We start from the raw sequence: 55,397 nt of genomic DNA, 5'->3' as shown, positions 1-55,397 counted from the left end.
AGCGGAGGTCGTTCAGGTGGCCGCCCGGGGTCGCCTAGGTGGACTGCGGTGGCTTGGGGGGTGTAGCCGAGGCGGCGGTAGATGCGGTCTGCGCCGTCGTCGCCTGGAGTCAGCCAAGCGAGCGTCGCACCGCCGAGCTCAAAGGCCTGCTGGGTCGCGTACGCCGTGGCGAGTGCGCCTAGCCCGCGGCGTCGGTGGGATGGAAGCGTGCCGACTCCGGCGACCTCGGTGACCCCATCGGCAACGGCAGTCCAGACGGCGGTTGCCACCGGTACCCCGTCCGCTCGGACCAGGATGCTCGCGCCGTTGACCGGGTCGGCCTGGAAGATCCGCTCTCCGAGTTGCATCTCGTACGCCGCGGCGGCGACCGCGTCCACCTCGGCCTGCTCTTCGGGCGCTGAGACCACCGAGGCAGTGACGCCTTCGGGGAATTCCGGCAACACCAGGTCGGCCGGCTCAACCACGAGCAACGGCGGCCGGGAGACGAGAGTCATCCCGTTGGCAGCAAGCGCCTCAGCCAGCCCCGGATTGGCTTCCTCGATCAACTCCGCACTGACCCAACGCCCCTCTGCGGCGAACGCCTTGCGAATCGTCTCGATCGCCCAGGGCACTTCCTCCAGATCAAACGGCACACCAGGCTCAGCAGCCACCACCGTCGACAAGAACCACAGATCCTCGTCATGCAGCAACCCGACCAAGGGCCCCACCACGATCTGCCGCCGCGACCGAATCAACCCTTGCAACTGAGCGGATGCAATCCGTGCCCCAATCTCCACCCCAAGACCCTAACCCCCACGCGGCCGATCGGCGGACACAGCCGCAGAGGAAGGCGGTTCTGCCTGCAAGAGGTCCTCTCCGCTACCCGAGAGGACCTCATGCGTTGAGCAGGTGCGTCAGCGGGCAATGCGCGACGTCGACCGGAGAGGCGTGACGGAACCATGCGAGTCAACCGCGCAGAGGGTGAGGACGACCGACGTGGGGCCACCGGGCACATCGGCAGTGGAAGTGATGGGCATGACGACGGCGTCGCCGTCGCAGACGCTGCGAGTCCTGCCCACGGGATATCCCTTGTCGCCGACAAAGGCGGTCACTTCACCGAAGCGGCAGCCACCTCCGACCGTACTTTTGACCTCGCCCGTGGCCGTTACCGAGCGGTTGGAGAAGTTGACCGTGCCTGTGTAGAAGCTGTTGCCGTAGATCAGCTCGAAGGGTTTCGCGGCTGTTGTGGCTGCCTGGGCGGGCGCGGCGATGCCGATCGTTCCGAGGGTGGCTACTACGCCGATGCCAGCAGCAACAAGTCGTCGCATATTTGCTCCTTGAGGGTTGTTAGTCGAGTCGCAAGGAGTCTGCTTCGTTGCACACAGCAATGAAAGCTTTTTGCAGGTTGTGGCAATGTGATGAATCAGTCGGCGAGGAGGGTGAGGTCCAGTAGGCGGTTGAGGTCGGCAGGGGTGGGGGGATGGGGGAGGACGGGGGCGAGAGCCTCGAGGGTTGCGATGAGGTGGTCTCGTACGGCGGAGCGCGTGGTGGCGCGGGTGGTGGCGAGATGGCGGATGACCTTGGTGGCTCGGGGGGACTCGTCTACCAAGGTGGCGATCGTTGTGTCGGGGTCCGGAGCAGAGGTGTCGTCGGGGGCCTTGGTGTGGGTGTCGGCCAAAGTCACCGTGAGGGTGGCACCCAGGGCGGTGGCTAGGCGGGTTAGGGCGGCGAGGGTGGGGTTGCCTCGGCCGTTCTCGAGGTTGGCGATGTAGGGGACGGAGAGGCCGGCGTCGACGGCGACCGAGGCGATGGTGCGGTCGGCTGCCTTGCGGCGGGCTCGCAGGGCGTTCCCCAGCTCTAGTTCGTCCACGCGAAGACTCTATCTTCACAGAACACAGTTGCCAAGGAGTGTTCTGAGGGGATACTTTCCGGAGAGTGAGGATTCTTGGAAACCGCGACTTCAGGTTGCTCTGGTCCAGTAATGCGATCTCGGGGATCGGGTCGTGGTTGCTGATCGTGGCACTGCCGGTGCAGGTGTTCGCGCTGACCGGCTCGGCAGCGGCGACTGGACTCACGCTGGCTCTGGAATCCCTTCCCGCGTTGGTGATCGGCCCCTGGGCGGGCGCATTCCTCGACCGCTGGAACCTGCCCAAAGCGATGTGGCTGGCCGACCTCACCAGCGCAGCAGCCGTCGCCTCGATCCTCCTCGCGGACCGGCCCGAGCGGGTCTGGATCATCTACACGGCCGTCCTCGCCGAGAACATTGCAACCACCGTGTTCCGCCCGGCCTCGCGTGCCCTGATCCCCGCGGTCGTCGGCACAGGCGACGAGCTCGCTGCGGCCAACTCGCTCACGGCGTTCTCGGGCAGTGTCATCCGGCTCGCCGCGCCGCCACTCGGCGCCCTCCTGCTGGCCGGGCCCGGCATCCGATTCGTTCTCATCACAGATGTCGTCAGCTACCTGCTGTCGGCAGCCATCATCGCCAGGATCAACCGAACCCCTGCACCATCAGACAAGCAAGAAGAACGAGGAGCCCTGCACGGCCTCCGCTACCTGCGGCACAGCAAGATCCTCCGCGGCATCCTCGCCGGCAACGGCGTCTTCCTCACCGCCAACGCCGGACTCACCGCTCTCCTCGTCCCGCTCACGGTCGAACGACTGCACGCGCCGGGCTACGCCATCGGCTACCTGATCTCCGGCCTCGGCGCCGGATTCCTCGTCGGTGCCGCGATCAGCGCCAGAGCCCAGACCTGGCTGAGCGTCCGCAATCTCCTGATCGCCACCCAGCTCGCCACCGCGGCCGCCTTCTTCGCTTTGGTCAACGCCCCCAGCATCAGCTGGGGTATCGCGGCCGCCGCTCTCCTCGGGATTCCCGGCAGCGTCCTGCTGATCACCGCGGAGACCACCGTCCAGCGCATCACCCCGACCGGAATGCTGGCCAGGATCGGCGCGCTGTTCTTTGCGATGGATTCACTCTCCGTCATCGTAGGCGCACTCATCGCCCCTGCCCTGATCAAGCTCGCAGGCCTCCCGACAGCTCTGAATCTCCTCGCCGCCGCAGCCCTGCTAGCAGCCCCGATCACCCTGTTCGCAGTACCGTCACATCCCGCCGCGCTGACCCGGCCGAAGCTGTCCGAGCCGCATTGATCCGCTCCGTGTCCGGGCATGCGCCAACGGTTACCAGGATGTCCGACAATGTGACCAGGATCGAAAGGGTGCCGGTGTTCGAATCGTTATTGGTAAATACCGGCAAACATTCTTGACAGCGGAAATCTCAGGCCGCTCCGGAACCGGTCCCGACCACTCTGACCAGCGGTTTCACCGTTGTAACCAGGTCCGGCCACGACAGCCGTCCCGGACCGGCGTAAGGCCTCTGTAAAGGTCCCTACCGGTTTATTCCCTGGCCCGCGATTTTGCTGTGTTCTTCTCTTAACAGAACCGCCCCCGAAGCCGAAGGACCGAAGATGACCGAGTCGTTCGAGACCACCGCACCGCACCGCCGCGTGCGAGTCTGGTTCGGCGCCCACCCGATCGCGGATCACACCGCCGTCGCGGATCAGGCCGCGCAGTACGAAGAAGCCATGCGTCGCCGGTTCGCGTCGCTGCGTGTGACCAACGAGCCCGTGCTGGTGACCGCCGGGGAACGCATCCGATGACCACCCGCCCGACGTTGCTCGGCTACGTGCGAGCCGACGCGTTGAGCTGTGCGGAGGAACTGGCCGCGGCGACCGACTCGCTGGCCCTGTTCGCGAGCACCGAGGGGTACACCCTCGGCACCGTCTACACCGAGCGGGACGCGGCCGAGTCCGCCGCCTTCCATGCGTTGCTGGATGAGGCGAAGCGGACCGACGTCCGGGCGGTGGTGGTACCGACGCTCCAGCACCTCGGTGCGGTCGGCGGCATCCGGCCCCAACTCGAGTTCCACCAGGCGGCGGACCTGAGGTAACCCACAGACAAGCGGAGCTGACGTCTTGACCCCTGCATCGGCGTCGGTTCCGCTCTCCACCTCCACAGCTGCACCGGAATGCCGGGCGGTAGTGGATTCAATAAGGCCCCACCGGCTGCTACCGGTGGGGCCTTATTCGTGCAACGGGAAACTCAGGCGATGATCGTGTAGCCGTAGCGCTTCATGACAGCCGCCGTCGCAGCGTTGAACACCCCGGTCGCCGGCAGTTTGAACTTGATCTGGATCTTCTTCACCATCTGCTGGAAATGCAGATGCCACGGCACCCCGGCCGGCGGCCTGGTCTCGGCCCGGCTGATCGCCGCGATCTTCGGATGCGCGGCCCAGGCGAGCACCTGGGCCCGGTCCGCACCCCACACCCCGCTCATCGAGTCGTGGGTCCGTGCATACTCCATCGCGCCCAGCGAGATCGTCGTGTTCGGCGGCGGTGGCTGCGGTACGCCGGGCGCCGGGTTCGGGTGGTAGTGCAGATACAGCTCCCACGTCATCCCGTAGTACCCGGGCGGTCCGTCGTCCTTGCCGCGGTTCGCCAGCCCGTTCCGCAACCGCCGGTACTCCGCGACCTGGTTGGCCGCGCCGCGGGACAGATCCTTGTCGCCCTGCGCGATCGCGTGTACGTGATACGGCCAGCTCGCCTGGGCCGGCGTCCGCAGCCAGGCCGCGAACCCGACCTGACGCAATGCCAGTACGACGGCCTGCCGCTGCGCCGCGGTGAGCGCCTCGCAGGCCACGTCAACCGCGCCGCCACCGTCATGGGTGCCGGCCGACGCCGCCACGCCACCCTTGTTGTACGAGCCCTGAAGAATCGTGAACTCGAACTTGGCCAGCCGTTCGGCAGCCTGGACCATCGCCACGGTGCGCTGGTTCAGCTGCTTGCCGCGCCAGACAATCCTTGCCTCAGGCATCTAATTCTCCGAGGATCCGGTCCGCGTCCTCGGCGGCGCCGAGCGCCTCCAGAACGTCCAGGTCTTCCTCGGTCAGTTCGGCCTCGTGGACCTCGTCGAAGACGTCCGTCATCGCACTACCCCTCCCCCTTGTGAACCGTCCACGGCCTCCCCCGGCCCCGGAACGCTTTTCAGGGTAGGTGCAGCCCGGTCCACCCGTCCATGTCCGATCGGACCGGCGAAGGTTTGAGGAACGTCAAGTTTTCGCCCCCGGGTTGGTTCATGATCGCGCCGATGGGGTACCTCTGTACGTGTCCCGCGGTTCAGTCGGCCCCATTCGGGCATGGGTGGTGCTCACCGAGCCGCGAGTTCTCCCACTGAGGGGCGGGAGAACGACCGAAGGCGGCGGGCGTATCCCACGGTACGCCCGCCCCTGGTTCGGTGGGCCCAGATCGACCGCCTGCTTGACGAAACGCAGGCACCGGCCATCGGCCTGCTCGCGATCCAGCAGGGCATGCAGTTCCTGCTGAAGACCGAGATGGCCCCGAGGCGCTCAGCGAGATCGGGGCGGCGACCGTCAACCGGTTGCTGAAGAGCTGAGGCGATGAACGGTTGCTAAAGAGCTGAGGCGACGAAGAGGTAGCGGTTGAGGCTGAAAAAGTAGGCGTCGCCGAGGCTGCGGAGGTCGTCGGCCCAGGCCTGGGCCTCCGGTGCGGTGACCTTGGCGCGGCCGGGGACGAAGCCGGCCACGATGTCGATCAGGCCGGCGCTGTAGGTGCGCGGATCGAACCCCGCGTTCAGCATCGGGACCACCTCGCGGTGGGTGACCGTGAAGCCGGCCTTGCCGAGCAGGTCGCCGAGCGTGCGCGGCAGCCGCGGATTCTCCAGGTGCTCCTCGAACGCGGTCAGCACCCGGCCCATCCGGTCCCGGTCGCGGGAGTGCCAGACGATCGAGTCCCAGTCGGTGTCCAGGACGACGATGCGCCCGGCAGGCCGGAGGACCCGGCGGATCTCGGCGAGCGCGCCGGCCACGTCCTCGACGTACTCGAGGACTTGGGTGGAGACGACCACGTCGAAGCTCTCGGCACCATGCGGGAGCCGCCCGGCGGAGGCGAGTTCGAGCTCGATCTTCGCCCCACCCGGCACCAGCGCGCGGGCGCCGGCGATGGTCAGCATGCTCTCGCTGATGTCGATCCCGCAGATCCGGCCGCCCGGACCGACCTCCTCGGCCATCTCGGCCGCGAGCAGCCCGGGTCCGACGCCGACGTCCAGCACCCGGTCGTCCGGCCGGAGCGCGAGCGCGATCCGGACCACCCGGCGCTGCTCGATCACATCCGGCGTCGTGTAGACCGACTCGATCTGCCGAGACACCTCGGGATCGAACTGAAGATTACTCATTCCCGGTCTTCCCATCCGCGGCCGGCAGATCCGTCGCCCATGGACGACATCATGGTCCGCCCGGAGCCGAAATAGGGAGACCAGATGGCCACCAATCGCATCAAGCTGCAACTGGTGGCCATCCGCAGACCTACGTGCAGGTCAGGTGACGAGGCGGCATCACGCCGGTTTCGAAGTACTTCGTGATCTCGGTCCGCGCACATTCTGAGTTGAACCAGGCCGTGTGGCCGTACACATCGGTGACCAGCAGCTGGCTGCCGCGCAGTTGCCGGTGCAGCCCGCGCGCCGACTCCAGCGGGGTCGACGGGTCGTGGGTGTTGCCGACGAGCAGGATCGGCGGCGCGTCCTCGACCGGGGTCGGCTGCCAGGGGTTGCTCGGCGGGATCGGCCAGCCGGAGCAGGCCGCCGAGATCGCCCAGCCCTCCACCGCCCCGCCGGTCCGGGGTGCGACGGCCTTGGCGAGAGCGAGGCGCGCCTTCGCATCGGCGTACGAGGTGAGCTGCGGCGGGAAGTCCATGCAGGAGACGGCCGCGTACGTCGTACCTGGATCGCCGACGTAGGTGTTGCCGACGAAGCCGGAGCCGTCGCCCTTCTCGGCGTCGGCCAGCGCCTGCGCGAACGCGGTCCACGGGCCGATGTAGTCGCCGACCGCGGGGATGAGGACGGGCAGCGACATCCGGATCGCGTCACCGTCGATGCCGCCGGTCAGCGGCAACTTGTCGGCCTTGCGGACCACCTGGTCGTAGACCTTGCCCGCGTCGCGCCCATGCAGCGCGCAGTCCGGGGTCGTCTTGCACCAGGCGATGAACTTGTTGAAGCCGTACTCCATCTGGCGCGACTCGGTCACCATCAGCCGGGTGGCTCCGTCGGCATGGTTCATCACGCCGTCGAGCACCATCCGGTTGATCCGGTGCGGGAACAGCTGCGCGTAGACGGTGCCGACGTACGAGCCGTACGAAGGGCCGTAGTAGTTGAGTTTGCCGACCCCCAACGCCGCCCGGAACGCGTCCAGGTCGCGCGCGGCGGTCCTGGTGTCCATGTTGGGCAGAACATCGCCGTGCTGCTTGAGGCACAGTTCGCCGAGAGCGCGACTCGACTTCACCATCGCGTCGTACTCGGCTTTCGACTTCGGAAACACCGGTACGCCGGGACGCAGGACCGGCCCACAATCCAGATCGGTCGAGCCGCCGGTGCCCCGCGGATCCCAGCTCACGATGTCGAACTTGTCCCGCCACTGCGAGAACACCTCGGCGATCGCCCCGTGCGCCAGGGCGGACGCCCCCGGCCCACCCGGACCGCCCGGGTTGAACGCGAGCGTGCCGATCTTGTGCGCCTGATCCTTCGCGGGCAACTGCGCCACCAGCAACTCGGTCTTCGCGCCGGCCGGCTTCGCCCAGTCCAGCGGCACCGTCAGCTTCCCGCACAGCACCGCCGACCCCGGCTCGCACTCGGCCCAGGCCACCTCACCCGGCGCTGCGGTCGCGACGGCGGGCAGCAGCGCGGCCACCAATGCACCGGTGGCCAGCGCCGCGGACCCTCTCAGCAATCGTCGATTTCTCATGGAGCTGAACCTATGAAATCCAGCCCCTCCCGGTCATCCACCATCTGGCGGATCCGGTCTAGCACCCTGGTACTACGGGAAGACCCTTGGTCCACCCCGCCTTGTCTGTCAGGGTTTTCAGTGCGCCGGAGCGAAGTCGATGAAGCCGACCACCTCGAGAAGTTTGCCCGAAGGGGCAAGCGTCACGACATCGGTGCCTCCGGCAACGGCGGGCTGGCCGGGCTGTGCCAGTTCCCAGGTCCAGCGGAGCCGGTTGTGGTGCTCGTCGATCTCGCCGGTCCGGGCGAAGCGGAAGCCGGGGAACATCTCATGGGCGGTTCCGACCATCTTCGACAGCTCGTCGTGGCCGGTCGCCTCGAAACTCGGGTCGACGTACATCGCCTCGTCGCCCCAGAGGTCCGCGATGATCTTGGCCCGGTCGTCCGCGTCGTCGCAGTTCCACATCGCGAAGTACTGGTCGGCAAGGGAGGTGCTGGTCATGGTGACTCCTCGGAAGGTTCGTTCGGGTTGATGACCAGAACTCTGCCGCCGGTGGCGTCGGTGGTCGATGACGTCGGAGGTAATGGCGGTGGACACCTCAGCGGTTACGGTCTGAGGTATGACCGCGACAGTCGAGGACACCTTCCAGCGCCCGGTCGGCGAACTGCTCCGCGGCTGGCGCGAGCGGCGCCGGCTCAGCCAGCTCGACCTCGCCAACCAGGTCTCGGTGTCGACCCGGCATGTGAGTTTCGTCGAGACCGGCCGCTCGAAGCCGAGCCGCGAGATGGTACTGCGGCTCGCCGAGCATCTCGACGTACCGCTGCGGGATCGCAACCAGCTGCTGCTGGCCGGCGGCTACGCGCCGATCTACTCCGAGACCTCGCTGCATTCGCCGGCCATGCTCGCGATCCGCTCCGCGCTGCGCCGGCTCCTCAAGGGCCATGAGCCGTACCCCGCGCTGGTGGTGGACCGCTGGTGGAACCTCGTCGAGGCGAATGCCGGAATCGCCTTGTTCACCGAGGATGTAGCGCCACAGCTGCTGACGGCACCGATCAACGTACTACGACTGACCCTGCACCCTGACGGCCTCGCATCCCGGATCATCAACCTCGCCGAGATCCGCGCGAACGTCCTGACCAGCCTGCAACGCCAGATCACCAGCACCGCGGACCCTGACCTACAGGACCTGTACGACGAACTGCGCGGGTACTCCGGTCCGCCGGGCCCGGATCAGCCGGGTGCGGCCGAGGTCGTCGTACCGATGAAACTGCGGCACGGGAAGCACGAGTTGTCGCTGCTGACCACGATCGCGACCTTTGGTACGCCGCTCGACGTGACCGTGTCGGAGCTGATGATCGAGCAGTTCTTCCCGGCCGACGATGCAACTGCCAACTATCTTCGAGGACTGTGATGGAACTGCCCGACAACCAGCTCGCCGATACTGGCGAACTGCACCTGGCCTGGCTCGACTACTACCGGCAGACCGTCGAACGCAAGCTGGCCGGACTGAGCTCAACCGAGCTGACAACCAGCCGGTTGCCCTCCGGGTGGTCACCGCTCGAACTCGTGAAACACCTTGTTTACATGGAACATCGATGGATCCGCTGGGGATTTCTGGCCGAGCCGTTCGACGAACCATGGGGTGACTCGGGTGGCGCGGAGGACGAGCCGTGGCGGCTCGCGCCCGGCGACAGCCTCGACAGTCTGCTGACGCAGATGCGCGCCGGCGGCGAACGGACTCGCCAGGTCGTCGGGGGGAGGGAAGACCTGGCGGAGCACGCCGCCGCCGGCGGGAGGTTCAGCGTCGCGGAGGAGAGACCGACGCTGAACTGGGTTCTGTTTCACGTCCTGCAGGAATACGCCCGGCACGTCGGCCAGCTCGACATCGCCCGTGAGCTGGCCGACGGCGGCACCGGAGAATAGAGGAGGGGTTCTACCGGTGGGTCGGCAGCCCGGTGGGCGGCTGCGTGGGCAGGTGCGGCAGGCTCGGCGTGGCGGTCGGCCAGGTCGGCTTGCCGGTCGGCGGGACGGTCGGGAGCTGCGGACCGCCGTGCTTCCCGGGCAGGGACGGGGTCGGCAACTTCGGCAGGGTCGGCTTGCCCGGCAGAGTCGGCTTGCCGGGGAGCGTCGGCTTCGTGGTCGGGACGGGCGGAAGGGTCGGCTTTCCCGGAAGCGTCGGCGTCGCGGTCGGGAGCTTGTCGGCCACGCAGGGCGGCAATTCGGGCTTGCCCGGCAGGGACGGCGTCGCGGTCGGGACCGGCGGCAGGGTCGGCTTGCCAGGCAGCGTCGGCTTGGCCGTGGGGACCGGCGGAAGGGTCGGCTTGCCCGGGAGCGTCGGCTTGCCCGGGAGCGTCGGCTTGCCAGGCAGCGTGGGCTTACCGGGCAGCGTCGGCTTCGTGGTCGGCACCGGCGGAAGGGTCGGCTTGCTCGGCCACGTCGGCTTGGTGGTCGGGACCGGCGGCAGTGTGGGCTTGCCCGGAAGGGACGGCGTACCGGTCGGCAGATGCGGCTTGCCGGGGAGCGTCGGCTTGGTGGTCGGGACCGGCGGGAGGGTCGGCTTGCCCGGCAGGTGCGGCGTGCCAGGAAGCGTCGGCTTCGTGGTCGGCAGCGACGGCTTGCCCGGCTTGGGCACGGTCACTGTGACCTTGACGCTCGCCTCCACCTTCACCTTCACCTTGTCCGGCGCCTTCACCGGCGGCAGGCAGGTCGGGTCGACCGACGGCACCGCGATCGGCGGCTTGCTGCCACCGGTCAGCAGGTTCTTCACGCCGGGAGGTCCCCCGACCGCGGCGGACACTGTCGCGACAGTGCCGGCGAGGGCAGTCACGCCCGCCGCGGCCAGTCCTCGGCGGAGCCAGGCGAGCCGGCGGCCGCGCCGCATCAGGTCGGCCGGATCCGGCTGGAAGGGCTCCAGGTCGTACTCAAGCGCGTCGCGCACCCGAGACTCGTCAGTCATGCGTTTCCTCCAACAGTGGTGTCGATCAAGTCGGGTGCCAGACGCAGCTTGCCCAGGGCCCGGGACGCGGTGCTCTTGACCGTCCCGGGTGCCATCCCGAGCAACTCGGCGGTCTCCGCTTCGGAGAGGTCCTGGGAGTACCGCAGTGCGACCACCGCCCGTTCCCGGACGGTCAGGCCGGCCAGTGCGGACAGCACGGCCTCCCGGGTCTGCACATCCCCGGCGAAGTCCGCCACGGACCGCTGGTCCCAGTCGTTCTCGACCGGGTCACTCGGTACTTCGTTGGACCAGCGCCGGCGAGTCTGCGAGAGGAACCGGTTCACCAGCACCCGGCGTACGAACCGGAGTGGATCACCGTCCAGCCGATGCCATTTCGGATACGACCGCATCAACGCTTGCTGGACCAGATCCTCGGCCGTGTGCCGGTCCCCGCAGAGCATCTCCGCGAACCGGAGCAACGGGGTGGACTGGGCCTGCACGAATCGCTCGAAGTCGGCGTCCGCGGTCCGGGTCATCGGTTCTCCTCTGCCTCTGTCACACCGGTCCAAACCCGCTGGGTCACCACTTCGGTTCTGTCTGTGCACGAACTTGTTGGAAGAAATTTATTCACGAGCTATACAGATCCACCGAATGTTTGTCACATTGGGTGGGCCGTGCGTTGCGCCCGGTAGCAGTCCCCTCACCGCCCCGGAGGTTCCGCCCATGCCTATCACCCGCAAACCGCTGGCCGCACTCTGTCTCGCGGCTGCCCTCGCCATCCCCTTGTCCGGTCATGGCGTCGCCGCCACTCCGAACCCGGTCAGCCTCGCCGCGCAACCGGTCGAGGGCTCCGCCAACATCCGGATCGACGGCAGCCGCATCATCCTCGGCGACGCCGCCGCCACGATGGGATCCGTCGAACTACGCCAGCGCTCCGGCATCGCCAATCTGGCCCCGGTCCGGTTCAGCTCCGCGACCTCGGCCGTTGTCGTCGGCTACCAAGCCGGTACGCCGGACAGCTCGACCGCCGAGGTCGACGTCCGCGCCTTCGTGAAGAACCAGTGGACCGAATGGACCCCGGCTGCCCCGGGGACGCCGACCGCACTTCCGGCGGCCAGCGACCAGGTCCAGCTCCGGATCATCGTCCTGGCCCCGCCGAAGGGCGCCAACCCCTGGGTCAGCGACGTCAGCATCCAGCCCACGAACGCGATCGAGGCCGGCCGGATGACCATCCAGGCCGCGCCGCTGAAGTCACGGGTCTTCGCCACGCGCGAAGGCCTGGTCGGCGGTACGACGGCCAACGGGCACGTGATCATCAGCCGCGACCACTTCGTCGCGCTGCCGTCACGTCGCGGCCTGGCAAGCAACGGTTCGGGCAACTACACCGTGAAGGTCTGCACCACGAGCGGCAGCCGTTGCGCGTTCGAGCCGGTCTGGGACGTCGGCCCGTGGAACACCAAGGACGACTACTGGAACCCGAGCGCCACCCGGGAGATGTGGGAGGACCTTCCGCAGGGCAAGCCGGAGGCCCAAGCGGCGTACCAGAGCGGCTACAACGGCGGTAAGGACCAGTTCGGCCGTACGGTCGCGAACCCGGCCGGCATCGACCTGGCCGACGGCGTCTTCTGGGATGCCCTCGCCCTGCCGGACAACGGCTTCGTCGACGCCACGTACCTCTGGACCGGCGACGGCGGCCGCGGCACGGTCTCGATCACCTCCGGCTACCTGAACATCCGCAACGCGGCCAGCTCGACCGGCGCCGTCGTCGGCATGGCCGGCAAGTCCGCACAGGTCACCGTGGAATGCCAGACCACCGGCCAGAGCGTCTCCGGCTCACAAGGCACCACGAACGTCTGGCTCCGCGTCAACGCCGGCATGTACGTCTCCAAGGCCTGGATCAGCGCGGGCACCTTCGGCACCTGCTGACCCCCGCTTGCGCCCGTAGTACCAGCTCATCAGTACTACGGGCGCACGGCGCGCTCTGCTACTTCGGGAGCGGGTTCACCGCGTTGTCCGGGAACTGCTTGAGCAGCTTGCCGGCGGCGTCGTAGACGAAGACCGCCAGTTCGTCAGGGTCCGGGCCGGTGACCTTCGTGACGCTGCTCCCGGCGGAGACCTGCTTCTGCACCTTCCCCGGGCTCACCAGCGCGGTCGACTCGACCCAGCCGGGGATTCCGCCGAGCCGGTAGACCTTCGCGTACCAGGCCTTCTTGCCCCTGGTGTAGACGACGGTCGCCACCTTGGTGTTCTTGAAGACCGAGTTGGCCGCGACCCCCTTGCCGGCGCCCATGCTCTGGATCCCGGGCGAGGTGCCGTCGCCGATGTTGTCGTTGCCGATGGTCGCGCGCCAGCCGAACGGCTCGAACGGCTCCTCGCCGGGCAGATGGCTGATCAGCGCCCATTGCGTTCCACGGGTCCGGAACGTCACGTCCGGGGCGATCTCGACCGAGCCGTTCGCCGCCAGCTGACCGACGGTCTGCGGCTTGTTCTGGAAGATGTACTTGCTCTTGGCAACTGTCTTCGGTGGCGTAGCCGCCTGATCCACCTTGCTGGGAACGAATCCGTTCTGGGCCGCCACCGGCTGGTCCGCTGCCGCAGGGCTGACACCCGACTTGCCGGTGCCTGCCATGGCCGCTCCGGTGATCGTGATGCCGGCCACCGCGGCGGCCGCGAGCCCGGTCACCGCCAGCCGTGCGGTTCTCTTCGATCTGCTCATCTTTTTGTTGCCCTCCACAAGAATCGACGGTGGTTCTCAGTGGGAAGGACGCGGGATCACCCCGAAGGGTTCTTCACTTCGCGAGCGGATCCTTGCCCCTGCCGAAACTCGCCAGCAGCTTGCCCGTCACGTCGTACGCGAACACGGACAGCTCTTCGCCCGCCGGCGGTGCTGGGGTCATGTGGATCCCGGCCGTGATCGTCGCCGGCGAGTTGGGGGCGGTCACCAGCGCGGACGACTGCACCCAGCCGGCGATCCCACCCAGCCGATAGACCTTTGCGTACCAGGCCTTCTTGCCACTCGTGTAGACGACCGTGGCGGCCTTGGGACAGTTGAAGACCGAGCTGACGAGCAGCGCCTTCCCCGAATCCAGGCTCTGGATCCCGGGGTCGGTGCCGTCACCGATGTTGTCGTTGCCGACGGTCGCGCGCCAGCCGAACGGCTCGTACGGCTGCTCGCCGGGCGCATGGCTCACCAGCGCCCATTCGGTTCCCCGGGTCCGGAAGGTCACACCGGTTCCGATCTCGACCGAACCGTTGGCGGGCAGCGAACCGATCGACTGCGGCTGGTTCTGGAATACGAACTGCTGCGCGGACGATTTCGGTGTGGAAGGTTTGGGCGGCACGACTGTCGGCCCACCGGCGACGGGCGGCGAGAACGGCTCGGAGCCGCCCTGGTTCGCCGTACCGTAGACGCCGCCGGCAACCACGACAGCGACCGCCGCCGAGGCGATGCCGGCGGCAACCATTCCTCTGGTCCGACGGCGCCGGTGCGCGCCCGCGATCACGCGGGACGGGTCCAGCGGGCTCAACTCGTCAGCGTCAGCCTGGAGCAGGTCGCGCAGGTCTTCGTCGTTCATGCCTTCCCTCCCACGTAACTGGCGCTCAGGCCCGGGACCGCCCGCAGTTTCTGCAGGGCCCGGGAGTGCGCGCTCTTGATGGTGCCGACCGCGACCCCGAGCACCGCGGCGGTCTGGACCTCGGTGAGGTCCTCGACATAGCGCAGGACGATCACCGTCCGTTCCCGGCGGGTCAGCGTGCCGAGAGCGGCGTTGAGCACCAGCCGGCGCTCGACGTCGTGCGCCGGGTCGGTAACGGTGCGATGGAAGTCCTGGTCGAGTTCGGCGGCGCTACCGCTCAGGCGTTCCCGCCAGGGGCGGCGCCGGAGGAAGGACAGGTGCTGGTTGACGACCGCTTGCCGGACGTAGCCGAACGGGTCGCCCATCTCTATCTTGTCCCAGCGCAGGTAAGCCTTCTCCAGGGCGGTCTGGACGAGATCCTCGGCGAGCGCGGCGTCGCCACAGAGCATCCGGGCGATGTACACCAACCGCCCGGACCTGGCCACGACGAACGCGGTGAAGTCCTCGTCCCGTTCTCGCATTCAACCTCCCGTCACCCCGCCCTTGTACTGCAAGACGCGGTCCGAGCGGGGAAGGTTCTGTTCCGGCCGGAGAATTTCAGCGGTGTTGCAGGTGGGACGACTGCAGCCCGACCGAGAGCGACCGGGGCAGGTCCGGGTGGACCAGGTCGGCGGCCAGCCGGACCCGGTCGCGGCCGGCGGCCTTGGCGGCGTACATGGCGCGGTCGGCGCGCTGCAGCAGGTCGTCGACGGTCATCCCGTCGGCCGGGTAGACCGCGACCCCGATCGAGACGGTGAGATGGAGGGTGTCGGGGTCCAGGTCCGGCTCGTCCAGGACGCCCGCGCACATCGCGGCCAGCGGGCTCGCGGCAACGGCGTTCCGCAGCCGGTCGGCGGTCACGGTCGCGTCGGCGACATCGGCGTCCGGCAGCGCGATCACGAACTCCTCGCCACCGAACCGCCCGATCACGTCCTTGGTCCGGATCGCGCTGCGCAGGATCGTCGCGACCGCGCGCAGCGCCTCGTCGCCGACCAGGTGGCCGTGCCGGTCGTTGACCTGCTTGAAGTGGTCGATGTCGATCAGCAGCACCGCCATCGGCTCGCGCTGGGTCCGCGCGTTCCGCAGCATCTCCTCGGTCCGGCGCCGCCACCAGTCGACCCGGCCGAGGTTCGTCTTCGGGTCGGTCTGCGCCTCGGTCTCGAGCTGGCCGAGCAGCAGCGCCCGTTGCGCGGTGAGCGTGATCGGGATGGCGACGAACGCGAACCACGGGCTGACCAGCGTCGCCGCGGCGAGCAGGCAGCCGAGGGTGGCGGCGGTCGCGTCGACACACCAGTCGTCCTTGTCGCCGATGGTGTCGCGCCGGCTGCTGCCCGGCACGATCAGCGAGATCGCCAGACCGCACAGCAGCATGTCGGTCACCACGTACGCCGCGGCGCCCAGCACCATCGCGATGACGATCCCCAGCGAGTAGTCGCCGGTCAGCTGCTGCCCGCTCACGAAGACCGCGTGCGCGGCGCCGACGGCGAGCACATGCACCGCAGTACTGAAGGCCCAGCGGTACGGGATGCATTTGCCGGCCCGGATCCGCCACCAGATCCGGAGCAGTACGGCGACCAGGATCGCCAGCGCGGGATGCAGCACGAACGCGGCCGCGATCATCCAGGCCGACGCCAGGTCCTTGTGCAGCGCGCCGCCTCTTCGTCGGCGGCTCTCCACCCGGCGCGCGCCCTCGACGGAGATCAGCGCCGAAGCGGTCAGCGCGAACACCACGTCGATCCCACGCCACGACGGCAGCGCGGCGAACGCCTTCACGCCGTACCCGAGCGCCGCGAGGTCGACCAGCGCGACGACACAGAACGCCTGGACCGTCAGGGTCCAGAGCGCCCATTTCCGCACCGCACGCCTACTCTGCGCAACCATTACCTCCCACGGTACGACGAGTAAGGGGTCGGCCCCAATCCGCGACGGCGCGCTCCCGATGACGAGTTGGAAACGAAGTTGCTGATTCCGAAAACACTCGTTTGATCAAAAATCACCGATCGAACCCTTCGCGCGGGGGCGTAGGAGGTGGTAGGACGGCCAGATGGAATTGTCCCCAGCGCCTCTTCTCTCGGCTGCCGCGGAGCCGCTGTACCGGGCGGCGGTCGTGGGCGGGAGGACGAACCTGGAGGTCTTGGCCGAGCGTGCGGGTGTCGACCGGGCGGTCGCTGCGGACGAGGTGCGGGTGCTGGCTTCCATCGGGTTGCTCGAGGTGACCGACGGCGGGATCGAGGCAGTCGCTCCGCGGATTCCGTTGGAGCAGGTGGCGGCTGAGCATGCGAGAGCTGCTGACGCCACTCGCCAGATCGCCTCGGTCTTTGCCGACATCTGGAGCGAGGCCGGCGACCGGTCGAGTTTTGTGGAGGTCATCACCGACGAGGCGCGGTGCGCGGCAGTAGAGGCCAAGCTGATGGATGACACCGCCTTGACCGTCGACGGTTTGTGCATCGGCCCGGTCTCACCGCGGAAGATCCAGACCGGGATGGAGATCCCGCGGCCCGGCGTGGCGGTCGGATTCCTGGCGGCGATGGAACGCGGCGTGCGAGCACGCGGGCTCTACGGCGTATCGGTTCTCGAGGACTTCGAAGGGCTTGCCGCTGTCCATCAGTGCATCGCGGTCGGCGAGCAGGCGCGCGTCTTCGCCCAGGTGCCGCTCAACCTGATGCTGTTCGACGACAAGCGTGCGCTGCTGTCGGTTCCGGGCCAGAAAGGGGCCCGGCGGTCACTCATCATCGTCCACGAGTCCGGCCTGCTCGACTCCTTGATCGGCCTCTTCGACGTCTTCTGGCAGATGGGTGTGCCGCTGTCGGCGGAGTCCCAGGTGGTCGACGCGCTGGACGGTCCGGGTCCGGACGAGCAGCAACTGCTGTCCTACCTGGCAGCCGGTCTCACCGATGAGGCGATCGCCCGCGACCTCGGCGTGAGCGGTCGCACGGTCGGCCGGCGGATCGCTCGTCTCGAAGAGGTGCTCGGCGCTCACAGCCGGTTCCAGCTGGCCGTCCAGGCGAGCCGCCGCGGCTGGATCTGAGCCGGCACAGCAGCACCCCCTCGAGCCCGAAGCACAGCAGCACCTCCTCGAGCCCGATGCGCTCGAGGAGGTGCCATTGCTCAGGCTGGAACTTCCAGGTTGACGATCACTCCGCTACGGAAGCCGTGAACGCGCCCGATCCGGAGTCGGCCTTCACCACGAGGCGGTAGGTGCCCGCCGCGTTGTTGTAGGTGAACGACTCGTCCGGGTTCGGGCTGGTGCCCTGGGCAACCGTCACCCAGGAGAACCCCGACAGCTTCTGCAGGTAGACGTCGAAGTCGCTGCCGGTCGGCCCGTCGAGGCAGACCTTGAGCTGGCCCGCATCGCTGTCGCTGAAGGCAGCGAACGTCTTGCTGCCACCTGCGGTCAGGCTGCCGGTGTAGGCGAGCGCGCCGGTGCACGTCCCGCCACCGCCGCCGGAGACGACCCACGAGAACGACACACTGGCCGTCTTGCCCGCGGCATCAGTGACCTTCGCCGTCACCGTGGAGGTGGCCGCCGTGGTCGGCGTACCAGAGACCAGACCCGTTGAGGCGTTGATCGTGAGGCCCGCAGGGAGACCCGTCGCCGTCCATGAGTACGGCGTGGTGCCGCCCGTCGCTGCGAGCTGCAGCGTGTCAGCGGTTCCTGCCGTGCTCGTCTGGGCGCCGGGGTTGGTGACCGTCGGGGAGCCGGGATCCGGGGTGCTCGTGCCGCACGTCTCGGTCGTGGCCGCGACGGCGATGGCCGTGAACGCCTTCTCGACCGCCAGGCACTCTGCCGAGCCCTGGCCGTAGAGGTCCTTGGCGGACTTGATCGCGCCGGTCCGGGCGTTGGAGTACTTGCTCGACGACGTGAGGTAGGTCGCCAGCGTGCGGTACCAGATCTTCTCGGCCTTGGCGTGACCGATGCCGGTCACCGCCGCGGCGCCGCCACAGGTGGGAGAGTCGTAGTTGACCCCGTTGACCGTCTTGGCACCCGAGCCCTCCGAGAGCAGGTAGTACCAGTGGTTGAGCGGGCCGGAGGAGTAGTGCGGGTTGAGGGTGCCGAGCGTCGAGGACCAGCAGTCCTTCGACACCCCGTCCTTGCTCGGCTTGTCCATGTAGCGCAGCGGCTTGCCATCGCCGTTGATGTTGATCAGCTCGCCGATGTAGTAGTCCGGTACGTCGTTGGGGCTGTTCACGTAGAACTCGACCGCCGTACCGAAGATGTCGGAGTTCGCCTCGTTCAGGCCGCCGGCCTCGCCGCTGTACACGAGCCCAGCGGTGTTCTCGGTGACGCCATGGCTCATCTCGTGCGCGGCGACGTCCAGTTCGGTGAGCGGGGCAGCGTTGTTCGCACCGTCGCCGTACGACATCTGCGTGCCGTCCCAGAACGCGTTCACCATCGCGTCGGCGAAGTGGAGGCGCGAGCGGGCGCCGCGACCGTCGTTCCAGATGCCGTTGCGGCCGAGCTGGGTCTTGTAGTAGTCGAACGTCTTCTGCGCGCCGTAGAGCGCGTCGACGGCGGCGGACGCGCGGTCGGAGTTCGTCCCGGTGCCCCACTTGTCGTCGGCATCGGTGAAGAGGTCACCGTCCGGGCCTTCACCGGTGTTGGGGTCACCCTGGTTGTGGACGTCGGTGGCCGTGTTGCCCGTCGCGTCCCTCATCTCGAAACCGCCGCCGGACTTGGCGGTGGTGCTGATGGAGACGTTGTGGGCGAAGATGCCGTCGCCGGTGCCGGTCTTGATCTCGTCGTCGGTCAGGAGCACGGTGCCGGTGCCGGCGTCGACGTAGGTGTGCAGCCGGGTCGGAACCTGGTTGGCCCGAGTGCCGGTGGTCAGTACGTCGTACGCAAGCTTGGGACCCTTGTCGGTGACGAGGACGACCAGCTCGCTCCCGGCCGGCTTCTCGTCCTTGGTCGCCTGTGCGGTGGCGAGGCCCTTGGCCTGTGCTGCCGCCTTGGAGATCTTCGGGGTCCGCGACGCGGGGACGACGCTCTTGCGGCCGAGGTTGTAGGTGACGTCGGTGACCGCGCCCTTGGCGTCCTTGTGGGTGACCAGGTCCCCACCGATCACCCGCAGACCGTCGAGCGTGCGCTGGTACCGCACGTGGGTGCTGCCGTCAGCGTCCTCGATGACCGCTTTGACGGTCAGCTTCTCGCCCGCTGCCAGGCCGAGCGCCGAGGCACTCGCCGGAGCCTGCGCCTGCTCGCTGGCAGCCAAGGAGCTGGGGTCGTGGGCGACGGCGCCAGGACGTACCTGGTCGGCGTGGGCGGCGAAGAAGGGCGTCATCACCAGCCCCGTAGCGAGAAGACCGCTGGTGGCGATCAACTTGGTTTTGGGTCGTTTCACAACTGCTCCTTGGGGCGGGGTCGACGATCGGCCGACCAACGGCGTTCGGGTGCTCCGAGTTTGAGCACGCCCCAGGACCAGCGGAAGGTGTCTCGCTGGCGGAGATCGGCACCGCCGATTTAGGACATCACCCGGCACCGCCAGCATCGTTGCCGACAGCACCAAGGCAGCAGTCAGTAGCCCGGTGGTGACCCTGGAGGGCCGGCACCGGGCTCAGAAGGTGTGGGCACTCAGCGTTTGCGGCGGGCTGCGCCGAAGAGGCCTCGGACGATTTCGCGGCCGGCCGAGCGGGCGAATTGCTTGAAGGCGCTGGAGCCGACGACTTGTTCGACCACCGACTTCTCGTGCTTCTGCGGGCGCTGGGCCTTCGGCTCGGGAGCGGGCTCGTCCTGCTTCTCGGCCTCGGCCTGCGCGGCCCCCGCCTGCACCGCCGCCGCCAGCTTCTCGTACGCCGACTCCCGATCGATCACCTGCGAGTACTTCGCGTTGAACTGGGAAGCCTGTACGGCGGACGTCAGCTGCTCCGCCGTCGCCGGGGCCATCAGCGACTGCGGTGCCCGCAAGCGTGTCCAGGCGACCGGCGTCGGTGCGCCCTTCTCGTTCATCACCGTGACGATCGCCTCGCCGATCCCTAGCTGGGTGAGCACCTCGGCCAGGTCGTACGTCGACGTCGGGAAGGTCGACACCGTCGCCTTCAGCGCCTTCGCATCGTTCGGGGTGTGCGCGCGGAGCTGGTGCTGGACCCGTGAACCGAGCTGCGCCAGCACGTCGTCCGGCACGTCCTTCGGGGTCTGGGTGACGAAGAAGACGCCGACGCCCTTCGACCGGATCAGCCGGACGGTCTGCGCGATCGAGCTCAGGAACGCCTTCGACGCGTCGGCGAACAGCAGGTGCGCCTCGTCGAAGAAGAAGACCAGCTTCGGCTTGTCCACGTCGCCGACCTCGGGCAGGTCGTGGAACAGATCCGCGAGCAGCCACATCAGGAAGGTGGAGAAGAGCGCCGGCCGGTCCTGCAGGTTCGGCAGCTCGAGCAGCGAGATGACGCCCTTGCCGTCGCGGGCCTGCATCAGGTCGGCGGTGTCGAACTCCGGCTCGCCGAAGAACGCCTCCGCGCCCTGGTCCGCGAACCCGATCAGCGAGCGCAGGATCACCCCGGCCGTCGCGGCGGACAGCCCACCGAGCTCCTTCAGGTCGTCCTTGCCCTCGTCGCTGGTCAGGTGCGTGATGACCGCGCGCAGGTCCTTCAGGTCGAGCAGCGTCAGACCCTGCTTGTCGGCGTAGTGGAAGATCAGGCCGAGGGAGGACTCCTGGACGTCGTTCAGGCCGAGCACCTTCGAGAGCAGCACCGGGCCGAACGAGGTGATGGTGGCCCGGACCGGGATGCCGGTGCCCTGGCCGCCGAGCGCGTAGAACTCGGTCGGGAAGCCGGTCGCGGTCCACTCCTGGCCGATCGTCTTGGTCCGGTCGAGCAGCTTGTCGCTGCTCTGACCGGGCTGCGAGACGCCGGAAAGGTCGCCCTTGATGTCCGCGGCGAACACCGCGACGCCGGCCGCCGAGAGCTGCTCGGCCATCAGCTGCAGGGTCTTCGTCTTACCGGTACCGGTGGCGCCGGCGACCAGGCCGTGCCGGTTCACCATCGACAACGGGATCCGCACCGCCGCCTCCGGCTTCGGCGTACCGTCCACCAGCAGAGCGCCGAGCTCGATCGCCGGCCCCTCGAAGGCGTACCCCTGCTTGACGGTCTCCACGACGTCGGGCGTCTCGGCCATGTCATGCCTTTCACGAGCTGACGAAAACTACTCTGCGCTCGGCATGCTAGTGCGGCGGCGTGACTTTCGGGGTCAAGCGCCGCCGCCCCTGTGGAAAACGTCAGCGGACCACGACGACCTTGGTCGCGGCGACGGTGAAGGACCAGATGGTGTCCGACATCGACTTCGACACCCGGATGCAGCCGTGCGAGGCGCGCGAGTTGGTGCCGAGCAGCCAGTCGGCGTGGATCTGGGCCCCGTTCGACTTGTACATCGGAATCTGGTGGAACCCGATGCCGCAGGACGCGAACCGGACGAAGTTGTTCAGGTAGAGGCTGCCGCCGTCGGTGTTGCGCTTGATCCGGCCGGCCCGGCCGCACTTGGAGCCGGAGGTGTAGGTCCCCGGCTTGAGGTACGTCGGGTTGTCGATGATGCCGCCCTGGCGCACCACTTTGCCCTGCGCATCGATCAGCCAGAGGTAGTTCTGGGACTGGCTGAGCACGATCCGGCGACCCCCGCCGCTCCCGGCCGGCACCGCCCGGACATCACACCGCTTCGCCGACGCGGCCAGCAGCCGAGAGTACGTCGTACCGGCGAGTGAGCCGTTCTGCGTCATCTTGTTGGCCGACTGGAACCTGGTGGTCGCGGCCTGGGTCATCGCGCCGATCTTGCCGTCGACCGGACCGGAGGTGCAGCCGAGGTTGTTCAGACGGGTCTGGGCCGCCTTGTTCTGGGCGACGGTGAGTGCGTCCGCCGGCAACGTCGTACCGGCGATCGCGACGACCAGTGCGGCCGCACCGATACCGAATCTGCTGAGTGTCCTCATCGCAGTCTCCCCCTGTTCGAAGCACTATCTCCATTGGACGCCTTGCTCCTCCAAAAGGTTGAAATGTTCCGGCGTGGTTTTCCGGTGACATTCCCGACCCCTCGCAAGACCTCGTCTGTGACTAGACTTCGGTGGGTGATCTTCAAGCGCGTCGGGGAAGAGCGGCCGTACCCTGACCACGGGTACAAGCCGAAGGACTGGTCTGTGCTGCCCCCGAGGCAGGTGCGGCTGGATCAGCTCGTCACCACCAAGGGCACCCTGGACCTGAACGCGCTGCTCGACGAGGACTCGACCTTCTACGGCGATCTGTTCGCGCACGTGGTCGAGTTCAAGGGTGAGATGTACCTGGAGGACGGTCTGCACCGGGCGCTTCGTGCCGCCCTGCAGCAGCGGCTGGTCCTGCACGCCCGGGTCCTGGTCGTGGAGTAGCACAATGAGTCGGGGGACTGGAAGATGAGCGCTCTGCAGCCGCAGCCGAGGCCGTATTCGCGCATTCATTGGCGGACGCCGATCACCATGGTGATCCTGCTGACGATCCTGATCGGCGGCACCTGGTGGGGCTGGAACTCGCTCACCAGTAGTTCCGAGCAGAACTGCGTCGAGCAGAAGCTGCCGAACAACCGGCTGGTGCCCAAGCAGATCGTGGTCAACGTCTACAACGGCGGCGCCCGCGCCGGTACTGCGCAGCGCACCGCCGAGGAGCTGCGCAAGCGTGGCTTCAACGTCCGCAAGGTCGCGAACGAGCCGAGCGGCGACAAGACCGAGGTGGTGGCCGTGCGCGGCGCGGCGGCGGACTCGCCCGAGGTCAGGCTCGTGATGGGTCAGCTGAACCAGAAGCCGGAGACAGTCGGTGACAACCGCGGCGACCACACGGTCGACCTGGTCGTCGGCGTCAAGTACAACCGGCTGAACACCAAGGGCGTCCCGTCGATCGCGGTCCCGGCCGACAGCACCGTCTGCCTCCCGTCGATCCGCCCGACCCAGCCCATCCCCTCCGGCGAAAACCCGAACTAGCCCGTACTGCGGAGCGTTGGTCCGCGGACTTGCCCGTACTACGGGTCGCTGGTTCGCGGACCTTGCCCGTACTACGGGTCGCCGGCGGCCCGCGTTCTTCTCGTGCGGGTCGCGTCGCGCCTACTGCTGTTCGCGGCCTCGTTCGCCGAACCAGCCGGCCAGGCGACCTGCCCGGCTGACGGCCCGAAGGCGGCGGACGGTCTGCTCGCGGAGCGGACTCGGGGCGACCACGAGCACCGCGTCCCCTGCCCGTAGCACGGTCCGGCGCTCGGGAACGAACGCCTTGTTGCCGCGGATGACAAGAGAAACCGACACGCCCGCCGGCAGACGGAGTTCGCCGATCTCCACACCCGCCAGCCGCGACTCGCTCGGGATCTGCACCTGGAGCATGTCCGCCCCGAGCGACTCCAGCGGCGCCACGTCAATGTCCACCTCGTGCGCCGCGTTGTCGTCGAGCACCTTCAACCGCTTCGCCAGCCACGGCAGCGACGGCCCCTGCAGCAGCGTGAACAGCAGCACCAGCACGAACACCACGTCGAACACCCGGTCCGCCTGCGGTACGTGCTCGGCCAGCGGGATGGTCGCGAGCACGATCGGCACCGCGCCGCGCAGCCCGGCCCAGGCGATGAACGTCTGCTCCGGCCACGGGATCCGGAACGGCGTCGCCGACACGGTCACCGCGGCGAACCGGCCGACCACCGTCACCGCGACGCCGATCACCAGCGCGAGGAGCACGTCGTTCAGCCGGATCCGGCTCGGCGACGCCAGCAACCCGAGCATCACGAACAGCCCGATCTGGGCCAGCCAGGCGAACCCGTCGACGAACGACCGGGTCGCCAGGCGGTGGGGCAACTCGGCCCTGCCGATCACCAGGCTGGTCACGTAGACAGCGGCGAACCCCGAGACATGCAGGAGCACCTGCCCCCCGGCGTACGAGATGAAAGCCAGCGAGACGATGGCCAGCGGGTAGAGACCTGCGGAGCTGAGGGCTACTCGGCGCAGCAGAATTACCGCGAGCAGGCCGACCAGGAGACCGAACAGGGCACCGACCACGAGCTCGTAGACGACCAGACCGGTGAAGTGCCAGAGGCCCTTGTCGCCTATGCCACCCGTGCTGACCAGAGTCACCAGGAGCACGGTCGGGGCGTCGTTCAGTCCGGACTCGGCCTCCAGCGCGCCACGGAGGCGCGGGCGGATGGGGACGCGCCGTAGTACGGAGAAGACAGCGGCGGCGTCGGTGGGCGAGGTGACCGCGCCGAGCAGCACGGAGATCTGCCAGTCGAGGCCGAGGATGTAGTGCGCGACGCACGCGACCACACCGACGCTGACTGCGACACCGAGAGTCGCCAGGACGACGCCTAGCGGCATCACCGGGCGGACCTCGTTCCACCGGGTGGTGAGACCGCCCTCGGTCAGGATGATGACCAGCGCGGCGAACCCGAGCGCATGTGCGAGCTGCGCATCCTCGAACTGGATCCCCAGCCCGGACTCGCCGAGCACCAGGCCCATGCCGAGGTAGATCAGCAGCGACGGAAGCCCCAGCCGCCCGGAAAGCCGCACGGCGACGATCGCCACCAGCAGTACCGCAGCACCGCCCAGCAGGATCCGGTCCAGCTCCGTCACGTCCACAGCGGCCCTCTCGGGTCGGGGACTGCAGCCTAGTAGAGGCATGCCTCCGGCAACGAATCATCGAGCCAAGAAGAATTCGGTTGATGTTCGGGGACGCCGCGGATGCAATGGGCGGCATGGGCAGCCAGGAGGATTCGTTGGTTCAGATCGGTGTGCTTGTCCCCTTGAGCCCGCCTGGGTGGGCGGAGGCGGGGCGGCAGCTGCTTGGTGGGCTCGAGTTGGGTGTCCGGGAGGTCAACGCGGCCGGTGGGATCGAGCTGCAACTGCTGGTTCGGGACACTGCAGCTGATCCGCGAAAGGCTGAGGCAGCTGTCAGCGAGCTGGCCCAGTTGGGTGTGGCAGCGGTGGTCGGCGAGTATCACAGCGTCGCCGCGCGGGCCGCTGCCGCGAGAGCTGATGCTCTCGGACTGCCGTTTCTCTGCTCCTCAGCCGTTCTCGACGCGCTCACCGAAGAACCGACAGATCTGGTCGCGCGGATTGCCCCCGCGCAGTCCCACAGCTGGCGGATCTACGCAGACTTCCTCCTCGCCGCCGGACACCACCGGATCGCCGTAGCGGCCCAGACGAGCGTCTACTGGGCGGCAGGGACCAGCATTCTCCGAGATCATCTCGCCGCACGCGGCGGCACTGTCATCGAACTCAACGACCTCACCCCGGCCGCCCTGTGTGACGAACTTGCCGACAGCCGCGCGACAGCCCTCCTCCTGCTGACCGGTACGCCGGAACCAGCCGTCGCGATCGTTCGGTCCGTACGCCGCGACGCACGGCTCGCCGAGGTCCTGATCGGCGCACCGGCCGGACAACCAGAACTCCCCGCATGGGCGGCCCTCCTCGGCCAGGACGGCGCCGGGATCCCCTTTCTTCGCTACCTGCCCGAAGTCTTCAGCCCGCTAGGCGCCCGAGTCGACGCAGCCCTGCGCGAAACGATGTCCGCAGAACCCTCCTTCGTCGCCTTCGAGGGCTACGACACGATCACCGCACTCGCCGAGTACCTCCGCGTCGGCTCTTGGGCGGCTGTCAGTGTGGAAGGCACCCGAGGGCAGATCCGCTTCACCCGCACCCCCGGCGTTGGTGTCTGGCAATGGGCCTGGCCGCCGGCACAGGTCGCCGACCGCGACCCGGCCGCCCCCGACCGCTTCCGGGTCCTCCACACCGCTTGACCACGCTGGGGTCGTGGAGAAAAGGCGAGGACCCTGACGCGTCACACGGCATCAGGGTCCTCGGTGTTACTACCACCCGGAGGTGGTTGGCGGTGGCGGAGGGATTTGAACCCTCGGAAGGGGGGTACCCTTCACGCGCTTTCGAGGCGCGCTCCTTCGGCCGCTCGGACACGCCACCGCCGGAGAGGCTATCAAGACCTATGGCCTTCGAAGAAATCGCGGAGCCGCGCACCCGCTTCGTCGGCCATGATCCCGCTCACAACCTCGGGCCGGTGGTTCAGTCTGCGGTCCCGTACGACGTCCCACAGCGACCCCACCGCGCCCGCCTTCTCGTCGTACGCCGCGAACACCAGCCGGTCGAGCCGGGCGAGCACGATCGCCCCCGCGCACATCGTGCAGGGCTCTAACGTGACCACCACGGTGCATCCGGTCAGCCGCCACTCACCGATGTGTTCGGCGGCCGCGCGAATGGCCAGGATCTCGGCATGCGCGGTCGGGTCGCCGGTCTGCTCGCGCTCGTTGTGACCGCGGCCGATCACCTGGCCGTCGGCGTCGACCACCACGGCCCCGATCGGTACGTCGGAGCCGGCCAACTCGGCCTCGGCCAGCGCCAGGCCCATCAACGCGGCCCAGTGCTTGTTCACCAGCGGGCTAACCAATGGCTTCGATCGCCTCGTGGAACTGGTTGCCGAAGCCGAGCGCGTCGGCGATCTCCTCGAGCATCTCCTCGGGGTACAGGTCGACGTCGTCGATCAGCGCGCCGAGATCCATCGCGGTCATCCCGAGGTCGGCGATGATGCCGAGGTCGCCGGCCGGGACCTGCTCGTCGTCGTCATCGGCGAGCGGGATGCCGAGCTCGTCCAGGACCTGCTTGGCCAGCGGCCATTCGGTCGCCGCGGTCACGTCCGAGATCAGCAGGCGCGCCCGGCCGCCGTCCAGGCGGAGCACGATGAAGAAGTCCTCGTCGATCGAGATCATCCCGATCACCCCGGATTCGCCCGGGTAGCGCCGCAGCGCCGACACCAGGGCGGACAGGTCCGGCTCGCCACGGAGTACCAGCGGGGTGACCGTCCAGACTCCGTCTTCGGCGTAGGCCGCGACCGCGAAGTCGAGTTCGGCGGTGGTCATCGGCCCAGCTGTGGGATCGGACACTGGCTCATCGTCGCAGACTCCGGCAACCAGCGGGAGGTATTGCCGGTCTCGACGAGGTATCGGTGCCGCCCCGATCAACTCACAGTCACCGGCAGTCACCCCCGGACGCCCTACAGCTGGACGGCGAAGTGCGCCAGAAGTTGTCGCTGTCGGTCAGTGGTGGTAGGTGGCGCGGCGCATGGCTTGGCGGAGTTGGCGGACCCGGGTGCGGCGGGGGTGGATCCGGGCGCGGAGGGCGCGGGCCTCTTCCAGTTCGCGGAGGAAGGCGGCGCGGCGGCGGAGGCGGTCGAGTTGTTCGGGCGACTTGCCGGTGTTCTCGGGCACGACGGCACCATCCTCGTCGGTTCGGGAGAGGCGCCCCGGGGCGGGAGCCGGCTGACCAAAATCGACTGCGGTTCCATCCTAAAAGTGCAGTGGCTTTCGGGGAACGAATCGCCGACGGTAGCGTTCGGCGCATGCAGATCCTCGTCGTGGACCATCCGCTCGTCGCCCACAAGCTCACCACCCTGCGGGACGAGCGGACGGATTCACCGACCTTCCGGCGGCTCACCGAGGAGCTCGTCACGCTGCTCGCGTACGAGGCGACCCGGGACGTCCGGACCGGTCCGATCACCGTGCAGACCCCGGTGGCGGAGGCGACCGGGATCAAGCTGACCGCGCCGAAGCCGCTCGTCGTACCGATCCTGCGCGCCGGTCTCGGCATGCTCGAGGGGATGTCCCGGCTGCTGCCGACCGCCGAGGTCGGCTTCCTCGGGATGATCCGCAACGAGGAGACGCTGGCCGCCTCGACGTACGCCGAACGCCTGCCCGAGGACCTGCACGGCCGCCAGTGCTACGTCCTCGACCCGATGCTCGCGACCGGCGGCACGCTGATCGCGGCGATCCGGTTCCTGGTCGACCGCGGCGCCGACCACATCACCGCGATCTGCCTGCTCGCGGCACCCGAGGGCGTCGAGCGGGTCGAGAGCGAACTGGCCGACCTGCACGTCCCGGTCAACCTGGTGATCGCCGGCATGGACTCGCACCTGAACGAGAAGGGCTACATCGTCCCCGGCCTGGGCGACGCCGGCGACCGCCTCTACGGCGTAGCCCAGTAACACCCCGTACGCCGTACGCCGCCCGCCCGATCCGGCGTGGCGCCACCCACCCGATCACTCGCCCGCGCACCCGGTTGTTCCTCGCCGCCCACCCGGCCGCCGAGCGACACCCGGTACGGCGTCGCCCGGCACACCGATCAGCCAGGTCAACGACCGGTCTGCTGCGCGATCAGGTGGGCCAGGGCCTGGTAGCCCACGTCGGAGGGGTGTGAGTCGGCGTCTCGGCAGAGGAGGGTGAGGGTGCAGAGGGTTGTGCCGGTGGGGTCGGTCGGTGGGTTGAAGGTCGGCATCGGGTCGGCGAAGCGGGCCCGGTTGCGAGCAGCGGCCGCTGCCATCGCGATGTTGAGTTGCTGGATGATCGGGTGGGTCAGCGGAAACGCTCCGACGTTGACGTCATAGGCCCCGACCACGACGACCCGGGTATCCGGTGCAGCCCGATGAAGCTGCCGCAGGATCTCGGACAGGTTCGCGGCGATCCGGGCGATCGCCGCCGGAGCGCCAGAGACGATGCACTGCACATCACCGTTGCACGAAGCAACGAATGCCGACGCGTCGTTCCCCCACAGCGACAACGTGACCAGCTCCACCTTCCCGCGATGCTCCCGCAGGAAGCGCACAGCGGCCGCCAACTGAGCACCAGCGAACGCGTCGTGCATCGGCCCGCCCCACGGACACCCACCGTCCGCGAAACTGGTTGTCGTCTCCCCCGGGCACCCATAGTTCACCAAAGCCAGCCGATGCCGCGCAGCCAGCAAATCGGCGTACCCGGTGTCGAACGCCTCCGCAGGCTGCCCGACCTTGAACCTCTGGAAACCATACGCCAGCGAGTCCCCCAGCGAAAGATAAAAGTGCCGTCGCCCGCTCTCAGCAGCAAGTGCCGGAGTGCTGCCAAGAAGCAGCGCAATCACACTCACCAGGGCGATCAGAGTACGACGCATTAGCAGTGCCCCTCCACGATTCATGCCCTCAGCATCGATCCCGGCCGCCCGCGGCGCCAGAGTAGAGGAGTACTCAGTCTCCCCGAAGCAGTGCTGCGAACTCGCTTCGATCGGTAGTCCCCAGCTTGGCGCTGGCCCGGTAAAGATGACCCTCAACGGTCCGGACCGACACGGACAGCCGGTCGGCGATCGCCCGATTCGGCAGCCCCAGAGCGGCCAGTGCGACGATCTCCCGCTCCCGCTCGGTCAGTGGCAGCGGTTTGGCAGCAGCGAGCAGCGCAGGCGTCCGTGCACCTTCACAAGCCACAGCCAACCGATCCGCCCGCGCAGCAGCCGACTGCGCCGCGCCGTTCCTCCCCTGCCGCCCATAGGCAACAGCAGCCTGAGCCGCTGCATCAGCAGCCGCCAGCAGATCTCCGTACTCCTCCAGCCGCCCAGACGCATCCCGCAACGCATCACCATCGTCAGCAGCCAACGCAGCCGCATGGGCCGCAGCAGCAGAAGCCCGCGGCCCATCCACGACCTCCGCCAACTCAGCCAGCCGCCCAGCCACAGTCCGATCCCCAAACCCAACAGCCGTCTGCAACGCCAGTACTACGTGCGCAAGCTGGCCTTGTTCCTCCGCCAGCTCCGCGGCCTCCCGGGTCAATGCGGTGGCCTCGGTAGTCGCCCCCTCCGCAGCAGCGATCCACGCCCTCGCCAGCAACCGCTCAGGCTGCAGATAGACCAGCCCCGGATGCCAGGCAGCGTCCAGCTCGACCAACGCATCCCGAGCAGCACCAGCGTCACCGGTCTTGGCCAGCCCCTCGGTCAGACCCAGCAGGCAATGCGCCTCGAACCCTGACGTGTCGGACCGAGTCAGCCCCGCCCGTGCCTCCCGGAAGTACCGCATCGCGGTCTGCAACCGCCCGGTGGCAAAAGCGGCCTGCCCCAGCAACGTCAGCCCGTACAGCTGCGGCGGACCGAGGATCTTCTCGCCCGACCGCCTCAGCTCCGCCGCCACCCGCTCGGCCTCGGCGAGGTACCCGGCCAGCCGCAACCCGATGATGTGCAGGTGCCCCATCCCGAAGCAGGGCACGGCTGCCTCCGAGGTCCCCGTCCCGGCCGCATAGGCGCGCGCCATACCGGAACTCATCTCGTCGGCCCGTCCCACCATCCCCAGCCCACCCAGGAACCCGAACGAGGCCAGCACGACTGCCAGATCCGGTAGCACCGGAGACGACAGCGCATCCTTCGCCGTACGGACTGCGTCGGCAGGGCGGCCGAGATGAACCTCGAACGCGGCCCGGAGCGCCGCAAACGTTTTCTGTGTTTCCGCGCCCGCAACAGTCCCGGCCGCCTCGGCCAGAACCGCCTCGGCTCCGGCCGGATCCTGCTGCGTGTAGAACCGGTTGGCGGCCCGCGAGAACCCCACCAGGACCCGCTCGAAATCGTTGCCTGCGACAACGGTCAGGGCGGCCAGCTCCTGCTCCGCCTCGGCACCCCGGCTCAGCCACGACAACGCGTTGGCGAGCGTCAACCGAGCCCCGAACCCGGCTCCGGCCGCAACCGCTGCCCGCGCCAGCCGCTCGGCCAGCGACAGATCCAGCAGCCGAATCGCTGTAGCCGCAGCGGTTTCGAGCAGTACCGGATCCGGCGGCAGGTCGGACTCCAAGGCCAACGCAGCGCGCCGAAGAGTGTCGTCCGCCCGACGACCACCAGTCGCCGCGAGCGCCGTCGCGATGCCACCCCGCAACCGCCTGGCCCGGAGCATCCCCATCCCGGCCCGCTGCACCTCGCCGTACAGCGGATGCGCCAGCCTCGCCTCGATCCGCTGCCCCGCGCGATCGACCGCCACCAGCCCAGCCGCGTCGGCCTGCTCCAAAGCCGCGGTCCCAGTGAGCTGCTCGACCAGCCCGACCCCCAGCGGCTCGGCCAGAGCGAGTACGTCGATGACCTCGCGCACGGAGTCGGACAGCCGGCCCATCCGCAACTGCACCAACTCCGTGAGACCGGGCGACAACCGCAGCTCCCCCGACCAGCGCCAGATCTCACCAACTTGCTGCAGTCGGCCTTCTTCCACGGCGCCCTCGACGATCTGCCTTAAATACAAGGCGTTTCCGCTGCACAGACTCCATAGTCGCTGAGCCGAGGCACTGTCAACCGAACCGCCCAGCACGGTCTCCAGAAGCAACCTGGTCTCGGGTTCGGAGAGCGGCTGAACCTCCAGCCGTTCCAGGTGGGCGTCCTTCCAGAGCGCGGTCACGGCGTCCGGCGCCGGCTCACCGGTGCGAACCGTGACGATCGCGCGCACGGCGCCGCGCAGTACGAGCTGGTGGAGGAGCAGCGCCGAGAGTTCGTCGAGGAGGTGGGCGTCGTCGACACCCAGGACGACGCCGTGCGGGCCCGCATCGGTGAGCAGAGCGTCGGTGGCCTGCTGGAGGAGGTGCATCGGGTCGCCGCTGATCGGCCCGAGCACGGCCGCAAAGGCGCCCAGCGGGAGCTCGCGGGCCGAAGCCGTCGCGCTGACCCAGCGGGTCGTCAGGCCTCTGGCCTCAGCCCGGGTCAGCGCCTCCCGCGCCAGCCGGCTCTTGCCCACCCCGGCGGCGCCCGCCAGCATCACGCCCCGCGCCCCGGAGCGCCGAGTCGCCGCGTCGAGGAACCGCAGTTCCTCGGCCCGGCCGGTCAGCTGCCATACCCGCCGCATGACCGAAGCGTACAAACGGCTAGTCCTGAGGGGTACTCGTCGCGCGGAGCGCCGCGGCCAGCTTGCCCTCCGCAACCACCAGCAGCGGGCCGACCGTCTCCGGTTCGATCCCCAGGCACTCGGCGATCAGGTCGTCCCCCACGCCTGCCTCTCGGAGCCGCAGGGCCAGTGAGTGCGCGGCCGGGATCAGCCCCAGCGCTTCGGTTCGATCGACAGTCATATCGCCACGATCACCCCGCCGCCCGGTCCGGACACGCGTACTCGCCTACTCGGATCCGCGCCCGACTGAATCGAGTAGCCGGCTACTCGCGCGACTGCCCGCCGTACGCCGAACAATCGGTGGCACCACTCACTTCAGGGGGCGAGCATCATGATCGGAAAGACCGTGCTGGTGACCGGTGCGAGTCGCGGGATCGGACGAGCCACCGCGCTCCACCTCGCCAAGGCCGGCTGGACCGTGTACGCCGGGGTGCGGGACGAACTGGCCGGGAAGAAGCTGATGGCCGAGTCGGCCAACCTCCAGGCGATCGAGCTGGACGTGACGAACGCCGACCAGATCGCGAGCCTCGACACCCTGCTCCCCGACCGGTTGGATGCCTTGGTCAACAATGCCGGCATCGCCGTCGCCGGACCGGTCGAGGCGGTCCCGATCGAGGGGTTGCGGCACCAGTTCGAGGTCAACGTCTTCGGCCTGATCGCGGTCACCCAGGCCGTGCTGCCCCGGCTACGGAAGGCCACCGGCCGGATCATCCTGGTCTCGTCGATGAACGGCCGGATCGCGATCCCGCTGTCCGGCTTCTACAACGCGTCCAAGTTCGCCGTCGAAGGACTGGGCGACAACCTGCGCCGCGAGCTCCACCCGTGGGGCATCAAGGTCACCCTGATCGAGCCCGGCTGCATCGATACCGACCCCTGGCGCGACATGATGAACATCCTCGACCAGATCGACGCAGGCCTCAGTCCCGAGCACCGCGACCTCTACCGGTCGCATCGAGCGATGCAGCGGAAGATGTGCGCCAAGCTGCAGCAACAGACGGCGCCGGTGGAGATCGTCGCGAAGGCCATCGAGTCCGAACTCACCAGGCGACGGCCGCACAGCCGCCGCCTGGTCGGCCGGGATGCGCACCTGTTCATCGCGATGAAGAACCTGCTGCCCGCCCCGGTGTTCGACGCGCTGTTCACCCGCGGCGTCACGGCCTGACGTTGCGTCCGAAGAAGCGGAGGGACGTCTGCTCCAGTTCTTCGGACGCAACGGGTCAGACCAGGTCGTTGCGGTAGAACAGGTTGGCGCGACGGTCCCCGGTGACGCCGGAAGCGAAGCCGAAGTACAAGCGGGCGGTGGCATCGGTCGAGCCGTAGACCGCCATCCCTTCGGCTTCGCGATAGGTCAGGCTCTTACCGGCCAGGGTGAGGAACGAGTCGACGATCTCGCCCGCGTTGATGTCGTAGCACCACAGCTTGGAGTTCGCCTTGGTCTCGTCGGGTGCACCGGGGTACGCCTCGCCTTCCCAGAAATAGGCGTACGAGCCGTAGAGGGTCCAGCCCTGGAAGTCGACCCCCGAGGTCAGCGCTGGTTGCTTGAAGGTCGCGAGCACGGTCGAGAAGTCACCCGCCCGGGCGGCGGCCAGCGAGTACACGTTGATATGCATGCCGTCGGACAACGAGTAGCGCACCCCGAGCCGGCCGAATCGCTGGTCGACCGCCGGTGTGAAGACGCTGCCGTTCGAGACCGGCTTCCATTTCGTCAGCGAGGCCGAGCTCTTCGTCAGCGTCGCGCCGTTCTGCCAGGGGAATCTGGCGATCTGCCGGCCGCGCCCGTTGGTGGTGTCGACGTCGGTCTCGGTCCACAGGTACGTCGTACTGCCGACGGCCTCCGCTCCGATCGAGACGGCGTGGCCGAAGCCCGTCAGGTACATGTGGCCGAGCACGGTGCCGGAGAAGTTCAGCTGGCTCAGGGTCAGGTCGCCGCTGTTCTCCCCGGTGCCGGACCGCAGCTGGCCGGTGAACAGCCGGTTGTTCGGGGTGTCGAAGGCGAACGACTGCATGACGGTCGGGCCCCACAACGGCTTGGAGCGGAAGAACTCGTTGGTCGTGGCGCTCATCTTGAACCGCTTGGTCGGGGTGAGCGAGTCGGCGAGGACAGGGCGGGCGGAGGCGGTGGGTACGCCGAGCGAGCCGGCGGCGAGGATCGCACCGGCTCCGGTCAGCAGCCCACGGCGGGAAAGGTTGTCCATACCGAGTGACGGTAAGAGATTTACCGAGAACTGTCAGTAGCTAGAACAAATATTTCTGCGAACCGCTCATGGACCGGCGTTAGAACGCATAGGGGTACGGCGACCAGTCGGCCGGCCGCTTCTCCAGGAACGAGTCGCGCCCCTCGGCAGCCTCATCGGTCGCATAAGCCAGCCGGGTCGCCTCACCCGCGAAGATCTGCTGGCCGACCAGCCCGTCGTCGATCAGGTTGAACGAGTACTTCAGCATCCGCTGCGCCGTCGGCGACTTCGCGCAGATCCTCTTGCCCCAGTCGAGCGCGACCGCCTCGAGCTCCGCATGCGGCACGACCCGGTTCACCATGCCCATCCGGTAGGCGTCCTCGGCGGAGTACTCCTCGCCCAGGAAGAAGATCTCGCGGGCGAACTTCTGCCCGACCTGCCGTGCCAGGTACGCCGAACCGAACCCGCCGTCGAACGACGCCACGTCCGCGTCGGTCTGCTTGAACCGCGCGTGCTCCGCCGATGCCAGCGTCAGATCGGCCACCACGTGCAGACTGTGCCCGCCACCCGCGGCCCAGCCCGGTACGACACAGATGACGACCTTCGACATGAAGCGGATCAGCCGCTGCACCTCGAGAATGTGCAGCCGGCCGGCCTTCGCCGGATCGATCGTGTCGGCCGTCGTCCCCTCGGCGTACTTGTACCCGTCCTTGCCACGGATCCGCTGGTCGCCACCGGAACAGAACGCCCACCCACCGTCGCGCGGTGAAGGCCCGTTGCCGGTCAGCAGCACGCAGCCGACGTCGGTGGACATCCGCGCGTGATCGAGCACCCGGTACAACTCGTCGACCGTCCGAGGCCGGAACGCATTGCGGACCTCGGGCCGGTTGAACGCGATCCGCACCACCCCCGCGTCGACCGCGCGGTGGTAGGTGATGTCGGTCAGCTCGAAGCCGTCCACCTGCTTCCAGGCCGACGGATCGAAAATGTCGGAGATCTGCTCGGGTTCGGTCACAGGTGCGAGCTTATTTCAGCTCCGCGCGGTGCTCTCCCGCAGGACGACCTCGGCCCGGAACGTCTCCGTCGTCGGGTCGCCGCCCTCGACCGCCAGCTCGAGCGCCCGGCGGCCCATCTGCTCCAGCGGCAACCGCACCGTGGTCAGCCCCGGCCAGACGTCCCGCAGGGTGGCGATGTCGTCGAACCCGGCCACCGCCAACTCGCCCGGTACGTCGACCCCGCGAGCCCGCAGGGCCGACATCGCGCCGACCGCCATCACGTCGTTGACCGCGAACAGGCAGTCCAGATCCAGCTTCTGATCGAGCACCTCACCGGCCGCCTGATGCCCGCCGTCCCGGGTGAAATCACCGGCCCGTACGGCGACCGGCTCGATCCCCGACTCGGCCAGGCCGGCCAGGAACCCGTCCCGCCGGTCGACCGCCGTCGCGAGCGCGTCCGGACCGGCCAGTACGCCGAACTTACGCAACCCGAGCCCGACCAGCGACCGGGCCAGCTCGGCCGCACCGGCCCGGTTGTCCGGCTCGATCGTGTGGGCCGGCATCCCGGCCTGGCTGACCAGCGCCAGCCCGGCCCCGGAGCCGAGGAAGTTCTCGATCTCGGTGGCCGTCCGGGCCAGTCCCTCGGCGTCGGTCCGGCGGCTGCCGATCATCACGGCGGCCCGGGCGCGCTGGGCCCGCAAGGACGACAGGTAAGCAATCTCACGGTCGGCATCACGGAACGTGCTGGCCATCATCACCAGCAGACCGCGTTCGTCCGCGGCCCGCATCACGCCGTTCGCGATCGCCGCGAAGTACGGGTCCTCGATGTCGTGCACGAGGATGCCGACCACGTTGGTGGACGACTTCGCCAGCGCCTGCGCCTGGGCGTTCGGTGTGTAACCGAGCGCGGCAGCAGCGTCCCTGACGCGTTCCTGCAGCTCCGGGCGCGGAACGCGGTCCCCGCCGTTGAGCACGCGGGAAGCAGTCGCGACCGACACTCCCGCACGCTGCGCTACATCCAGCAATGTCACCGGTGCTCGCAGATTCACTGGTTACCCACCTTCCGGACCACTCTCCCCCTGGGTGGCGGTCACACTATCGGACGGCGGGCCGTCATCACCCTTCGTAGCTGAGAAGAGCCTGCCAATGTCGCCAGGACCTGGCATTGCGAGCCGGTAATGACTAGCCTTCCAAGCCATGACGACCGTCCACGCCAGGGTCGCGATCCTGGTCTCGTCCAGCCTGCTCTGTCTGGGGGCTTTCGCCGGTACCGCATCGGCATCCAGGGTGCCCGACGGCCCGGGCGAGTCCGCCCTCGCAGCAGCAGCGAGCGCCGCACCGAGCGTCACCGGTGTCCCGGCGCACGTCGACGCGCGGTCGCACAGTACCCAGCCGGTCTACGACTATGCGGGCGCGATCCGCGAATCCGTCTACGTCGACACCCACCTGGACACCGACTCCGACGGGCAGACCGACAAGATCGCCGTCGACATCGTCCGGCCGCGCGAGACCGCGGCCGCCGGGGTCAAGATCCCGGTGATCATGGACGCCTCGCCGTACTACTCCTGCTGTGGACGCGGGAACGAGGGCGAGAAGAAGACCTACGACGAGAACGGCGTCATCCAGAAGATGCCGTTGTTCTACGACAACTACTTCGTCCCGCGCGGCTACGCGATGGTCGGCGTGGACATCGTCGGCACCAGCCGGTCGGACGGCTGCGGCGACGTCGGCGGCAAGGACGAGATCGCCTCGGTCGTCGCGGTGATCGACTGGCTGAACGGACGCAACACCGCGGAGCACCTCGACGGCACCCCGGTCACGGCCGACTGGACCACCGGGTCGGTCGGGATGATCGGCAAGTCGTACGACGGGACGCTGGCGAACGGGGTCGCCGCGACCGGCGTACGGGGTCTGAAGACGATCGTGCCGATCTCGGCCATCTCGTCCTGGTACGACTACACCCGTTCCGGCGGCGTGCCGTACTCGGTCGACTACATGCCCTGGCTCGGCGGCGCGGTCGGCCACGACACGCCGGCCTGCGACGCGGTGCGTGCGGACCTCGGCGAGCAGGACGACGACGAGACAGGCGACTACACCTCCTTCTGGGCCGAGCGGGACTACGTCAAGGACGCCCGCAAGGTGAAGGCGTCGGTCTTCATGACGCATGGCCTGAGCGACTACAACGTGCAGAGCAACCACTTCGCGCAGTGGTGGGCAGCACTCGGCAAGAACCACGTGCCGCGGAAGATCTGGCTCGGGCTGGAGGACCACGTCGACCCGTTCGACTACCGCCGGGACGCCTTCGTCGACGAACTGCACAAGTGGTTCGACTACTGGCTGCAAGGCCTGCAGAACAACGTGATGAAGGAGCCGGCCGCCAGCGTCGAGGTCGCGCCGGACGTCTGGCGGAACTACCCGACCTGGCCGGCCGTGAACAAGACCGTGCCGGTGCCGCTGGCCGATGGGAAACTAGGGGCCGCAGGCAAGGGAACCGTCACGGTGACCGATGACCCGACGCTGACCGAGGACACCATCGTGGCCACGCCGACGGACGTGATCGCGGGCCGGCAGATGTTCCTGTCCGCACCGTTGCCGGCCGCGATCCGGGTCAGCGGTACGCCGACCGTCACGCTGCGGATCAAGGCCGACTCGACCACCACGCCGGTCACCGCCCGGCTGATCGAATACGGCAAGGCCGACCGCTACGCGGGCTTCGAGACCGAGAACGGCGACCCGGACAATCCGGACACCTACGACTGTGTCGGCGAAGAGGCCGCCTTCGACGACCCCTGCTACTTCAAGATCAAGAAGCTCACCGAAGAGAGCGACTTCGGCATCGTCAGCCGCGGCTGGATCGACGCCGCGCACAGCAACTCGCTGACTCACCCGACTCCGCTCACCCCCGGCCGCTGGACCACCGTCACCATCCCGCTGCGCGCCCAGGACGAGGTGATCCCCAAGGGCAGAGTCCTCGGCCTGGCAGTCACCTTGAGCGACACCGAGTGGACCACCCCCAACGACACCGGCGCCAGCATCGACATCGACCTGGCGAACAGCAAACTCAACCTCCCGGTCACCGCCGGCAAGGTCGCCGCCCCCACCAAGCCCCAGCCGATCCAGGTCGACATCACCACCCCCACCCAGCGCCCCGACCTGCACGACCCGCTGCGCTGAAACCAGACCCGACCTCAGGACACTAGTTCTCGGGAGGTGGCTGAGGCTCGGGCGGCGGGGCCCAGAGCTAGGGCGCCGATGGCTATCAGTGTGGCGATCAGGAGCCAGCCGAGGGGGTTCCAGGTGACGGCTAGTGCGGTGAAGGCTGCGGGGCCGAGCATGGACTGGAGTTGGCCGCCGAGGCGGAAGGCGCCCTGGTACTGCGCCCGTTGGGTCGGAGGCGAGAGCTCGCTGACCAGCCCCCAGCCGCCACCCGACTGGAAGAGTTCGCCGAAGGTGATGCCGACGTAGGCGACGACCAGCAGCAGGATCGTCAACAACCTCGGCGTACCGGCAGTGAACATTGCCGCCACGCAGCCGATCGCGATGAAGCCGGCGGCGATCCGGCAGGCGCGGATGGCACCCGGAACCGACTCCGCTCCGCGCGCCGCCCACACCTGCAGCCCGACGGCCAGCACCGTGTTGAGGGCGAAAAGCCAAGCCAGTAAGGCGTGTGGCGCATTCGTGCGTTCGACCAGCCAGAGCGGGAAGACGACGGTCAGCAGAACGCCGTGCGAAGCGACCAGACCGTTGAGCAGCGACATCGCCAGGAACGGCCGATCGCGCAGCGCCGCGAGCCTCGACGGAGGCGGACCGGTCTGCTCGTGGTGTGCCGGTTTCGGCAGCCGGGCGATCAGGAGACTGTTGAGCAGCATCAAGAAGCCGGCCAGCAACGGAACGGCCATGATCGCCGACCGGCTCCCGGTCGCGAGGGCGAGTCCGCCCAGCAAGGCGCCGACGGTGAATCCGAGGTTGAGCGCGGACCGGACGTAGGCGAGCACCTTCACCCGGGCGCCTCGATCGAGTGCGTCCAAGGTGTACGCGCCGCGGCCTGAGTTGCCTGCGGACTCGACGAGAGCCAGCAGGATCACGATCGCGAGGAAGGCAACCACTCCTCGGGCCCATGGGTAGGCCAGGTAGATGCAACCCTCCGCCAGCGCGCCGATCAACCAGCTCCGGAGCGGGCCGAGGCGATCGACCAAAGCGCCCACCGGGACCGACGCGACGAAGGCCACGACGCCGGCGATCGAGATCCCGACTCCGACCTGGGCCGCCGACAACCCGACGATCTGGGTGAAGAAGACGGCGTTACCGGACAGGAAGACGCCCGAGCCCACGGCGTACAGGGCGGATTGCAGGCAGAGCCGCCGAGGCAGACCGGGCGGAGGCAGCAGTCGCATGCCCTAGATGAAAGCTGCCGGACCGGCCCGGCGCGAACGATTCACTCAGCAGTGAATCGAACTAGAGTGGCCGAGTGCTGATCACCCGCTTCGGCCCTGACGATCTGGCCGCTACCCGGTTCGCCATTTCGCCGTTGTGGGAGACCGTGACGAGCCGCTGGGCGGTGCACGATCCGGCCCGGCACGCGATCCACCTGCCCTGGATCAAGGACGCGAACCGCGCGAACAAGTCGTCCGTACTCCGACCGCACAAGCCGTTGCTCGAAGCACTCATCCGGCCCGGCGCCTGGCTGCCCGACTTCCTCACGCCGGCGCCGCAGACCCCGCTGACCACCATCCAGGCCGAGCTGGCCGTCCTCGGCGCCACCCCGGCGGAGATCGTCCGCGAGGACCTCGAGGTGACCCACCAGCAGACCCCGCTGACCGAGCTGGGCTGGCAGATCCATGCTGAGCCCGAGCGGTACCTCCCGGCGATCGTCGAGGCGCTGGCGACCTGGTGGGAGCTCGCGATCGCTGCCGTCTGGCCGAAGCTGCTGACCCTGCTCGAGGCCGACATCGCCTTCCGCACCAGAACATTGGCCGACTACGGTCCCGCCCGGATGTTCGCGGAGCTGCACCCGAGCCTGCGCTGGCGGGACGGCCGGCTGGAGATGGAGTGGGGCCGCGATCTCGAACTGGAGTTGCGTGGCGAGGGGATGCCGATCGCGCCGAGCATCTTTCTGGACAACCTGCCGGCCTTCACGGTCCGGCCCGGATCGCCGGTGTCGATGTTCTATCCGGTCCGGGCGGTCGGCACGCTCTGGGAGCGATCCGTCGCACCGACCGGGCAACCGCTCGTCCGGCTGCTCGGCGAGACCCGGGCCCGGATGCTGCTGATCCTGGACGCACCGCAGACGACCAGTCAGCTGGCCGCCCGGCTGGAGCTCGCGCCGGGCGGGATCTCGGCTCACCTGAAGGTGCTGCGCGATGCCGGGTTGCTGACCAGGCACCGCCAGGGCAAGCAGGTGCTCTACCTCCGCACCGATCTCGGCCACAGTCTGGTCGACTCCTGAGCTTCCCGCCGCAGCGGGCTATGGTCATACTTGCCCGGGTTAAGTAATGCGGCGGAGGAGCGAGATGCTGAGGCACGAGGTTGTTGAGGGCAGTCGGGGCGTCATCGGCGAGCCGGGGAGACTTTGGTACGCCGAGCCGGCGACCCGGTGGTTCGAGGCGTTGCCGATCGGGACCGGGCGACTCGGCGGAATGGTGTACTCCGGTGCCGCCGTCGAACGCATCCGTCTCTCCGAGTCGACCGCCTGGTCCGGTGCGCCAGCGACGACCGATGTGAGCCCGACCGGCCTCGCCCAGCTACCGCGGATCCGCGAACACCTCTTCAACGGCCGGTACGCCGAGGCGCAGGCGCTCGCGGGTGAGCACCTCCTCGGCCGCCCAACCTCCTTCGGCACCAACGTCCCGCTCCCGGAGCTACTGTTCGACTTCGGCGAGGGCGACGAGCCGACTGAGTACGAGCGATCGTTGGACCTGACAGATGCAATAGTGCGAACCAGCTACACGAGAGGCGGAATCTCCTTCACCCGCGAGGTTTTCGCCTCGCACGCCCATCAGGTGATCGTCCTACGATCCATCACCAGCGCACCAACAAGCTTCAAGATCTCCTTCAGCGACGATGCGATCCCGTCCGAGGTCTCAACCGAAGACGACACCCTCGTACTGCGAGGCCACGCCTACGAGTTCCTCCACTCCAACGGCCGTGTCGGCTCAGCTGTAGAGATCCGCACCCAGGTAGTTGCCGACGGCTCCATTACCGCCGAGGACGACCACCTCCAGGTCAACAACGCCACCACAGCAACCGTGATCATTGCCGTTGGCACCGATTGGCAAGGCGACGACCCGGCCGCGTCCGCCAGCCTCGTCAGCAACGCCATCGCAGCAGGATTCGACCAGCTCAAGCAGGCCCACCTCGACGACTACACGCCGCTCGTACGGCGGGTTGCGCTCGACCTGGGTCGCACCGAGGACGGCGTACGGGCGTTGCCGACCGGCGAGCGGCGGGCCCTGTTCGCCAAGGGTGGCGAGGATCCCGAGCTGGTCTCGCTGTACTTCCAGTACGGCCGGTATCTGACGATCGCGGGATCGCGCGCGGACTCGCCGCTTCCCCTTGCCCTGCAGGGACTCTGGAACGACGGCCTCGCCTCGACCGGCGGATGGACGAACGACTTCCACCTGGACATCAACACTCAGCAGAACTACTGGGCGGCCGAGATCACCGGCCTCGGCGAATGCCAGCAGCCCTTGTTCACCTTCATCGAACGGCTGGCCGCGAGCGGTCGGCGTACCGCTGAAGAGCTGTACGGCGCACCGGGCTGGGTTTCGCACACGGTCACCAATGCCTGGGGATACACGGCACCTGGCTGGGGACTCGGCTGGGGCCTTCATGTGACGAGCGGGATCTGGATATCCCTGCAGCTGTGGGAGCACTTCGAATACAACCGGGACCTCGCCTTCCTGGCCAGGAAGGCGTACCCGATCCTGCGGGAGGCGGCGCAGTTCTTCCTCGCCTACCTGGTCGAGGACCCATCGACCGGCCGGCTGCTCAGCGGCCCGTCGGACTCACCCGAGAACTGGTATCTGTCGCCCGACGGTGAAGAGTGCTCGATCTCGATGGGCAACACCACCGACCGCGTGCTGATCGAAGCGCTGTTCCGGATCTGCATCGAGGCCTCCGAACTGCTCGGCATCGACGAGGAGCTTCGCCGCGACCTGTCGACCGCCCGCGAGAAGCTGCCGCCCTTCCAGATCGGCAAGCACGGCCGGCTCCAGGAGTGGCTGATCGATTTCGACGAGGCTGCGCCGAGCCACCGGCACACCAGCCACCTGATCGCGGTCTACCCCGAACGCCAGATCACCCCGCGGGACACCCCGGACCTCGCCCGCGCGGCCGAGGTCGTCATCGAACGCCGCCAGGCCGCCGACGGCTGGGAGCAGACCGAATGGGTCGAGGCGAATCTGATGGCGTTCTCCGCTCGCCTGCTGCAAGGCGATCGCGCCCTGCAGCACCTGCGCGGCCTGATCGGCGATGCCAGCGAACACAACCTGATGTCGTACTCCGCCGGCGGCATCGCGGGCGCGGAACAGAACATCTACTCCTTCGACGGCAACTCCGCCGGCACCGCCGCCCTCGCCGAACTCCTTGTCCAGTCCACCCAGACCGAGATCGAACTGCTCCCCGCCCTCCCGACCAGCTGGTCCGCCGGCACCGTCCAAGGCCTCCGGGCCCGCGGCGGCTACACCGTCGACGTCAGCTGGGACGCCAACCGCATGACCAGCGCCACCATCAGCGGCGGACAGGGTGAACCGCTGCATGTCCGCCTCGGCGACGAGGTCATCGAGCTGACCATCGACCCCGGTACTACGGTTCGGATCACGAACTAGCTTCGGCCACGAAGTGCATGGGATCACCGGAGCCGAGATCGGTGATCCCGGCCGAGTGGAACGCACCGACCAGCAGCGACCGCCGGTGCGCGGCGAAGGTGAGTACGTGCGCGACCATCCCGCCGTACGTGAAGACCCGCGGCGGTTCGCAGGTCGTGTCGACGAAGGTCTCGTCGAAGCGGCCTTCCTCGTTCAAGCGGTTGACCAGGGCAACGAATCGCGAGCCGGCAGCAGCGTGCCTGGTCCGCAGTTCGGCGATCGGCGTCGTCACCTGGATACCACACTCGGGTACCTGGAACGGCTGGTCCTCGACCGACGCCAGCCACATCTCTTCCTGCCAGACCAGGCGATCCAGCAGGTAGCGGATCGACACGTCGTCGTCGATCCCTTCCACCGACAACTCGATCCGATCGTCCAGTTGAGCGGCCGGCAGCCGGTCGGCCCGTTCGATCATCTCGCCGGTGAGCCACACGTGGTGCTCGACCATCCGTACCAGTACATCCATCCCTCTCGCCTCTTTCGTCGCGGGCAGGCGCAGGCCTGCCGGTGGCTGGAAATGAACTCCGCTCGGCGCCGCCAGGAAGAACCGTCGTGACGGTTCGCGCCGCCACTCCCGTGGCGGCATCCCGTACGCCCTCGTGAAGGCCCGCGTGAACGCTTCATGCGACCCGTAGCCCGCATCGATTGCGAGGTCGAGGACGCCGGAGTCCTCCGCGAGCAGCCGGTACGCCGCCCGCTCGAGCAGCAGCCGCCGCCGGAACGCCGAGGGCGACTCGCCTGCCACGGCTGGGACGACGCGATCGAAGTTCGACCGCGACATGTGCACCCGGCGGGCCAGGTCGCAGCCGGTGGTTTCCGGGTCGTCGAGGCTGTCGGCGACCGCGGTGACGAAGCCGGCGAACACGTCCGTGGAGTTCATGGCTCTACTGTGCCCGCGAAGCCGCCCGGCGGACTTGATCGATTTCACCGAGTCGGCGCGCGGTCAAACAGCATTGCGTAGTACTCCATGATGTGTAGTAGTCTGCTCGGCAGAGCACCGTGAGGCCCGGTCTGAGGGGTCCGGGCCTTGCGGTGCACCCAACGACTTCGAGGGGGTGATGGCGATGGACACCAGTCAGCTGCTCAAGGGCGTCCTGGACCTCGCCGTACTGGCCGTCCTGCGGGACACCGACGGCTACGGGTACGACGTGCTCCGCCGGTTGCGCGCCGCCGGGCTCGAGGACGTCGCGGACGCCTCGGTCTACGGCACGCTCCGCCGGTTGTTCGCGGCCGGCGCGCTCACGTCGTACGTGCAACCCAGCGAAGAAGGCCCGCACCGCAAGTACTACGGGCTGAACAAGACAGGGCTCGACCTGCTCGCCCAGTCGACCAAGACCTGGAACCACTTCGCCGACACGATGTCGGTGCTGCTCCAAGAGGAGGCGGCGTGAACAGCACCCTGACCGGAGCGGTCGCGATCTACCTCGCCCAGGTCCGGGCCGAGCTGAGCGACCTGCCGCCGGGTGAGCTGGAGGACGTCCTGGACGACGTCGCCGGCCACCTGACCGAGGTCGCCGGCGAGTTCGAGCACGAGCCCACCGCGCAGACCTTGCAGGAGCGCCTCGGCACACCCCGCCAGTACGCCGACGAGCTGCGCACCGCCGCGGGCTACCCACCTTCGTCGGGCAAACCGTCAGGCGCCAAGGCGGCCGAGCTCAAGGCCGGCGAGTCGGCCCTGCGCTGGGGCGTCATCGCCTGCCTGGTCGGCCCGTTCTTCCTGATCATCGCCCTGCTCGGCACCGGCCGCGACATCACCGCGGGCTTCGGCTTCCTCGGTCTCATCCTGCTCGCGGTCACTGCCTACCTCGGCGTCCGGGCCCTGCGCGGGTACTCGCCGCGGATCGTCCTGGAGACGCCGCGCGGCGCGAGTACGGCGGCCTGGATCCGCGAGTCGATCGACCAGATCCCGCCGCACGTCCGGAGCGAGCTGGTCACCATCGGCCAGCCGGTCTGGTGGGTGGCGCGCGGCGCGGTCGGCGGCGCGGCGTTCTTCCTCGTCTTCGGCGCCAACGCCGTCACGGTCGTCGGCGCGCTGGCCGGCGCCGCCGCGTCGATCTGGATCGGCCGCCGCACCCAGCAGGACGCCCGCTGGCTCTGGTACGTCGTACCGCTGAACGTGGTCGCCACGATCATCGTGCCGGCCTGGCTGGCCACCAGCTTCGTCGGCGGACCGGGCAGCATCTTCAACAACTACAACGACTACCGCAGTACGAACAACAGCAACTACACGCCGAACGGCCTGAACCTCGATGGCAACCCGATCGTCAACGTGTACCCGTTCGACGACCAGGGCCGGCTGGTCCACGTCCGCTTGTACGACCAGAGCGGCAAGCCGATCAGCCTGATCCGGCAGGACTGCGCGATGCAGAACGGCAACCGGCCGCAGGACGAGTACACCAACTTCTTCCCGCTCGTCTCGGTGCAGGACGACCCGAACGCGCCCGTGGACGCCAACGGCGTGGCGATCTGCAAGGACAGCGACAAGCCGCCGTTCGTGCCGCCGCCGGCCCCGGCCACCCCGACGACGCCTGGTGCCTCCGTGACGCCGACACCGACGACCAAGCCGACTGTTGGGACCTCCACCAAGCCGACCGCCGGCACCTCCGCCAACCCGTCGAAGTCCGGCACGCCCCCGTCGGTCCCGCCGAGCAGGTAGCGCGCAGCTGGGCTACCCGTGCGCCGCGGCGACCTTGCGGTACGTGTAGCCCAGTTTCCGGTACACCGAGATCGCCGCCTCGTTGTAGCCGTGCACCATCAGCCCGGCCTGCCCGTAGCGCTTGACCAGCTCGGCCGTCGCGAACGCACACACCTGCCGCGACAACCCCTGACCGCGCGCCGACGGCTTGGTGGCGACACCGGCCAGGAACCCGATCTCCGGGGCACTCCAAGCATCAGCCGCAATGCTCAGCAGCTCGCCATTTTCGCCGCTCACACCGGCCCATCGCAGTACGCCGTACCGCCCGGGCCACGCATATGAGTCAGGCGACGCCTCCGCCAGCAACTCCTCGACGCCGGCGTCACTCTCCAGCCACGCAGCGGTCGTCACCTCTGAGGGCGCCACCGCCGTATGCATCCAGCCGAAGGACGCGGCGAAGTCCAGCCTCGGAACCCGCTCGACGAGCTCCCGGATGAGCTCCTCGTCGCCGAACGCCCGCAGGCTCGGGTTGATCTCGGCCAGCACGTACTCGACCAGCCGCGCGACCTCATCCGCCGGACCGTAGACCGCCAACCGATCGTGCATCGACAGCTGCGGCGACACCACCACGACCGCGTCACCGGCGGACCAGGCGCGAACCCGCCCGCCGAGCTGCCCTTGCCCGCACCACACGATCATCGGATCGCCGGCAGTGATCCTTGCCAGCTCTGCTGTTGTCGAGACCTCACGCACCCGGCCAGCTTAGAGGGGCTTGCTCAGTCCCACCGCACCCGGCGGTACCTCGTCGGACGACAGCGCGTAGCCCGCCTTTTGGTAGAAGGCGATGTTCCGTTCACTCCGTTCGCCCGTGAACAGGGTGAACTCCGAAATCCCTGCGGGTGCTTGGCTTTCGGCGTACGCGAGCAGTCGTCGCCCCAGCCCACCGTGCCGCTGATCGGGGGCAACCATCAGCCGCCCGATGTGCCAGCTGTCGCCGACCCGCTTGGCCCGCACCGAACCGACCAGCCGCCCGCTCTTGCGGACAACCCAAGTCGTCCAATCCCGCAAGGCTTCCTGTACTTCGTGCTCCGACTCCTGCAGCGCGGGCAAGTCGAGTCTGTCGTTCGCCAGCGCTTCGTCGACCCAGCAGCATCGCTGCAGGACCAGCAACTCGGCTACGTCGGTTGTTGCCGCGGGCATGATCTCCTCTTCCGCGCGGTAGAGCGGACGTAGTACATCGGCAACGTGATCGAGCTCCGACAACGCCTCCTGGGCGCGCGCGGCCAGGCGTTCCGTCTCGATCACCTTGCCATCGATGAAGGCTTCCGCGATCCGCAAGAAGATGTCGCCGCCGATCGAGAGCATCCGCATCGTGGCCGCGACACTACGAGCCATCTGTACGCCGCGGGTGCCGGCCGAGGTATTGCCGTACCCGATGAACAGGCACGGTTTCCAGGCCCACTCCGAACTCAGATAGTCGAACGCGTTCTTCAACGTCGCGGGCATCGAGTAGTTGTATTCGCTCGTCACGAACACCAACGCGTCCGCCGAACCCACCAGGCGACTCCACGCTTTGGTGTGCTCGTGGAGATAGATCCCGGTTGACGGATGCTCGGGCTCGTCGAGGAACGGCAGGCCGACCTCGGCCAGGTCGGCGATCTCGACGTCGACACCGCGGGCGGCCGCAGTACCGGCTGTCGCCCGGACGAACCAGTCCGCCACCGCGGGCCCGAGCCGTCCCGGCCGGGTGCTCGCGACCACTACGAGAATTTTCTTTGACATGTCAAAGAGGGTAGCGCTGTTCTTCGACATGTCAAAGAAGTACGATCGGGGACGTGACCCGATGGCTCGAACCCGATGAGGACCGCGCCTGGCGAGCGGTCCGGCGCCTGCTGACCGTGCTGCCGTCCCGGCTGGCCCGCGATCTCAATCAGCTGGAGCTGTCGAGTGCCGACTACGAAGTACTGAGCACGCTCTCGGAGAAACCCGACCGGCGCTGGGGCCTGAAGGATTTCGCGGTGAAGATGCAGTGGTCCCGCAGCCGGCTGTCGCACCACGCGGCCCGGATGGAGGCCCGCGGCCTGATCGACCGCGAACCGGATCCCACCGACGCCCGCGGTTCGATCTACCACCTCACCGACCACGGCTTCGCCATCCTCGCCAAGGCGGCTCCCGGCCACCTGAACTCCGTCCGCACCCGCTTCCTAGATCACCTGACCCCCGAGGAGCTAGCCGTCCTGGAACGGGTAGCGACCCGCATCGCCAACCTCCCCGACTAGCCGCCCTGGAGCGCCACCCGCATCGCCAACCTCCCCGACTAGCCGCCCTGGAGCGCCACCCGGATCGCCGACCTCCCGGACCAGCCATCCCGGAGCGGATCGCCGATCGCCCGGGCTAGCTGGCGGACCACCACCCGGCGGCCGCCGCGACCTGGTGTGATGCTAATCGGCGGCGTCCCACCAGGTGAGGTGGGCTTCGGCTTCGCTCAGCGGCTCGATGGTCTCCCAGACCTCGACGATCAATCCGTCGGCGAATCGCACGATGTCGACGACCACGATCTCCGGACCGCCCGGTAGCCGTCGTCGCGAATGCATCACCACCTGATCGCCATCCGCCAGCAGATGCAACATCTCAACTTCCTGCTCTGCCAACGGCACCAACGCCTTCTCCAGCGACGCAAGCCACTCCGCTTTCGTCGAAGTCCTATCCGGCCGGTGATGGATGAAATCCCTGCTCAGCAAGGGCTCCAGCGTCTTGGTGCTGTTGGTCGCGAGCAGCTCGCCAAGCGCCTGCTGAATGATTGTCTTGTTGTCTGTCGTCGTCATGTCCCGCAGTGTTTCCGCGATACGACCAGCTTGTCGATGAACTCTGACTTCATCGCGCAGTACTCAGGCGGTGAGTACTGTCGACCTCGTGCAGACGATCGGAGAGCTCCTGCGGCACTGGCGACACCGCCGCCAACTCAGCCAGCTCGACCTCTCGATCGCCGCGGACGTCTCGGCCCGGCACGTCAGCCTGATCGAGACCGGCAAGTCCAACCCGAGCGCCGAGATGATCCTGCGGCTAGCGGACCAACTCGACGTACCGCTGCGTGACCGCAACCGCCTCCTCCTCGCAGCCGGCTTCGCCCCCCGGTACGACGAACGCTCGCTCGACGGCGCCGCGATGGCGGTCGCCCTGGCCGCGGTCCAGCGAGTGATCGAGGCCCACGAGCCCTACCCCGCAGTCGTTTTCGACCGCCGCTGGAACATCGTCCTGACCAACCGCGCGGTCGACCCGTTCCTCGCAACCGTGGACCCCTCGTTGCTCCAGCCCCCGATCAACCTGGTCCGGCTGGCACTACATCCACGCGGCTTCGCCCCTCTGATCACCAACCTCGCCGACGTACGCACAATGTTCCGAACCCGCATCAGACGCCAACTAGGCGCCGCCCCCGACCCCGAACTCACCACGCTCTACGAAGAGCTACTCACCCCAGGCCCGGACGAAACCGCCCTGGCCCTCGACTCCGAGATCGCAATCCCGATGATCATCCGCCACGCCGGCCACGAACTCCGCCTCTTCTCCACCATCACGACCTTCGGCACCCCGCTCGACATCACCCTCGACGAACTAGCCATCGAGTCCTACTACCCCGCCGACACCCGCACCGCCACCTACTTCACCACCCCCACCTGACCCCCCACACCGCTCAAGGAGGGCACCCCGGCACACCTGCCGAGCACGACACCACAGCACACCGATCGACCCGGAACGGCACACCGACTGGGCACAGGCCCCACGACGCACCGGCACGACGGCACACCGACTGGCGCAGAAACGGCTGTGCATGCCCCCACGGCAAACCAGCTGACGCGACACCACCCCACCAGCTGAGCACGGCACCACGGCATACCGGTCAGCTCAGGAACGGCGCACCGGTTGAGCACGGCAACGACGTACCGGTTAAGCACGGCAGCACGGCGCACCGGTTGAGCACGGCAACGACGTACCGGTTGAGCACGGCGGGGCGGCGTACGGGTTGGCGCGGGAGCGGCGTACGGGATGGGCGCGGCGTACGGGCTAGGGGGTTTCTGCACGCTGGATGGCGTAGGGGCTGAGGTGGTGGTAGCCGCGGACGGAGACGCGGCGGAGTTTGCGGATCCGGTACGCCGGGTGGCCGTCCAGCGCGGCCGCGATCTCCCGGTCGCCGAGTACCCGGCCGGGCTTCGCCTCCGAGGTGAGCCGCGCCGCAATGTTGACCACTTCGCCGTAGACGTCACCGAGGCGGATCAGAATGCTGCCGTAGGCGAGCCCGATCCGCAGCTCGGGCATGTCGCCGGCCTCAGCGACCTTGTCCTGCAACGCGAGCGCGACCGCCGCCCCCTGAGCCGGCGTATCTGTCACGAACAACACCTCGTCGCCGATCGACTTGATCACCCGCCCGCCGTTCAGCGCGACCACATCGGCCGCCATCCCCTCGAACCGCTCGATCAGCTGCCCCAGCTCAACCTCCGACAAGCGCCGAGTCAACCGCGTGTAACTGACGATGTCCGCGAATCCGACCACCCGCACACCACGAGCCAACTCATCGGACCCGGCAACCGCGCGCCCAGCCGCGGCCGCCAGATGCCGCCGCCAGACATATGTCTGCAACCGTTCCATTGCCGGTAGCAACAAAGACGCGACCTCGATCGCGTCATCGGCCGCCAGCTTCGAATTAGCCAGAAATTCCAGGAACATCGCCGACTGCCAGGACGCCAGCCGCGACTGCGTCTGGCCGAGCTTCCGCGCAAGCGACGACTCCACCGCAGGATCGATGAACCCGTCGTCCTCCAGCGCCGCGACCAGCCGCAACGCCTCCACATCGCCATCGGTGAAGGCAACCTCATCATCCGGCACCGTCGCGAACCCGAGCGCATGCCACATCTGCTCGGCCCGCTCGATCGAGATCCCGGCCCGCGCCGACACCTCGATCCGAGTGAACTTCCGCTCACCACCGAGCAACGCCTGCTCGAAGTCCCTCTGCAACGCCCCCAGATCCGGTCCCACCCCCAACTCAGCCTCAACCTCCCGCAACCCAGGCACCTCCCCAGGCGACTCGCTCACCCCACCCACCCGCCCACCCGCAAATACCGTCCGCATCCCGCCCGACGCCTCCGCCACCCCAGCGCAGCCGCCTCCGCGGAGAACGCGAGCAACTCAGCCGTCTCGGTAGCGGACCCGGGCAACTGGACACCCAGGCGAGCCCTCTCCGCGGCGTACGCGGGCAACCGCACACCCAACTCCGCCATCCGCGTGGCGTACGCGGGCAACTGCACACCGAGCTCCGCCGTCTGCGCGGCACACACGGGCAACTGGACACCGAGGTGAGCCGTCTCGGCCGCGGACCCGGACGACCGCACACGCAGCTCAGCCCTGTCCGCCGCGAACCCGGGCGACCACACACCCAACCCAACCGTCTGCGCGGAGAACGCGGGCAACTGGACAGCCAGGTGAGCCGTCTCCGCGGCGGACCCGGGCGACTGCACGCCCAGCCCAGCCGTCTGCGCGGAGGAGGCGGGCAACTGGACAGCCAGGTGAGCCGTCTCCGCGGCGGACCCGGGCGACTGCACACCCAGCCCAGCCCTCTGCGCGGCGCACGCCGGTGACTGCACATCCACCTCAGCCGTCTGCGTGGCGGACGAGGACGACTCAGGTGGTGGGTTTGTCACCACGTCGCTCGGCGATCGTCGCGTCGATGGCGTCGCGGAAGTTCGGCAGCCGGTTGGTCAGGTCGTCGAACTTCTCCCGGGTGAAGTGCAGCAACTGCAGCCGGCTCTTCGCCGTCACCGTTGCCGTCCGCAACCGGTTCTGCCGGACCGCGACCTCACCGGCGATATCACCCGGCCCGAGCTCGGCGATCTCCTCACCCTTGACCCGGACCGCCGCCGTACCGCTGATGATCAGGTACGCCGCATCCGGCGGCGTCTGCTCCAGGATCAGCGACCACCCGGCCGGTACCGAGACCTCTTCGCCGGCCCGGAAGATGTCCTTGATCTCCCGGCCGGACAGATCCGCGAACAGCGGCAGGTCAAGCGGGGACGTCCTACCCAGTGCCACGTCGATCCTCCGAGCCCGCCGGGCATCCTCCGGCGATCAGCCGATGTTTCCAGTCAGTAACTCTAACGCCCAACCCCACCAGAGGTCACCGACCACCTCCTCACCGCCCCGAACCCGCCCCCGGCGCTGCGCCGACACCCTGGCGAAGCTCGACGCCAAGGAGAAGGACGTCGCCGAGGCCGAGCACCAGGTAACCACCTCCTGCTGGCGATAGGCGACACCGCCCGCCCCTCCCGCAGCCGCGTCAGGCCCCTCCTAACGACGCCGAACGGCCCCGCCCCACCCGTCGCGGCGGATCCGAGGCCCGAACTGCCGAAGTCGGCTGGAACTGTCCGAGGTCGACCGGAGCCATCTGGCTCGGTTGGTCCACGCGAGACGCGAGCTCGATCTGTGTGAGGTCAAGTCGCAAAGGAGCAGCGCGTCAGGGGATATCACCCCGAGATCCCGCGCAGCCGCCGACACCGCCTCTGAAGGATGACGCGCTCAAGACACCTCGGCCGACTGCGCAAGGCATCGTTGGCCGACACCGAGCGTCACGACGCCGACGTCTCCAAGTCGGACACAAGTCGGACACGCAGAAAGCCCGCCTGGCCCGGTGAACCGGAGTAGCCAGCAGTCGACGGCTGTCGTTCTACCGGGTGATCAGGTCGATTCGACCCGGCGCGAGCCGGGCGTGGTTAGCCGGCGTCTTGGGTTTCGAGGCCCCAGGGGTCGAAGTCGGCAGGCTTGAGTGTTGCCAGTGGGGGTGGATCGCCGACCATCGGGAAGGCGCGGACCGGGCGGAGGGTCTGTTCTGGTGGTCCTTCGCCCCAGAACGGGTCGTTGCCAACTCCGAAGGCAGCCTGCGTGGTGTCTGCGTGCGTGGTTTCGCCTGGTAGAGCAGGTGATCCGTCGCCGGCGTGGGAGGCGGCCGGGGATGTGCCGCTGGTTGCGGGCGTGGTGGCCCAGGCAGGCCGGGAGGTAGACCCGCCCGACAAGGAGGTGCTGACGCCGCCGGACCCGGCGATGGTGGACCCGTCGGAACCGGCTCCAGTGGATCGGTTGGAGTCGACGGCAGTAGCTGCGCTGGTGCTGGCGATGTTGCTACTGCCGGCGCGGGACCTGGTGGACCCGTTGGTGCGGGAGCTGTCAGCTGGCCTGGTGCCAGATGTGGTGGACCCGCCGGGGCGCGAGCGGTCAGTTGCGCTGGTGCCGGGCGTGGTGGACCCGGCGGCGCGGGAATTGGCGGCTGAGCCGGTGCTGGACGCGGTAGGCACGCCCGAGTGGGAACTGGCAGGTGCGCTGGTACCGGATGTGGTGGGCCCGGTGGCGCGGGAACTGGCGGCTACACCGGTGTCCGACGTGCTGGTGCCGGTGTCCGACGTGCTGGTACCGGTGTCCGACGTGCTGGTGCCGGTGTCCGACGTGCCGGTGCCGGTGTTCGACGTGTTGGTGCCGGTGCCGGGCGTGGTGTTGGTGGCGGTGGGGGCGGTGGTGGTTGCGCCGGTGCGGGGTGTGGTGAACCAGGCCCTGCGGCCGGTGGTGCGGGGTGGGTCGGCCCAGGACGGTCTGGTGACGTGGACCTTGCCCTTGGTGATGGTGATTGTGTAATGGCCGTGGTGAACGGCGGTGTGATGAACACCGCACAGGAACACGAGGTTTTCGACCGATGTCGGGCCGCCGTCGATCCAGTGAATGATGTGGTGGGCGTGGGAGTACCGGGGTGGCATGCCGCACACGACGCAGCCTTTGTCGCGGCGGGCCAGGACACGCCACATGGCTTTGGTGACGTAGCGCTGGCCGCGGCCGACGTCGAGGGGTTCGGATTCGGAGCCGAGGACGACCGGGATGACTTCGGCGTCGCAGGCCAGCCGGCGCACCGCTGCGGCGGACAGGCGGTCACCGAAGTGGAGGTCGCCGGTGGCGTCGGCGCCTTTGTTTTTGAGGTCGTCGTAGTCGATGGTGATGGTGATGTGGGGCTTGATCCCGCCGTGGCCGGGGAGCTCACCCGCCGCCGCGGCGATCGCGAGGGTGTCGGACAGGGCGTCGGCTTGGCGCTTCTCGAGGGTGCGGGGGTCGCGTTCACCGTCGAGGGTCGGGCGGGGCTTCGCGGCGGCCTCGATCGACGTCTTGAACAGTGCAGCATTCTCGGCAGCCAAGAACCCGGAGAACTTCACGCCATGATCCGCGTTCGTGATCCGCAGCGCTTCACGCTGCCGGGCGGCGTCCTCGGCCGGCTCCGGGCCATCGGTGTCCAGAACGTCACGGACCCGTTTGCCGAGTTTCTTCAGGTCCCACGGGGACAGGTTCCGGGCCGCTTTCACCATCTGGTCCTCGGCGGCCTGCAGGTCCTCGACAGGCACCATCGCCGCGGCCGGGACCGCCTCCAACGCAGCCACGATCGCTTCGGCCTGACTCGGGTGCAGCAACACCGGCAACTCATCACTAGACAAGCCGTCAGCCGCCACGCGGTCATCCGACAAGGCATCGGACACGGCGTCATCGGGCACGGCGTCATCGGGCACGGCGTCATCGAACACGGCATCATCGAACACGGCGTCATCGGAGAGGATGTCCGTGGCCTGGACGTCACCGGCATCGGTGACTTCGGTGGCCTCGGCGGAAGGGTCGGCGTACTGGACCGCTGGGTCGGGGCCGGGTGGGGCGTAGACGTCGGGCAGGGCGGCGGACACGGCCGGGTACTTGGGCAGCGCCAAGGCCAGTTTCAGGTCGCGTTGGGTTTCGGGTGGGTTGAGGCGGTGTCTCGACGCGACGAACCCGGCGGTGGATTGGCCGCTGATTTGCTTGGTGTGACCCGTTTCGTCCAGACGAGCGAGGACTTCCAGGCGGTAGGTCTGCAGGACCGACATCTCGGCGTGCAGCGCGTCGAGAGTGGCGAGTGCTTCCTCGCCACTCAACATGTACGCCGGACGCGGCGCCTCCAAGAGGTCCATGCCGACAACACTAGACCCCGCCACCGACAGTTTCTGAATCCCAGAACCCCTTGTGGATAAGGGATTTTGGAGACGCGGGAACAGGTCGAGTTATGCACAATTGCCCACAGGTTGTGGATAAAGGAGAGCGGCGAGGGAGGTTGCGCAGTAACGTTCGGGGGGTGCTGGGGAATCGATTGGTTGCAGAGCTGGCGAGACCGGTGGTGGGGTCGGTTGCTGAGGTCGAGCGGGTTCAGGGGTTCGCCGGCAACGAGTGCTTTCGTTTAAGAACAGGCGCCGGCGAGACGTTCTACCTGAAGTCGGGGGCGGCGGAGGCGGTCAGGGCGGAAGGCTGGGCGTGTGAGCAAGCGCGGCGGGTCGACGTACTGGCGCCTGAGGTCCTCAAGGTCGAAGTCGAGTCGCCGACGGCCTACCTGATTGAGCGGGCTGTTCCGGGCGAGCCCATCTCCGCCACGGACGAGGGTGTGCTGGCGACCGTTGGCGAGCAGCTTCGCAGGTTGCATGGGGTGACGGGCAGCGGATATGGGTTTCTGCACGAAGGGTTGAAGGACACCTGGAATGAGGTGATCCGGCAACCATTCGAGCGGATCGGCGAGTTGACGGCGGCAGGGGTTCTGCCGGTTGATCTCGCGGCGGAGCTCAGCGCACTCGAACCGTTCGCTCAAGAACCGTCCAGACCCGCGCTGCTTCATGCCGATCTGCACCCTCGTCACATCTATGCGCAGGACGGGAAGCTGACCGGAATCATCGATTGGGGCGACGCAGCCTTCGG

54 protein-coding genes and 1 tRNA gene (2 of these 55 running past the window's edge) are annotated in these 55,397 nt (G+C 68.1%); 20 read left to right on the top strand and 35 right to left on the bottom strand.

What is annotated here, in order from left to right; translation table 11 throughout:
* The 3 genes from ABZ004_RS29015 to ABZ004_RS29005 form a co-directional block, all read right to left on the bottom strand.
* On the bottom strand, positions 1-776 hold the 5' portion of the coding sequence (locus ABZ004_RS29015) for a GNAT family N-acetyltransferase (protein ID WP_355684244.1). 244 nt of this gene lie to the left of the window's left edge; only the first 776 of its 1,020 coding nucleotides appear in the window; its start codon is at positions 774-776; the stop codon falls past the left edge of the window.
* A gap of 117 nt (positions 777-893) precedes the next feature.
* Positions 894-1,307 carry a hypothetical protein gene (locus tag ABZ004_RS29010; RefSeq protein ID WP_355684243.1) on the bottom strand — a complete coding sequence of 138 codons (414 nt, stop codon included), beginning with the start codon at positions 1,305-1,307 and terminating at the stop codon, positions 894-896.
* A 95-nt stretch (positions 1,308-1,402) separates the two neighbouring features.
* Entirely contained in the window at positions 1,403-1,849 is a 447-nt protein-coding gene (locus ABZ004_RS29005) for a helix-turn-helix transcriptional regulator (protein WP_355684242.1), read from the bottom strand.
* A 65-nt stretch (positions 1,850-1,914) separates the two neighbouring features.
* On the opposite strand from ABZ004_RS29005, the gene ABZ004_RS29000 reads away from it, so the two are divergent.
* The 3 genes from ABZ004_RS29000 to ABZ004_RS28990 all read left to right on the top strand — a co-directional run bounded on the left by ABZ004_RS29000 (position 1,915) and on the right by ABZ004_RS28990 (position 3,925).
* Positions 1,915-3,126: an MFS transporter gene (locus ABZ004_RS29000; RefSeq protein WP_355684241.1), complete on the top strand. Its 1,212-nt coding sequence runs from the start codon at positions 1,915-1,917 to the stop codon at positions 3,124-3,126.
* Positions 3,127-3,443: 317 nt separating this feature from the next.
* The gene (locus tag ABZ004_RS28995) at positions 3,444-3,635 is read left to right on the top strand and encodes a hypothetical protein (protein ID WP_355684240.1); all 192 of its coding nucleotides are present in this window, start codon (positions 3,444-3,446) and stop codon (positions 3,633-3,635) included.
* A complete protein-coding gene (locus ABZ004_RS28990; RefSeq protein WP_355684239.1) occupies positions 3,632-3,925 on the top strand; it encodes a hypothetical protein in 294 nt (97 codons plus the stop codon). The genes ABZ004_RS28995 and ABZ004_RS28990 overlap by 4 nt, the downstream gene beginning before the upstream one ends.
* 152 nt (positions 3,926-4,077) lie before the next feature.
* On the opposite strand, the gene ABZ004_RS28985 is transcribed toward ABZ004_RS28990, so the two are convergent.
* The 4 genes from ABZ004_RS28985 to ABZ004_RS28970 all read right to left on the bottom strand — a co-directional run bounded on the left by ABZ004_RS28985 (position 4,078) and on the right by ABZ004_RS28970 (position 8,266).
* Positions 4,078-4,848 carry a hypothetical protein gene (locus ABZ004_RS28985; protein WP_355684238.1) on the bottom strand — a complete coding sequence of 257 codons (771 nt, stop codon included), beginning with the start codon at positions 4,846-4,848 and terminating at the stop codon, positions 4,078-4,080.
* A gap of 594 nt (positions 4,849-5,442) precedes the next feature.
* Positions 5,443-6,225 (bottom strand): methyltransferase domain-containing protein, encoded by a 783-nt coding sequence (locus ABZ004_RS28980; RefSeq protein WP_355684237.1) that lies wholly within the window; start codon positions 6,223-6,225, stop codon positions 5,443-5,445.
* Between the two features lie 130 nt (positions 6,226-6,355).
* A complete protein-coding gene (locus ABZ004_RS28975; protein WP_355684236.1) occupies positions 6,356-7,786 on the bottom strand; it encodes an alpha/beta hydrolase in 1,431 nt (476 codons plus the stop codon).
* A 117-nt stretch (positions 7,787-7,903) separates the two neighbouring features.
* Complete coding sequence (locus ABZ004_RS28970) at positions 7,904-8,266, bottom strand: nuclear transport factor 2 family protein (RefSeq protein WP_355684235.1); 363 nt, start codon at positions 8,264-8,266, stop codon at positions 7,904-7,906.
* Between the two features lie 118 nt (positions 8,267-8,384).
* Here ABZ004_RS28970 and ABZ004_RS28965 point away from each other — a divergent pair, with 118 nt between their 5' ends.
* Entirely contained in the window at positions 8,385-9,176 is a 792-nt protein-coding gene (locus ABZ004_RS28965) for a helix-turn-helix transcriptional regulator (RefSeq protein WP_355684234.1), read from the top strand.
* Positions 9,176-9,688 carry a DinB family protein gene (locus tag ABZ004_RS28960; protein WP_355684233.1) on the top strand — a complete coding sequence of 171 codons (513 nt, stop codon included), beginning with the start codon at positions 9,176-9,178 and terminating at the stop codon, positions 9,686-9,688. Before ABZ004_RS28965 ends, ABZ004_RS28960 begins: the two co-directional genes overlap by 1 nt.
* 10 nt (positions 9,689-9,698) lie before the next feature.
* On the opposite strand, the gene ABZ004_RS28955 is transcribed toward ABZ004_RS28960, so the two are convergent.
* Entirely contained in the window at positions 9,699-10,721 is a 1,023-nt protein-coding gene (locus ABZ004_RS28955; RefSeq protein ID WP_355684232.1) for a hypothetical protein, read from the bottom strand.
* A complete protein-coding gene (locus ABZ004_RS28950; protein ID WP_355684231.1) occupies positions 10,718-11,236 on the bottom strand; it encodes a SigE family RNA polymerase sigma factor in 519 nt (172 codons plus the stop codon). Before ABZ004_RS28950 ends, ABZ004_RS28955 begins: the two co-directional genes overlap by 4 nt.
* Positions 11,237-11,423: 187 nt before the next feature.
* Here ABZ004_RS28950 and ABZ004_RS28945 point away from each other — a divergent pair, with 187 nt between their 5' ends.
* Positions 11,424-12,626, top strand: coding sequence for a hypothetical protein (locus tag ABZ004_RS28945; RefSeq protein ID WP_355684230.1), 1,203 nt, complete (start codon positions 11,424-11,426; stop codon positions 12,624-12,626).
* A gap of 58 nt (positions 12,627-12,684) precedes the next feature.
* Here the strand turns inward: ABZ004_RS28945 and ABZ004_RS28940 are convergent, their stop codons facing one another.
* The 4 genes from ABZ004_RS28940 to ABZ004_RS28925 all read right to left on the bottom strand — a co-directional run bounded on the left by ABZ004_RS28940 (position 12,685) and on the right by ABZ004_RS28925 (position 16,195).
* The gene (locus ABZ004_RS28940; RefSeq protein WP_355684229.1) at positions 12,685-13,416 is read right to left on the bottom strand and encodes a hypothetical protein; all 732 of its coding nucleotides are present in this window, start codon (positions 13,414-13,416) and stop codon (positions 12,685-12,687) included.
* Positions 13,417-13,489: 73 nt separating this feature from the next.
* Entirely contained in the window at positions 13,490-14,275 is a 786-nt protein-coding gene (locus ABZ004_RS28935) for a hypothetical protein (RefSeq protein ID WP_355684228.1), read from the bottom strand.
* Positions 14,272-14,796 carry a SigE family RNA polymerase sigma factor gene (locus ABZ004_RS28930; RefSeq protein ID WP_355684227.1) on the bottom strand — a complete coding sequence of 175 codons (525 nt, stop codon included), beginning with the start codon at positions 14,794-14,796 and terminating at the stop codon, positions 14,272-14,274. Before ABZ004_RS28930 ends, ABZ004_RS28935 begins: the two co-directional genes overlap by 4 nt.
* A 76-nt stretch (positions 14,797-14,872) precedes the next feature.
* The gene (locus ABZ004_RS28925; RefSeq protein ID WP_355684226.1) at positions 14,873-16,195 is read right to left on the bottom strand and encodes a GGDEF domain-containing protein; all 1,323 of its coding nucleotides are present in this window, start codon (positions 16,193-16,195) and stop codon (positions 14,873-14,875) included.
* A 163-nt stretch (positions 16,196-16,358) separates the two neighbouring features.
* Between ABZ004_RS28925 and ABZ004_RS28920 the strand changes: the two genes are divergently transcribed.
* A complete protein-coding gene (locus tag ABZ004_RS28920; RefSeq protein ID WP_355684225.1) occupies positions 16,359-17,342 on the top strand; it encodes a helix-turn-helix transcriptional regulator in 984 nt (327 codons plus the stop codon).
* A gap of 106 nt (positions 17,343-17,448) precedes the next feature.
* On the opposite strand, the gene ABZ004_RS28915 is transcribed toward ABZ004_RS28920, so the two are convergent.
* The 3 genes from ABZ004_RS28915 to ABZ004_RS28905 form a co-directional block, all read right to left on the bottom strand.
* Positions 17,449-19,653: a M4 family metallopeptidase gene (locus ABZ004_RS28915; protein ID WP_355684224.1), complete on the bottom strand. Its 2,205-nt coding sequence runs from the start codon at positions 19,651-19,653 to the stop codon at positions 17,449-17,451.
* Between the two features lie 230 nt (positions 19,654-19,883).
* Entirely contained in the window at positions 19,884-21,422 is a 1,539-nt protein-coding gene (locus ABZ004_RS28910) for a helicase HerA-like domain-containing protein (RefSeq protein WP_355684223.1), read from the bottom strand.
* Positions 21,423-21,522: 100 nt separating this feature from the next.
* Positions 21,523-22,227, bottom strand: coding sequence for a L,D-transpeptidase family protein (locus ABZ004_RS28905; protein WP_355684222.1), 705 nt, complete (start codon positions 22,225-22,227; stop codon positions 21,523-21,525).
* 135 nt (positions 22,228-22,362) lie between these two features.
* On the opposite strand from ABZ004_RS28905, the gene ABZ004_RS28900 reads away from it, so the two are divergent.
* Together ABZ004_RS28900 and ABZ004_RS28895 are read left to right on the top strand one after the other, a co-directional pair.
* Positions 22,363-22,656 carry a type II toxin-antitoxin system VapB family antitoxin gene (locus ABZ004_RS28900; RefSeq protein ID WP_132288237.1) on the top strand — a complete coding sequence of 98 codons (294 nt, stop codon included), beginning with the start codon at positions 22,363-22,365 and terminating at the stop codon, positions 22,654-22,656.
* Between the two features lie 24 nt (positions 22,657-22,680).
* Positions 22,681-23,241 (top strand): LytR C-terminal domain-containing protein, encoded by a 561-nt coding sequence (locus ABZ004_RS28895; protein ID WP_355684221.1) that lies wholly within the window; start codon positions 22,681-22,683, stop codon positions 23,239-23,241.
* Between the two features lie 120 nt (positions 23,242-23,361).
* Here ABZ004_RS28895 and ABZ004_RS28890 read toward each other — a convergent pair whose 3' ends face one another.
* Positions 23,362-24,870 carry a potassium/proton antiporter gene (locus tag ABZ004_RS28890; RefSeq protein ID WP_355684220.1) on the bottom strand — a complete coding sequence of 503 codons (1,509 nt, stop codon included), beginning with the start codon at positions 24,868-24,870 and terminating at the stop codon, positions 23,362-23,364.
* An 83-nt stretch (positions 24,871-24,953) separates the two neighbouring features.
* Between ABZ004_RS28890 and ABZ004_RS28885 the strand changes: the two genes are divergently transcribed.
* Positions 24,954-26,030 carry an ABC transporter substrate-binding protein gene (locus ABZ004_RS28885; protein WP_355684219.1) on the top strand — a complete coding sequence of 359 codons (1,077 nt, stop codon included), beginning with the start codon at positions 24,954-24,956 and terminating at the stop codon, positions 26,028-26,030.
* Positions 26,031-26,117: 87 nt separating this feature from the next.
* On the opposite strand, the gene ABZ004_RS28880 is transcribed toward ABZ004_RS28885, so the two are convergent.
* The 4 genes from ABZ004_RS28880 to ABZ004_RS28865 form a co-directional block, all read right to left on the bottom strand.
* A tRNA-Ser gene (locus ABZ004_RS28880) sits at positions 26,118-26,208 on the bottom strand.
* A 13-nt stretch (positions 26,209-26,221) separates the two neighbouring features.
* Positions 26,222-26,650, bottom strand: coding sequence for a nucleoside deaminase (locus ABZ004_RS28875; RefSeq protein WP_355684247.1), 429 nt, complete (start codon positions 26,648-26,650; stop codon positions 26,222-26,224).
* Between the two features lie 31 nt (positions 26,651-26,681).
* Positions 26,682-27,182, bottom strand: coding sequence for a tRNA adenosine deaminase-associated protein (locus tag ABZ004_RS28870; RefSeq protein WP_355684218.1), 501 nt, complete (start codon positions 27,180-27,182; stop codon positions 26,682-26,684).
* 153 nt (positions 27,183-27,335) lie between these two features.
* Complete coding sequence (locus tag ABZ004_RS28865) at positions 27,336-27,506, bottom strand: hypothetical protein (protein WP_355684217.1); 171 nt, start codon at positions 27,504-27,506, stop codon at positions 27,336-27,338.
* A gap of 131 nt (positions 27,507-27,637) precedes the next feature.
* Here ABZ004_RS28865 and upp point away from each other — a divergent pair, with 131 nt between their 5' ends.
* Positions 27,638-28,279 (top strand): uracil phosphoribosyltransferase, encoded by a 642-nt coding sequence (gene upp / locus ABZ004_RS28860; RefSeq protein ID WP_355684216.1) that lies wholly within the window; start codon positions 27,638-27,640, stop codon positions 28,277-28,279.
* A 146-nt stretch (positions 28,280-28,425) separates the two neighbouring features.
* Here upp and ABZ004_RS28855 read toward each other — a convergent pair whose 3' ends face one another.
* The 3 genes from ABZ004_RS28855 to ABZ004_RS28845 all read right to left on the bottom strand — a co-directional run bounded on the left by ABZ004_RS28855 (position 28,426) and on the right by ABZ004_RS28845 (position 32,123).
* Positions 28,426-29,217, bottom strand: coding sequence for an SGNH/GDSL hydrolase family protein (locus tag ABZ004_RS28855; protein ID WP_355684215.1), 792 nt, complete (start codon positions 29,215-29,217; stop codon positions 28,426-28,428).
* Positions 29,218-29,290: 73 nt separating this feature from the next.
* Positions 29,291-31,903, bottom strand: coding sequence for a LuxR C-terminal-related transcriptional regulator (locus ABZ004_RS28850; protein ID WP_355684214.1), 2,613 nt, complete (start codon positions 31,901-31,903; stop codon positions 29,291-29,293).
* 19 nt (positions 31,904-31,922) lie between these two features.
* Complete coding sequence (locus tag ABZ004_RS28845; RefSeq protein ID WP_355684213.1) at positions 31,923-32,123, bottom strand: hypothetical protein; 201 nt, start codon at positions 32,121-32,123, stop codon at positions 31,923-31,925.
* A 150-nt stretch (positions 32,124-32,273) separates the two neighbouring features.
* On the opposite strand from ABZ004_RS28845, the gene ABZ004_RS28840 reads away from it, so the two are divergent.
* Positions 32,274-33,104 carry an SDR family oxidoreductase gene (locus ABZ004_RS28840; protein WP_355684212.1) on the top strand — a complete coding sequence of 277 codons (831 nt, stop codon included), beginning with the start codon at positions 32,274-32,276 and terminating at the stop codon, positions 33,102-33,104.
* A gap of 55 nt (positions 33,105-33,159) precedes the next feature.
* Here the strand turns inward: ABZ004_RS28840 and ABZ004_RS28835 are convergent, their stop codons facing one another.
* From ABZ004_RS28835 to ABZ004_RS28825, 3 genes are all read right to left on the bottom strand, one after another.
* Positions 33,160-34,137, bottom strand: a complete 978-nt coding sequence (locus ABZ004_RS28835) for a hypothetical protein (RefSeq protein ID WP_355684211.1) — start codon at positions 34,135-34,137, stop codon at positions 33,160-33,162.
* A 79-nt stretch (positions 34,138-34,216) separates the two neighbouring features.
* Positions 34,217-35,131 carry a 1,4-dihydroxy-2-naphthoyl-CoA synthase gene (locus ABZ004_RS28830; RefSeq protein WP_355684210.1) on the bottom strand — a complete coding sequence of 305 codons (915 nt, stop codon included), beginning with the start codon at positions 35,129-35,131 and terminating at the stop codon, positions 34,217-34,219.
* A gap of 15 nt (positions 35,132-35,146) precedes the next feature.
* Entirely contained in the window at positions 35,147-36,160 is a 1,014-nt protein-coding gene (locus ABZ004_RS28825) for a LacI family DNA-binding transcriptional regulator (RefSeq protein ID WP_355684209.1), read from the bottom strand.
* Between the two features lie 148 nt (positions 36,161-36,308).
* On the opposite strand from ABZ004_RS28825, the gene ABZ004_RS28820 reads away from it, so the two are divergent.
* Entirely contained in the window at positions 36,309-38,285 is a 1,977-nt protein-coding gene (locus ABZ004_RS28820; RefSeq protein ID WP_355684208.1) for a Xaa-Pro dipeptidyl-peptidase, read from the top strand.
* Positions 38,286-38,299: 14 nt separating this feature from the next.
* On the opposite strand, the gene ABZ004_RS28815 is transcribed toward ABZ004_RS28820, so the two are convergent.
* Positions 38,300-39,505, bottom strand: a complete 1,206-nt coding sequence (locus ABZ004_RS28815; protein ID WP_355684207.1) for an MFS transporter — start codon at positions 39,503-39,505, stop codon at positions 38,300-38,302.
* Between the two features lie 74 nt (positions 39,506-39,579).
* Between ABZ004_RS28815 and ABZ004_RS28810 the strand changes: the two genes are divergently transcribed.
* Positions 39,580-40,557 (top strand): winged helix-turn-helix domain-containing protein, encoded by a 978-nt coding sequence (locus ABZ004_RS28810; RefSeq protein ID WP_355684206.1) that lies wholly within the window; start codon positions 39,580-39,582, stop codon positions 40,555-40,557.
* 64 nt (positions 40,558-40,621) lie between these two features.
* The gene (locus ABZ004_RS28805) at positions 40,622-42,937 is read left to right on the top strand and encodes a glycoside hydrolase family 95 protein (protein ID WP_355684205.1); all 2,316 of its coding nucleotides are present in this window, start codon (positions 40,622-40,624) and stop codon (positions 42,935-42,937) included.
* Here the strand turns inward: ABZ004_RS28805 and ABZ004_RS28800 are convergent.
* Positions 42,927-43,856 carry a helix-turn-helix domain-containing protein gene (locus ABZ004_RS28800; protein ID WP_355684204.1) on the bottom strand — a complete coding sequence of 310 codons (930 nt, stop codon included), beginning with the start codon at positions 43,854-43,856 and terminating at the stop codon, positions 42,927-42,929. The genes ABZ004_RS28805 and ABZ004_RS28800 overlap by 11 nt on opposite strands.
* 184 nt (positions 43,857-44,040) lie before the next feature.
* Here ABZ004_RS28800 and ABZ004_RS28795 point away from each other — a divergent pair, with 184 nt between their 5' ends.
* Together ABZ004_RS28795 and ABZ004_RS28790 are read left to right on the top strand one after the other, a co-directional pair.
* On the top strand, positions 44,041-44,367 hold the full coding sequence (locus tag ABZ004_RS28795) for a PadR family transcriptional regulator (RefSeq protein ID WP_112242163.1): 327 nt from the start codon (positions 44,041-44,043) through the stop codon (positions 44,365-44,367).
* Complete coding sequence (locus ABZ004_RS28790; RefSeq protein ID WP_355684203.1) at positions 44,364-45,632, top strand: hypothetical protein; 1,269 nt, start codon at positions 44,364-44,366, stop codon at positions 45,630-45,632. Before ABZ004_RS28795 ends, ABZ004_RS28790 begins: the two co-directional genes overlap by 4 nt.
* A 12-nt stretch (positions 45,633-45,644) precedes the next feature.
* On the opposite strand, the gene ABZ004_RS28785 is transcribed toward ABZ004_RS28790, so the two are convergent.
* Together ABZ004_RS28785 and ABZ004_RS28780 are read right to left on the bottom strand one after the other, a co-directional pair.
* On the bottom strand, positions 45,645-46,364 hold the full coding sequence (locus ABZ004_RS28785; protein WP_355684202.1) for a GNAT family N-acetyltransferase: 720 nt from the start codon (positions 46,362-46,364) through the stop codon (positions 45,645-45,647).
* A 9-nt stretch (positions 46,365-46,373) separates the two neighbouring features.
* Positions 46,374-47,393 (bottom strand): bifunctional NAD(P)H-dependent oxidoreductase/GNAT family N-acetyltransferase, encoded by a 1,020-nt coding sequence (locus ABZ004_RS28780; protein ID WP_355684201.1) that lies wholly within the window; start codon positions 47,391-47,393, stop codon positions 46,374-46,376.
* A gap of 53 nt (positions 47,394-47,446) precedes the next feature.
* On the opposite strand from ABZ004_RS28780, the gene ABZ004_RS28775 reads away from it, so the two are divergent.
* Positions 47,447-47,890 carry a MarR family transcriptional regulator gene (locus ABZ004_RS28775; protein WP_355684200.1) on the top strand — a complete coding sequence of 148 codons (444 nt, stop codon included), beginning with the start codon at positions 47,447-47,449 and terminating at the stop codon, positions 47,888-47,890.
* 162 nt (positions 47,891-48,052) lie between these two features.
* Here the strand turns inward: ABZ004_RS28775 and ABZ004_RS28770 are convergent, their stop codons facing one another.
* Positions 48,053-48,436, bottom strand: coding sequence for a nuclear transport factor 2 family protein (locus ABZ004_RS28770; RefSeq protein ID WP_355684199.1), 384 nt, complete (start codon positions 48,434-48,436; stop codon positions 48,053-48,055).
* Between the two features lie 88 nt (positions 48,437-48,524).
* On the opposite strand from ABZ004_RS28770, the gene ABZ004_RS28765 reads away from it, so the two are divergent.
* Entirely contained in the window at positions 48,525-49,289 is a 765-nt protein-coding gene (locus ABZ004_RS28765; RefSeq protein WP_355684198.1) for a helix-turn-helix transcriptional regulator, read from the top strand.
* A gap of 384 nt (positions 49,290-49,673) precedes the next feature.
* Here ABZ004_RS28765 and ABZ004_RS28760 read toward each other — a convergent pair whose 3' ends face one another.
* From ABZ004_RS28760 to ABZ004_RS28750, 3 genes are all read right to left on the bottom strand, one after another.
* On the bottom strand, positions 49,674-50,699 hold the full coding sequence (locus tag ABZ004_RS28760) for an adenylate/guanylate cyclase domain-containing protein (protein WP_355684197.1): 1,026 nt from the start codon (positions 50,697-50,699) through the stop codon (positions 49,674-49,676).
* Between the two features lie 585 nt (positions 50,700-51,284).
* A complete protein-coding gene (locus tag ABZ004_RS28755) occupies positions 51,285-51,692 on the bottom strand; it encodes a cyclic nucleotide-binding domain-containing protein (RefSeq protein ID WP_355684196.1) in 408 nt (135 codons plus the stop codon).
* 677 nt (positions 51,693-52,369) lie between these two features.
* Positions 52,370-54,625: a DUF222 domain-containing protein gene (locus ABZ004_RS28750; protein WP_355684195.1), complete on the bottom strand. Its 2,256-nt coding sequence runs from the start codon at positions 54,623-54,625 to the stop codon at positions 52,370-52,372.
* Positions 54,626-54,786: 161 nt separating this feature from the next.
* On the opposite strand from ABZ004_RS28750, the gene ABZ004_RS28745 reads away from it, so the two are divergent.
* Positions 54,787-55,397, top strand: partial view of an aminoglycoside phosphotransferase family protein gene (locus ABZ004_RS28745; RefSeq protein WP_355684194.1) — the 5' portion only. Its footprint extends 226 nt past the window's final position; 611 of the gene's 837 nt are visible here — the first part of the coding sequence; it begins with the start codon at positions 54,787-54,789; its stop codon lies beyond the right edge, outside the window.

The organism is Kribbella sp. NPDC006257 (genome assembly GCF_040613535.1).
Taxonomy (GTDB): Bacteria; Actinomycetota; Actinomycetes; order Propionibacteriales; family Kribbellaceae; genus Kribbella.
The sequence above is the reverse complement of the archived record's forward strand: the minus strand, read 5'-3'. Positions and strand labels throughout refer to the sequence as shown.

Excerpts from the sequence above, each read along its gene's own strand:
- ABZ004_RS28750 (WP_355684195.1), bottom strand. The coding sequence starts at position 54,625 with ATGGACCTCTTGGAGGCGCCGCGTCCGGCGTACATGTTGAGTGGCGAG.
- ABZ004_RS28970 (WP_355684235.1), bottom strand. The coding sequence starts at position 8,266 with ATGACCAGCACCTCCCTTGCCGACCAGTACTTCGCGATGTGGAACTGC.
- ABZ004_RS28910 (WP_355684223.1), bottom strand. The coding sequence starts at position 21,422 with ATGGCCGAGACGCCCGACGTCGTGGAGACCGTCAAGCAGGGGTACGCC.
- ABZ004_RS28805 (WP_355684205.1), top strand. The coding sequence starts at position 40,622 with ATGCTGAGGCACGAGGTTGTTGAGGGCAGTCGGGGCGTCATCGGCGAG.
- ABZ004_RS28850 (WP_355684214.1), bottom strand. The coding sequence starts at position 31,903 with ATGCGGCGGGTATGGCAGCTGACCGGCCGGGCCGAGGAACTGCGGTTC.
- ABZ004_RS28845 (WP_355684213.1), bottom strand. The coding sequence starts at position 32,123 with ATGACTGTCGATCGAACCGAAGCGCTGGGGCTGATCCCGGCCGCGCAC.
- ABZ004_RS28990 (WP_355684239.1), top strand. The coding sequence starts at position 3,632 with ATGACCACCCGCCCGACGTTGCTCGGCTACGTGCGAGCCGACGCGTTG.
- ABZ004_RS28905 (WP_355684222.1), bottom strand. The coding sequence starts at position 22,227 with ATGAGGACACTCAGCAGATTCGGTATCGGTGCGGCCGCACTGGTCGTC.
- ABZ004_RS28995 (WP_355684240.1), top strand. The coding sequence starts at position 3,444 with ATGACCGAGTCGTTCGAGACCACCGCACCGCACCGCCGCGTGCGAGTC.
- ABZ004_RS28820 (WP_355684208.1), top strand. The coding sequence starts at position 36,309 with ATGACGACCGTCCACGCCAGGGTCGCGATCCTGGTCTCGTCCAGCCTG.
- ABZ004_RS28930 (WP_355684227.1), bottom strand. The coding sequence starts at position 14,796 with ATGCGAGAACGGGACGAGGACTTCACCGCGTTCGTCGTGGCCAGGTCC.
- ABZ004_RS28950 (WP_355684231.1), bottom strand. The coding sequence starts at position 11,236 with ATGACCCGGACCGCGGACGCCGACTTCGAGCGATTCGTGCAGGCCCAG.
- ABZ004_RS28975 (WP_355684236.1), bottom strand. The coding sequence starts at position 7,786 with ATGAGAAATCGACGATTGCTGAGAGGGTCCGCGGCGCTGGCCACCGGT.
- ABZ004_RS28770 (WP_355684199.1), bottom strand. The coding sequence starts at position 48,436 with ATGACGACGACAGACAACAAGACAATCATTCAGCAGGCGCTTGGCGAG.
- ABZ004_RS28875 (WP_355684247.1), bottom strand. The coding sequence starts at position 26,650 with ATGGGCCTGGCGCTGGCCGAGGCCGAGTTGGCCGGCTCCGACGTACCG.
- ABZ004_RS28840 (WP_355684212.1), top strand. The coding sequence starts at position 32,274 with ATGATCGGAAAGACCGTGCTGGTGACCGGTGCGAGTCGCGGGATCGGA.
- ABZ004_RS28945 (WP_355684230.1), top strand. The coding sequence starts at position 11,424 with ATGCCTATCACCCGCAAACCGCTGGCCGCACTCTGTCTCGCGGCTGCC.
- ABZ004_RS28800 (WP_355684204.1), bottom strand. The coding sequence starts at position 43,856 with ATGAACTCCACGGACGTGTTCGCCGGCTTCGTCACCGCGGTCGCCGAC.
- ABZ004_RS28955 (WP_355684232.1), bottom strand. The coding sequence starts at position 10,721 with ATGACTGACGAGTCTCGGGTGCGCGACGCGCTTGAGTACGACCTGGAG.
- ABZ004_RS28960 (WP_355684233.1), top strand. The coding sequence starts at position 9,176 with ATGGAACTGCCCGACAACCAGCTCGCCGATACTGGCGAACTGCACCTG.
- ABZ004_RS28835 (WP_355684211.1), bottom strand. The coding sequence starts at position 34,137 with ATGGACAACCTTTCCCGCCGTGGGCTGCTGACCGGAGCCGGTGCGATC.
- ABZ004_RS28885 (WP_355684219.1), top strand. The coding sequence starts at position 24,954 with ATGTTCGGGGACGCCGCGGATGCAATGGGCGGCATGGGCAGCCAGGAG.
- upp (WP_355684216.1), top strand. The coding sequence starts at position 27,638 with ATGCAGATCCTCGTCGTGGACCATCCGCTCGTCGCCCACAAGCTCACC.
- ABZ004_RS28985 (WP_355684238.1), bottom strand. The coding sequence starts at position 4,848 with ATGCCTGAGGCAAGGATTGTCTGGCGCGGCAAGCAGCTGAACCAGCGC.
- ABZ004_RS28855 (WP_355684215.1), bottom strand. The coding sequence starts at position 29,217 with ATGCGTCGTACTCTGATCGCCCTGGTGAGTGTGATTGCGCTGCTTCTT.
- ABZ004_RS28895 (WP_355684221.1), top strand. The coding sequence starts at position 22,681 with ATGAGCGCTCTGCAGCCGCAGCCGAGGCCGTATTCGCGCATTCATTGG.
- ABZ004_RS28815 (WP_355684207.1), bottom strand. The coding sequence starts at position 39,505 with ATGCGACTGCTGCCTCCGCCCGGTCTGCCTCGGCGGCTCTGCCTGCAA.
- ABZ004_RS28920 (WP_355684225.1), top strand. The coding sequence starts at position 16,359 with ATGGAATTGTCCCCAGCGCCTCTTCTCTCGGCTGCCGCGGAGCCGCTG.
- ABZ004_RS28935 (WP_355684228.1), bottom strand. The coding sequence starts at position 14,275 with ATGAACGACGAAGACCTGCGCGACCTGCTCCAGGCTGACGCTGACGAG.
- ABZ004_RS28795 (WP_112242163.1), top strand. The coding sequence starts at position 44,041 with ATGGACACCAGTCAGCTGCTCAAGGGCGTCCTGGACCTCGCCGTACTG.
- ABZ004_RS28780 (WP_355684201.1), bottom strand. The coding sequence starts at position 47,393 with ATGTCAAAGAAAATTCTCGTAGTGGTCGCGAGCACCCGGCCGGGACGG.
- ABZ004_RS28925 (WP_355684226.1), bottom strand. The coding sequence starts at position 16,195 with ATGGTTGCGCAGAGTAGGCGTGCGGTGCGGAAATGGGCGCTCTGGACC.
- ABZ004_RS28965 (WP_355684234.1), top strand. The coding sequence starts at position 8,385 with ATGACCGCGACAGTCGAGGACACCTTCCAGCGCCCGGTCGGCGAACTG.
- ABZ004_RS29010 (WP_355684243.1), bottom strand. The coding sequence starts at position 1,307 with ATGCGACGACTTGTTGCTGCTGGCATCGGCGTAGTAGCCACCCTCGGA.
- ABZ004_RS28940 (WP_355684229.1), bottom strand. The coding sequence starts at position 13,416 with ATGAGCAGATCGAAGAGAACCGCACGGCTGGCGGTGACCGGGCTCGCG.
- ABZ004_RS28980 (WP_355684237.1), bottom strand. The coding sequence starts at position 6,225 with ATGAGTAATCTTCAGTTCGATCCCGAGGTGTCTCGGCAGATCGAGTCG.